This window comes from Vibrio sp. 10N.247.310.24 (assembly GCF_041467175.1).
GTDB classification, from domain to species: Bacteria; Pseudomonadota; Gammaproteobacteria; order Enterobacterales; family Vibrionaceae; genus Vibrio; species Vibrio tasmaniensis_A.
Genome location: NZ_JBFSUD010000028.1, coordinates 1 through 57,671, shown reverse-complemented (window position 1 = coordinate 57,671; position 57,671 = coordinate 1). Strand labels below are relative to the sequence as shown.

45 protein-coding genes (1 of these 45 running past the window's edge) are annotated in these 57,671 nt (G+C 43.8%); 28 read left to right on the top strand and 17 right to left on the bottom strand.

Annotated elements, in window-relative coordinates:
• The 7 genes from AB6E08_RS11035 to AB6E08_RS11005 all read left to right on the top strand — a co-directional run.
• Positions 1-344, top strand: partial view of an ATP-binding protein gene (locus tag AB6E08_RS11035; protein WP_372064090.1) — the 3' portion only. Its footprint begins 976 nt before the window's first position; 344 of the gene's 1,320 nt are visible here — the last part of the coding sequence; its start codon lies beyond the left edge, outside the window; the stop codon is at positions 342-344.
• A gap of 123 nt (positions 345-467) precedes the next feature.
• Positions 468-764, top strand: coding sequence for a Bor family protein (locus AB6E08_RS11030; RefSeq protein WP_017097222.1), 297 nt, complete (start codon positions 468-470; stop codon positions 762-764).
• 617 nt (positions 765-1,381) lie between these two features.
• On the top strand, positions 1,382-1,957 hold the full coding sequence (locus AB6E08_RS11025; RefSeq protein ID WP_372064088.1) for a porin family protein: 576 nt from the start codon (positions 1,382-1,384) through the stop codon (positions 1,955-1,957).
• A gap of 232 nt (positions 1,958-2,189) precedes the next feature.
• Positions 2,190-3,812 carry a phosphoethanolamine transferase gene (locus tag AB6E08_RS11020; RefSeq protein ID WP_371708117.1) on the top strand — a complete coding sequence of 541 codons (1,623 nt, stop codon included), beginning with the start codon at positions 2,190-2,192 and terminating at the stop codon, positions 3,810-3,812.
• Positions 3,813-4,137: 325 nt separating this feature from the next.
• Positions 4,138-5,073 carry a CorA family divalent cation transporter gene (locus AB6E08_RS11015; protein ID WP_371694815.1) on the top strand — a complete coding sequence of 312 codons (936 nt, stop codon included), beginning with the start codon at positions 4,138-4,140 and terminating at the stop codon, positions 5,071-5,073.
• The gene (locus AB6E08_RS11010; protein WP_009845990.1) at positions 5,073-5,618 is read left to right on the top strand and encodes a mechanosensitive ion channel family protein; all 546 of its coding nucleotides are present in this window, start codon (positions 5,073-5,075) and stop codon (positions 5,616-5,618) included. The genes AB6E08_RS11015 and AB6E08_RS11010 overlap by 1 nt, the downstream gene beginning before the upstream one ends.
• 199 nt (positions 5,619-5,817) lie before the next feature.
• Entirely contained in the window at positions 5,818-6,450 is a 633-nt protein-coding gene (locus AB6E08_RS11005; protein ID WP_009845991.1) for a triacylglycerol lipase, read from the top strand.
• Positions 6,451-6,600: 150 nt separating this feature from the next.
• On the opposite strand, the gene AB6E08_RS11000 is transcribed toward AB6E08_RS11005, so the two are convergent.
• Positions 6,601-7,575 (bottom strand): arginine deiminase-related protein, encoded by a 975-nt coding sequence (locus AB6E08_RS11000; protein WP_009845992.1) that lies wholly within the window; start codon positions 7,573-7,575, stop codon positions 6,601-6,603.
• Between the two features lie 564 nt (positions 7,576-8,139).
• Between AB6E08_RS11000 and AB6E08_RS10995 the strand changes: the two genes are divergently transcribed.
• Positions 8,140-9,990, top strand: a complete 1,851-nt coding sequence (locus tag AB6E08_RS10995) for an ABC transporter ATP-binding protein (protein ID WP_371708119.1) — start codon at positions 8,140-8,142, stop codon at positions 9,988-9,990.
• A gap of 297 nt (positions 9,991-10,287) precedes the next feature.
• Positions 10,288-10,992: a DUF445 family protein gene (locus tag AB6E08_RS10990; RefSeq protein ID WP_135383534.1), complete on the top strand. Its 705-nt coding sequence runs from the start codon at positions 10,288-10,290 to the stop codon at positions 10,990-10,992.
• Between the two features lie 109 nt (positions 10,993-11,101).
• Here AB6E08_RS10990 and AB6E08_RS10985 read toward each other — a convergent pair whose 3' ends face one another.
• Positions 11,102-11,590 (bottom strand): Lrp/AsnC family transcriptional regulator, encoded by a 489-nt coding sequence (locus tag AB6E08_RS10985; RefSeq protein WP_009845995.1) that lies wholly within the window; start codon positions 11,588-11,590, stop codon positions 11,102-11,104.
• A gap of 279 nt (positions 11,591-11,869) precedes the next feature.
• On the opposite strand from AB6E08_RS10985, the gene AB6E08_RS10980 reads away from it, so the two are divergent.
• The gene (locus tag AB6E08_RS10980; protein WP_009845996.1) at positions 11,870-12,040 is read left to right on the top strand and encodes a hypothetical protein; all 171 of its coding nucleotides are present in this window, start codon (positions 11,870-11,872) and stop codon (positions 12,038-12,040) included.
• Between the two features lie 62 nt (positions 12,041-12,102).
• Here AB6E08_RS10980 and AB6E08_RS10975 read toward each other — a convergent pair whose 3' ends face one another.
• From AB6E08_RS10975 to AB6E08_RS10955, 5 genes are all read right to left on the bottom strand, one after another.
• Positions 12,103-12,273, bottom strand: coding sequence for a hypothetical protein (locus AB6E08_RS10975; RefSeq protein ID WP_017097212.1), 171 nt, complete (start codon positions 12,271-12,273; stop codon positions 12,103-12,105).
• 441 nt (positions 12,274-12,714) lie between these two features.
• On the bottom strand, positions 12,715-14,241 hold the full coding sequence (gene putP, locus AB6E08_RS10970; RefSeq protein WP_017097211.1) for a sodium/proline symporter PutP: 1,527 nt from the start codon (positions 14,239-14,241) through the stop codon (positions 12,715-12,717).
• Positions 14,242-14,390: 149 nt separating this feature from the next.
• The gene (locus AB6E08_RS10965) at positions 14,391-15,095 is read right to left on the bottom strand and encodes a 1-pyrroline-5-carboxylate dehydrogenase (RefSeq protein WP_017102250.1); all 705 of its coding nucleotides are present in this window, start codon (positions 15,093-15,095) and stop codon (positions 14,391-14,393) included.
• Between the two features lie 11 nt (positions 15,096-15,106).
• Entirely contained in the window at positions 15,107-18,244 is a 3,138-nt protein-coding gene (gene putA, locus AB6E08_RS10960) for a bifunctional proline dehydrogenase/L-glutamate gamma-semialdehyde dehydrogenase PutA (protein WP_371707549.1), read from the bottom strand.
• 181 nt (positions 18,245-18,425) lie between these two features.
• Positions 18,426-19,250, bottom strand: coding sequence for a helix-turn-helix domain-containing protein (locus tag AB6E08_RS10955; RefSeq protein ID WP_371707548.1), 825 nt, complete (start codon positions 19,248-19,250; stop codon positions 18,426-18,428).
• A gap of 498 nt (positions 19,251-19,748) precedes the next feature.
• Between AB6E08_RS10955 and AB6E08_RS10950 the strand changes: the two genes are divergently transcribed.
• The 3 genes from AB6E08_RS10950 (at position 19,749) to AB6E08_RS10940 (ending at position 24,004) form a co-directional block, all read left to right on the top strand.
• A complete protein-coding gene (locus AB6E08_RS10950; protein ID WP_009846003.1) occupies positions 19,749-20,858 on the top strand; it encodes a PEGA domain-containing protein in 1,110 nt (369 codons plus the stop codon).
• A gap of 157 nt (positions 20,859-21,015) precedes the next feature.
• Complete coding sequence (locus AB6E08_RS10945; protein WP_371707547.1) at positions 21,016-22,845, top strand: SUMF1/EgtB/PvdO family nonheme iron enzyme; 1,830 nt, start codon at positions 21,016-21,018, stop codon at positions 22,843-22,845.
• A gap of 376 nt (positions 22,846-23,221) precedes the next feature.
• Positions 23,222-24,004 (top strand): helix-turn-helix transcriptional regulator, encoded by a 783-nt coding sequence (locus AB6E08_RS10940; protein ID WP_012600031.1) that lies wholly within the window; start codon positions 23,222-23,224, stop codon positions 24,002-24,004.
• Positions 24,005-24,091: 87 nt separating this feature from the next.
• Here AB6E08_RS10940 and pdxH read toward each other — a convergent pair whose 3' ends face one another.
• Positions 24,092-24,727 carry a pyridoxamine 5'-phosphate oxidase gene (gene pdxH, locus AB6E08_RS10935; RefSeq protein WP_009846006.1) on the bottom strand — a complete coding sequence of 212 codons (636 nt, stop codon included), beginning with the start codon at positions 24,725-24,727 and terminating at the stop codon, positions 24,092-24,094.
• Between the two features lie 190 nt (positions 24,728-24,917).
• On the opposite strand from pdxH, the gene AB6E08_RS10930 reads away from it, so the two are divergent.
• The 6 genes from AB6E08_RS10930 to AB6E08_RS10905 all read left to right on the top strand — a co-directional run bounded on the left by AB6E08_RS10930 (position 24,918) and on the right by AB6E08_RS10905 (position 34,501).
• Entirely contained in the window at positions 24,918-26,816 is a 1,899-nt protein-coding gene (locus tag AB6E08_RS10930) for an ATP-binding protein (RefSeq protein WP_372064082.1), read from the top strand.
• Positions 26,817-26,916: 100 nt separating this feature from the next.
• Positions 26,917-28,221 (top strand): sigma-54 dependent transcriptional regulator, encoded by a 1,305-nt coding sequence (locus AB6E08_RS10925; protein ID WP_029225421.1) that lies wholly within the window; start codon positions 26,917-26,919, stop codon positions 28,219-28,221.
• Positions 28,222-28,333: 112 nt separating this feature from the next.
• Complete coding sequence (locus tag AB6E08_RS10920) at positions 28,334-29,725, top strand: HlyD family type I secretion periplasmic adaptor subunit (RefSeq protein ID WP_017097204.1); 1,392 nt, start codon at positions 28,334-28,336, stop codon at positions 29,723-29,725.
• A gap of 59 nt (positions 29,726-29,784) precedes the next feature.
• Complete coding sequence (locus AB6E08_RS10915; protein WP_012600028.1) at positions 29,785-30,453, top strand: transglutaminase-like cysteine peptidase; 669 nt, start codon at positions 29,785-29,787, stop codon at positions 30,451-30,453.
• Positions 30,454-30,458: 5 nt separating this feature from the next.
• Positions 30,459-32,369 (top strand): LapD/MoxY N-terminal periplasmic domain-containing protein, encoded by a 1,911-nt coding sequence (locus tag AB6E08_RS10910; RefSeq protein WP_009846011.1) that lies wholly within the window; start codon positions 30,459-30,461, stop codon positions 32,367-32,369.
• Positions 32,370-32,386: 17 nt separating this feature from the next.
• Positions 32,387-34,501 carry a type I secretion system permease/ATPase gene (locus AB6E08_RS10905; RefSeq protein WP_009846012.1) on the top strand — a complete coding sequence of 705 codons (2,115 nt, stop codon included), beginning with the start codon at positions 32,387-32,389 and terminating at the stop codon, positions 34,499-34,501.
• 147 nt (positions 34,502-34,648) lie between these two features.
• Here AB6E08_RS10905 and AB6E08_RS10900 read toward each other — a convergent pair whose 3' ends face one another.
• The 4 genes from AB6E08_RS10900 to AB6E08_RS10885 all read right to left on the bottom strand — a co-directional run bounded on the left by AB6E08_RS10900 (position 34,649) and on the right by AB6E08_RS10885 (position 41,273).
• The gene (locus tag AB6E08_RS10900; RefSeq protein WP_372064079.1) at positions 34,649-36,319 is read right to left on the bottom strand and encodes a DUF342 domain-containing protein; all 1,671 of its coding nucleotides are present in this window, start codon (positions 36,317-36,319) and stop codon (positions 34,649-34,651) included.
• 532 nt (positions 36,320-36,851) lie between these two features.
• On the bottom strand, positions 36,852-38,984 hold the full coding sequence (locus tag AB6E08_RS10895; protein WP_372064077.1) for a GNAT family N-acetyltransferase: 2,133 nt from the start codon (positions 38,982-38,984) through the stop codon (positions 36,852-36,854).
• 91 nt (positions 38,985-39,075) lie between these two features.
• Positions 39,076-40,050, bottom strand: a complete 975-nt coding sequence (locus tag AB6E08_RS10890) for a ParB/RepB/Spo0J family partition protein (protein ID WP_009846015.1) — start codon at positions 40,048-40,050, stop codon at positions 39,076-39,078.
• A gap of 5 nt (positions 40,051-40,055) precedes the next feature.
• A complete protein-coding gene (locus AB6E08_RS10885) occupies positions 40,056-41,273 on the bottom strand; it encodes a ParA family protein (RefSeq protein WP_009846016.1) in 1,218 nt (405 codons plus the stop codon).
• A gap of 1,284 nt (positions 41,274-42,557) precedes the next feature.
• Here AB6E08_RS10885 and AB6E08_RS10880 point away from each other — a divergent pair.
• Complete coding sequence (locus tag AB6E08_RS10880; protein ID WP_012601303.1) at positions 42,558-44,537, top strand: replication initiator protein RctB domain-containing protein; 1,980 nt, start codon at positions 42,558-42,560, stop codon at positions 44,535-44,537.
• A 429-nt stretch (positions 44,538-44,966) separates the two neighbouring features.
• Here the strand turns inward: AB6E08_RS10880 and AB6E08_RS10875 are convergent, their stop codons facing one another.
• From AB6E08_RS10875 to AB6E08_RS10865, 3 genes are read right to left on the bottom strand one after another with little or no spacing between them, the layout of a single operon-like run.
• On the bottom strand, positions 44,967-45,512 hold the full coding sequence (locus AB6E08_RS10875) for a transcriptional regulator (RefSeq protein ID WP_269335302.1): 546 nt from the start codon (positions 45,510-45,512) through the stop codon (positions 44,967-44,969).
• Positions 45,509-46,441: an ATP-binding cassette domain-containing protein gene (locus AB6E08_RS10870; RefSeq protein ID WP_372064074.1), complete on the bottom strand. Its 933-nt coding sequence runs from the start codon at positions 46,439-46,441 to the stop codon at positions 45,509-45,511. Before AB6E08_RS10870 ends, AB6E08_RS10875 begins: the two co-directional genes overlap by 4 nt.
• Positions 46,442-46,450: 9 nt before the next feature.
• A complete protein-coding gene (locus AB6E08_RS10865; RefSeq protein ID WP_009846021.1) occupies positions 46,451-47,275 on the bottom strand; it encodes an ABC transporter ATP-binding protein in 825 nt (274 codons plus the stop codon).
• Positions 47,276-47,636: 361 nt separating this feature from the next.
• On the opposite strand from AB6E08_RS10865, the gene AB6E08_RS10860 reads away from it, so the two are divergent.
• Positions 47,637-47,831 carry a PA3496 family putative envelope integrity protein gene (locus AB6E08_RS10860; protein ID WP_004732575.1) on the top strand — a complete coding sequence of 65 codons (195 nt, stop codon included), beginning with the start codon at positions 47,637-47,639 and terminating at the stop codon, positions 47,829-47,831.
• 190 nt (positions 47,832-48,021) lie between these two features.
• Positions 48,022-48,582 carry an NADAR family protein gene (locus AB6E08_RS10855; RefSeq protein ID WP_012601297.1) on the top strand — a complete coding sequence of 187 codons (561 nt, stop codon included), beginning with the start codon at positions 48,022-48,024 and terminating at the stop codon, positions 48,580-48,582.
• Positions 48,583-48,791: 209 nt separating this feature from the next.
• Here the strand turns inward: AB6E08_RS10855 and AB6E08_RS10850 are convergent, their stop codons facing one another.
• Positions 48,792-49,550: an ABC transporter substrate-binding protein gene (locus AB6E08_RS10850; protein ID WP_017097196.1), complete on the bottom strand. Its 759-nt coding sequence runs from the start codon at positions 49,548-49,550 to the stop codon at positions 48,792-48,794.
• An 88-nt stretch (positions 49,551-49,638) separates the two neighbouring features.
• Between AB6E08_RS10850 and AB6E08_RS10845 the strand changes: the two genes are divergently transcribed.
• Together AB6E08_RS10845 and AB6E08_RS10840 are read left to right on the top strand one after the other, a co-directional pair.
• Positions 49,639-52,065 (top strand): response regulator, encoded by a 2,427-nt coding sequence (locus AB6E08_RS10845; RefSeq protein ID WP_017097195.1) that lies wholly within the window; start codon positions 49,639-49,641, stop codon positions 52,063-52,065.
• A gap of 369 nt (positions 52,066-52,434) precedes the next feature.
• Positions 52,435-53,094 (top strand): HAD family hydrolase, encoded by a 660-nt coding sequence (locus tag AB6E08_RS10840; protein ID WP_372064071.1) that lies wholly within the window; start codon positions 52,435-52,437, stop codon positions 53,092-53,094.
• Between the two features lie 94 nt (positions 53,095-53,188).
• On the opposite strand, the gene AB6E08_RS10835 is transcribed toward AB6E08_RS10840, so the two are convergent.
• Positions 53,189-53,371, bottom strand: coding sequence for a hypothetical protein (locus AB6E08_RS10835; RefSeq protein ID WP_372064069.1), 183 nt, complete (start codon positions 53,369-53,371; stop codon positions 53,189-53,191).
• 88 nt (positions 53,372-53,459) lie between these two features.
• Here AB6E08_RS10835 and hppD point away from each other — a divergent pair, with 88 nt between their 5' ends.
• From hppD to maiA, 4 genes are read left to right on the top strand one after another with little or no spacing between them, the layout of a single operon-like run.
• On the top strand, positions 53,460-54,533 hold the full coding sequence (gene hppD, locus AB6E08_RS10830) for a 4-hydroxyphenylpyruvate dioxygenase (protein WP_017072321.1): 1,074 nt from the start codon (positions 53,460-53,462) through the stop codon (positions 54,531-54,533).
• Entirely contained in the window at positions 54,526-55,701 is a 1,176-nt protein-coding gene (locus tag AB6E08_RS10825; RefSeq protein ID WP_017097191.1) for a homogentisate 1,2-dioxygenase, read from the top strand. The genes hppD and AB6E08_RS10825 overlap by 8 nt, the downstream gene beginning before the upstream one ends.
• A gap of 9 nt (positions 55,702-55,710) precedes the next feature.
• The gene (locus AB6E08_RS10820) at positions 55,711-56,748 is read left to right on the top strand and encodes a fumarylacetoacetate hydrolase family protein (protein WP_017097190.1); all 1,038 of its coding nucleotides are present in this window, start codon (positions 55,711-55,713) and stop codon (positions 56,746-56,748) included.
• A gap of 21 nt (positions 56,749-56,769) precedes the next feature.
• Entirely contained in the window at positions 56,770-57,474 is a 705-nt protein-coding gene (gene maiA, locus AB6E08_RS10815; RefSeq protein WP_371704837.1) for a maleylacetoacetate isomerase, read from the top strand.
• Positions 57,475-57,671: the final 197 nt, after the last annotated feature.

Below are 57,671 nucleotides of genomic sequence, written 5' to 3'. Positions count from 1 at the left end.
ATCGCGCGTTAGATAACCTAGTACGTAACGCGATGAAATTCGCACGCTCACAAATTTCGATAGAAGCAAGCGTGCACCACGATATGCTACAAATCGCCGTGCATGACGACGGTGACGGCGTAGCAAAAGAGCACCGTTCTCGCCTATTCGAACCTTTTTATGTTGGAGATAAAGCGCGTAACAAAGCCAAGAGTGGCCATGGTCTAGGGCTTTCTATCGTCAAGAAGATCTGTGTTCAACACGGTGCAACAGTGCAAGTTGCACAAAGCAACACTTTAAAGGGCGCCGTATTCACTATAGCCTTTCCACTGTGTAACGATTCGACTGACAAACCCATACAGTAACGACCAATCATCTCTGGAATAATGTTCAACATCAACCGAAGGGGGCTAGATATCCCCCTTCAAAACCAACAACACTCGTTCACCCTTACTAACGTGAGCTGAATTTTATCTCTGGAGAAACACATGAAAAAATTAATGATCATCGCGGCACTATCGCTAGTAGCAACAGGTTGCGCTCAACAAACTTTCGTAATGGCCCCTCAAGAGAGCGAAGCAACAGCACCAACAACTGAAAAGTCACACCACTTTTTCATCAACGGTCTAGCGCAGAAAAAGCAAATTGATGCAGCTAAAGTATGTAACGGTATCGACAACGTTGCCAAAGTTGAAGTTCAAGAGACATTCGTGAATGGTTTACTAGCAGCCGTGACTTTTGGTATTTATACACCACGAGAAGCACGCGTTTACTGCAAAGCTTAACTCGTCGTTATTTGTCCACGAACCAACTGACGACACCAAAAGTTTGGTCTTGGAAGCTTCTACCTGACATTCAATACTTTCGCTGGTGCTCAAGGACTGAGCATAGAATACCATCATATTGACTGTAAATACGGGGCTGGTGCTAACATCTCCCCGTTTATTCCTCCTAAAATGCAAACATGCAATATCTCATCCCACTCAAAGCCTCATCCAAGTCCACAACCACCAAACCTGTGTTTGCTCGGTTTAACATCCAACTCTCCTTGTCATGATTAGAATCAGCGTACTGCTTTGCTTTCAACAAACACCGAAATAAATACTACAATAGAACAAACACAATGTTTATTATGCTTTATTTTTCAATTAGTTAGACAAACCTGACATCACTCCAACCTTAAAAAACATCGTTTTATTTAGCAAATTTAACCTTTTGTCAATATGTGAATTTTATTTATAAAGAATATAACCAACAAATATGACCTTACCTCTTGATAAATCAAGGGCTACAGATAGTCACTTTATCAATGAAAAAATAGGTTTCATTTGTGAGGGTTTTATAAATCATTCGTCAGCGATACCGTGACTTACATCACAGGATGAGTAAACAAGGTATTATCATGAAAAAATCAGTATTAGCACTCGGCTTAATCGGTTTAGTTTCACTTCCAACTTTTGCAGCAAGCACAGATGGTGGCGCGTATGTAGGTGGTGGACTTAGTGTCTACCAAGATTCTGACACAGACGGTCACGGTAGCTTAGATTCAGATGGCATGGGCTACAACCTATACGGCGGCTACCAATTCAACCGTATCGTAGGTGTTGAACTTGGCTACACAGATTACGCAAACTACAAAAATAGCGCTGAAAAGCTGTCTCCGACGTCTGTTTCTTTGTCAGCAAATCTTGGTTACACATTCGACAACACAATCCGCCCATTCGTATTGGCTGGTTTAAGCTCTGTTGACCTAAACGCAAATAAGAGTGCTGGTTACGCTGATGACAGCGGTACGGGTTTCCACTTTGGTGTAGGTGTTGAATACACGCCAATCGAACACCTAACGCTACGCTTAATCTCGCAAGCGGATGCAGTAAGCGTAGACGACACGGTCCAATTTAGGAACTCTCAGATATCAGCTGGTGACCACACGCTTGCCTTCAACAGCATTAGCTTCGGTGGCTCATACAACTTCTAATGTGATTGAACCAAATAAAATAAGCTGAACATACTAATTCACTTTGCTGTTCCACCTTGTCATGAAGGTCTCTCAGTAAAGTGAATTTTTTGTATCTACACACTTTAGCGTCATTTCACTTTAGCCAGTTTATCGCTCAGCGCCTTCTATTTGAGCTTTATGCAATGATATTAGAGCTTTCTTGGTAGCGAGACTAAAATAAAGGGATAAGTGACACAGGAAGACAATACCTATGAATCTACCACGCTTAAACATGTCGATAAACAAGCTGCCCTTTGTGTTGGCTGTGTATTATCTGCTTATCATCAACATCCCTCTCTCCCTAGAACTGTTTAGTATTGTTCAGGCATCAAAGTCTGAAAGTGTCGCGTTTCTTATATCCATCCCGCTCTTCTTCCTTGCTGCTTTTAATTTCATCTTCCAAGTCTTTAATTGGCCGATATTCTCCAAACCGTTTTTCATCTTATTACTGATCACCTCAACCTTAGTCAGCTACAGCATGTTCAATTACGGCATATTCGTCGACTACGGGATGATAGAGAATGTGTTTGAGACCAATAGTGGTGAAGCAGCAAGCTATGTAAGTACCCACTCCATCTTATGGTTACTTGCCATGGGCGGTATTCCATCGATCATCCTGTTGTTTACCAAACTTGAAAAAGAATCTTGGAAAGATTTCTTTGTCTGGAAATCGATTGGGCTGCTCTCTTCCTTGATCGTCATTGCCATTATTGCCGGGCTTTTCTACAAAGATTACGTATCGATTGGTCGTAATCATTCGCACATCAAAAAGATGATCATCCCGACCGAGTATGTGTCATCAACGGTTAAATATATCAATAACACCTACATAAAACAGCCCATCCCTTATCAAGAGTTAGGGTTAGATGCGAAGCAAACAGCACAAGCCAAAGCGGCAACCAAACCAACATTATTAGTGTTTGTTCTTGGTGAAACCGCACGCGTGTACAACTACCAATATCATGGCTATGAGAGAGAAACCAACGCTCATACCAAGCCTTACAACCCGATATTTTTCTCTGATGTTCAGTCGTGCGGAACAGCCACCGCGGTTTCTGTGCCATGTATGTTCTCGAACATGAATCGCAGCAACTACGATCGCGACAAAGCCTACAACCAAGATAACGTGGTCGACATGATGAACCGCGCGGGCATTCACTCTATCTGGCGAGAGCATGATGGGGGAGACAAGACGGTCGCACACCGAATCAAAGAGATGACGCTCGTCGCAAAGGACAGCGATCCATTCTGTAATAACGACGTATGCTACGACACAGCTATGCTAGAGAACTTCGAACAAGATACTCAAGAACTCAAGCAAGATAGCATCATTTTCTATCATATTTCGGGGTCTCACGGGCCTACTTACTTTGAACGTTACCCCGACGAACATAAGAAGTTTACGCCAGACTGCGCTCGCGCTGATATTGAAAACTGCACCAAAGAGCAAGTGGTTAACACCTACGACAACACCATCTTGTACACAGATTTCTTTCTCTCACAGGCTATTCAAAAGCTAGAGAAACTCACTGATAAGTACAACGTGGCGCTGATGTACATTTCCGATCATGGTGAATCTTTAGGGGAAAACGGCGTCTACCTACATGGCATGCCTTATTCATTGGCACCGAAAGAGCAAACCCATGTGCCTATGATCGTGTGGATGTCTGATGGTTTTGCCGAGCAGAAAGGGATAAACCAAACCTGCTTGAGAAAGGCAGGCAAAGAACAGAGCTTCTCCCAAGACAATCTGTTTGACTCACTGCTTGGTCTAATGGATGTACAAACTAAAGAATATCGAGAGAACCAAGATATTTTTGCTTCTTGTCGCTAGTGCTTTTGCTTATGTAAACCATCGGAAAACTCAAGTTGCCTGAGCAAGCTCTCCTCAACTTCCCCTAAAAAGAAAAGACCTCGGTCTTTTTTTTTTTCGTCGCTAACATGGAGCCAGAGTGCTAATTTATAACGACGAAACAATGAGCTACATTTAATAGACACAATAATGGAAGAGTCCGTCGTGCTCCAAAGACCAACCTGTCTTATTAGACTTAATCTCACTCACATCGCTCATTGAGCTTACCAAGATTAAGCTCAGTTCAATACGGCACCTGAATGGCGCCTAATATCAATGTTTACGTCATATCATTAAGGACAAATGAATGGACGCTTTCATAATTTCAAGCTGGCAATTTTCTGAGGGTGTGGCACATGAACACACCACCAGCCCAGCCTCATTCGAGCAATCAACTTGGTATCACTGCCAAAGAGATGCTGACGGTTTGAGAGAATGGCTCCACAGTAATACGGTTCCAAATGCCATCATCGATTCATTACTCACCGATGACACCCGCCCTCGGTTCGAACAGTTTGGCCACGACTGTTTTTTGATGATTCTGCGAGGCATTAATCTAAACGAAGGGGCTAACCCTGACGACATGCTTAGCCTACGCATCTTATGGTACAAAGGCACTTTAATATCGACACGTAAAGTTCCTTCAAAAGCGGTCAGTAATCTGATATCTGATCTCATTCAAAACCAAGGCCCTACATCATTACCTGATGTGTTGTTGGGCATGATCCGTGGAATCAACCACAGTATTTCAACCTTCCTAGCACCCGTCGAACTATTAATTGACGAGTTAGAATCTAAATCCAATATCGACATAAGATCCATTAACGCTCTACATTCAAGGCTACTCAGACTAAGGCGTTATTTGAAGCCACAGAAATACGTTTTTGAAGATTTAATGAGTGACCTACCTGCACCATTGAGTAAGCACAACAGTCATATAAAGAACAGCCTTGATACCATCCTGAGAATTAACGAGTCTGTTGAGTTTTACATCGAACAAATTAATGTATTTTTAGCGAGCCTAAGTCAGCAACAAGCTGAAAAAATGAATAGAAATACGTACCTATTTTCTATCATTGCAGGTATTTTCCTCCCTGCTGGGTTTTTCACCGGTTTACTGGGTGTCAATATCGCTGGGATACCCGGAACAGATAACCCAATAGCATTTCCACTATTTTGCATTGGGCTGCTCGTGGTCGTAGCGGCAGAGGTCGTTATTTTGAAAAAATTGAGGTTTATTTAATGGTTGAGTTTTTGCAATCCAATATGTGGCTTAGACAAGTAGTTTTAGGTTTACTTCTTATCACTGTGTATTGGGTGATCAAACGCTTAGGTAAGAACTGGATAGAAACATTAGCGGAAAATAAGCGTGTCGAATTGAAGCGAAAGCAGTTCGTGATTAAGTGTTTCAATATTGTTCTGTTTCTACTCTTCATCGCTGTGTTTACGATTGTTCTTAACTTGGGTTTTGGTGATATTTCGCTGTTCTTATCATCCATATTTGCGGTGCTGGGTGTCGCTTTATTCGCGCAATGGTCCATTCTAAGTAACCTCACAGCCAGCGTACTAATATTTTTTGTCTTCCCTTATCGCATTGGCGACAGAGTAAGAGTCGCGGAGAAAGACGAAGACATCAGCGGTGTGATCATCGATATCACCATGTTCCACGTTATTCTTCGACACAGTTCGGGTAACATTATCACCTACCCCAACAACCTGATTTTACAAAAAGGCGTGATAAAGGTTTTGGTTGAACCTGAAGCAAAAAGTGAAGCTTCAATAAGGTAACAGGCCTAATATGCCAAACAAGTTGGGTTAACGATTGATGTGTATGGAGGAGTGAGATCAGAGTAACCCACTCTTTGTCTATAACGCACATTCTTTCTATAGCGAAGGCTCTGTCTTTTGTGTCCCATTAGCCGCAAGTTTTATTGAGTTTAGATTTGCGACTAAATATACTGGAGACACCATCAGACGGAGGACAAAAATGAATAATAAAAACAAACATATAGTTTTAATTCATGGTCTATATATGCCTGCGTTGATCATGCAATATCTGGATAGAAACTTCAAAAAACGCGGCTTTACAACGCACAAGTTTGCCTACAACTCGCTGCGTTTCCCTTCTGCAGCCAAACGTCTCAATCGTTTCGTGAATGCTCGTTTTAATGAGTATGATGAGGTCTATTTTTTCGGTCACTCACTGGGTGGCTTGCTGATTCGTCATTACTTTAAATTCTACCAACCACACTTCGCCGACACCTGCATTATTACAGCAGGCACTCCGCACAATGGGGCAACCATCGCCAAAACACTGTCTAATCATGGGCTTGGATTTATATTTGGTTCGAGCAAAATGATTTTAAGCGATGGCTTGGGTGACTACGATATTGATGTGCCGATTGGCGTAATTACTGGCACCTACGACGCTGGCGTAGGACGCATTGTATTGGGAAGAAATCCTGGGGATGGCACAGTAACACTCGAAGACGCCAACCTGAGAGGAGCCACTGATACTTACGCCCTCAAACTCAACCACACAGCGCTGGTCTACTCTAAGGAAGTCGTAACACTGTCGGCTCAGTTCATTGAACACAGAGCTTTTAAGGACGCTTCATAGCTTTTTTCAGTAGCTTTGCGCGTTGACTCCTGTATCGAGCTCTTGTTCTCTTATTTGTGATAGATAAAAACAAAAATACCACTCTGCGATAAGAGTGGTATTCGAAGATCCATTGCTGGAAATGAGCGCTTGCTATACTTTCTATACTTGCTACAGACGATTCACTCGGGTTGGTAAGAACACCTCGCCCAACATGCATCGCACCGAACCACCGCCGATGTCTTCGATCGTTTTCACGTTAAATGGTAGTAGCTTACCGTGTGTCGAAAGCTGAGCTAACTGAGCTGGAGAAAACGCATCATAAGCCGATTGAGACATCGCGATCACCTTGTCGCCATTCACAGTTTCAAGCTGAAGGATGTTGCCACAAAAACGATTCATCTGATCGATTGAGATAGAGATAACTTGCTTGTCTTTGGCAAGAGACTTCACAACAAAGCGGCGCTCAAACTCTGGGATCACTTCATCACAGATCACGCAGAAATTATCGCCAATCGCCATCATCACATTGGTATGGTAAATCGGTTGACCAGACGGTAATGCCGTTTGGAACGAGACCACGCGAGAATAGCCAATGCGCTTCGCGTAATCTTCCAATACTTCGCGGTCACAACGTTGTGAAAGCGCAGCATAAATGGTCTTGTTGATATGGTCGATCACCATCACGCCTGTGCTCTCTAGATAAGAACCTTGAGCAACGTACGACTCCATAGACTCACTGTGATTAACAATGCGACCAGACGCTTCCAACGCTTCAATAAGTGCATTCGGCTTAACTTCATTTTGACGGTTTTCACACGCCATAGGGAAAGTGAATAGGCTTCCATCACTACAAGTACTGAACCAGTTGTTTGGGAACACTGCGTCAGGGGTTTCAACACCCAGTTCCGGATAATCAAACTCTACAACTTGCACACCTTCTTTACGTAGCGAAACCACCATAGCCTTAAACTCGGCCATCGTTTCTAACTTTACCTCAGCTTCAGTCAGATCGACTCTGTGCTGAAACTCGTTATCACGGGCTGTTTCTTCGTTAAATTTAAATTCTTTTGGCGGCACCATAACAACGCAATTTGCGTTTTGAACATTAGTAATATGCAGTGATTTTTTGTGTAGGTTTAACATTTTAACCGTCCCTATCTTTTATTTACCTCAGAATTGTAAACAACTTGTTACGACAAAATTCACTGAAAATCACAATGATTTGAATATTTATCCCAAGTAATTACTGCGAATTTTAGATTAGTCGGTAATTTTTACTGCAAGATAACAGCACATCAGAAAGAACCAACTGTATGCATATTCGTTAAAGAATTTACTGGATAAATATTCTCATTTCATTTTTCAACTCCACACGAGTTTTGATTACAATTCAATCCATTTAACGTTAGGATTATCACCGTTGCATAACCATCAATTACGTTTGAAATAAGCTTAACTTTTCCTGCCTAATTCAATCTAAAATTAGCTTCATGAAAGACACTCTTTGGAAGTGTTCTGTGTCGCTTAAACTAAGCACTTACATAAGAACTAAACAAAAATCCATCGAATGGCTTAATACTTATAAGAACGCGTTGGCACTTATATAATTTCAAACTAAAACTGAAAAATTCAAATCAAGACTATAAAAACAAAGCTGCACATCGAGTGCTCTAGCTCAAAGATGCAGTAGCTTATAAAGGGAAAACTATGTACAAGAAATTTGAAGGCTTTACTGAAGCCTTTCCAAAGGGAGAGCCGATACAACCTCCTACTGGAATACTGGCATTTTGCCGCCATTACACACGAGGTTTTGAAAAGCCGTTGATCTTGCTCGGATTGATGAGCATGACCATCGCGATCATCGAAGTTGCGCTGTTCGGTTACATGGGTCAACTGGTTGACTGGCTATCAACCAGCAACCCGGACACTTTCTTAGCAGACAACGAGTCGACACTGATGGGGCTCGGCGTTCTGCTGTTGGTCGTGATGCCAATCTTGATCAGTGTTTATTCGCTATTGCTTCACCAAACTTTGCTAGGCAACTATCCAATGTCGATTCGTTGGTTAGCTCACCGCTACCTTTTGAAGCAAAGTTTGTCGTTCTATCAAGATGACTTTGCCGGACGTGTCGCGACCAAAGTGATGCAAACCTCGCTCGCGGTACGTGAAACCGTGACCAAAATGGTCGATGTGTTTGTCTATGTGACGGTTTACTTCACGGCGATGCTATTCATGCTTGCAGAATCAGATTGGCGCTTAATGGCTCCAATGTTGATTTGGTTGTTCATTTACGTCGGCATTCAACTGCACTTCGTACCAAAGCTGAAAGACGTGTCTTCAGAACAGGCGGATGCACGCTCGTTGATGACGGGTCGCATTGTGGATAGCTACACCAATATCGCAACGGTCAAACTGTTCTCACACAGCAAAAGAGAAACCGAGTACGCTGAAGAAGGGATGGAAGGCTTTCTAGACACAGTCCATCGCCAAATGCGCTTGGTTACTGGCTTCAACATCTGCGTTGAATTTGCTAACTATCTATTGGTATTCAGCATTGCCGGTATTTCTATCTACCTATGGCTAGACAACGCGATCACCGTGGGTGCAATTGCGATTGCGGTCAGCTTAGCTCTGCGTATTAACGGCATGTCGAAATGGATCATGTGGGAAATCGGTGGTCTGTTTGAGAACCTAGGTACCGTAATTGACGGCATTAAAACTCTGTCTAAGCCTATCGCTATCGAAGACAAGAAAGACGCAAAGCCTTTGGACGTTCCACAAGGCGGTATCAACTTCGACAACGTGAGCTTTAACTACGGTGAGAATAAGGGTGTGATTAACAACCTAAACCTCAACATCAAACCGGGTGAAAAAGTCGGCTTGGTTGGCCGTTCAGGTGCAGGTAAATCGACCCTAGTTAACTTACTGCTGCGTTTCCACGATGTAGAAAGTGGTCGCATCCTGATTGATGACCAAGTGATCTCAGATGTCACGCAAGATTCACTGCGCAGTAACATCGGCATGGTGACTCAAGATACCTCACTGCTGCACCGTTCGATCAAAGACAACATTCTTTACGGTCGACCAGAAGCATCAGATGAAGAAGTGTATGCCGCAACCAAACAGGCACACGCGCACGAGTTCATCGAAACCCTAACTGACCCGTTTGGCAACGTTGGTTACGATGCTCAAGTGGGTGAACGTGGCGTCAAGCTTTCTGGTGGTCAGCGTCAACGTGTCGCTATCTCACGTGTACTTCTGAAGAATGCTCCGCTGTTGGTTCTAGATGAAGCCACATCAGCACTCGATTCTGAGGTTGAAGCTGCGATACAAGAGAGCTTGATTGAACTAATGGAAGGCAAAACGGTTATAGCGATTGCACACCGTCTATCGACCATTGCCGCAATGGACCGTTTGATCGTACTCGACCAAGGTAATATCGTCGAAGAAGGCACGCACCAAGAGCTGATTACACAAAATGGTATCTACGCTCAATTGTGGAATCACCAGACCGGTGGCTTTATTGGTGATGATCTTGAACAGACAACGAGCGCTTAATTTATATTCCATTTTAAAAGTGCGGCGTAATTCACACCAAAATGTTAATTGGCGGTAAATTACACATGGCAGAATGTTATGTCGTAATCATATAATGACATTAACAGCAATGACGCTTCGCTTGCGCGTTCTGGAATAAGGCTAGACTTCGGGGGGAGGCTAGCCTTTTTTATGTCTGTTATTCTTCGCGTCTTTCTCGTCTGTTTTCATCGGTTCTATAAACTTCGTCGATCCTTTTGTTTTTTTCTTGGCATTTTTTTCTTAAAATGCGCGCAGTATTCTTTTTAGAGATCAACCATGAACAAAAGTGTCTTAACTAACGTTATTGCGTTAGCGCTGCTTGCTGGCGGCTATGTGACAGCAAACCAATACTTACTTTACGCAGGCTTATTCGCCTTTTCTGGTGCCATCACCAACTGGCTTGCGATTCACATGTTGTTCGAGAAAGTACCCGGCCTATACGGTTCTGGTGTTATTCCAGCACGCTTTGAAGAGTTCAAGGCAGCCATCAAGCAATTGATGATGGAACAGTTCTTTACTGAAAGTAACATCGACCGTTTTCTTAGTAGTGAGATGACAGGAAAGTCACTCAACCTAGAGCCTGTGATCAAGAAGATCGACTTTAACCCTGCATTCGAATCGCTGGTGCATGTTATCGAAAACTCACAGTTTGGTGGCATGTTGGCGATGGTTGGTGGTACAGAAGCACTGCAGCCAATGAAGGCGCCATTTGTTGAGAAGATGCAAGAGTCTGTGATTGAAATCAGCAAGAGCGATTCGGTAAAAAATGCTATCAAGGATGAACTTGAATCGCCTGCAATGATGGATGAAATTAAAGAGAACATTGAGGCGATCATCGATCAGCGCTTGAATGAACTGACTCCAAAACTGGTTAAAGAGATGGTTCAGACCATGATCAAGAAACACCTTGGTTGGTTGGTCGTTTGGGGTGGGGTATTCGGCGGTGTGATTGGTTTAATCTCTGCCGCAATTACGCTGTAAGGCGGAGAAGTTTATCCGATTGCTCTTTATCTGACGTTCAACAAAAATGGAAGCTTATTGGCTTCCATTTTTTATATCTAAATAACCTTGGTAAGGCGAAAGCAGGTCACTATTTTATGGTGGCCAACAACTCAGGGTTAACACCAAAGCCCTTCTTGTGTTCTTCAATCACCACTTCGCTGCGTGTCTGAATCACACCTGGCAGGGTACCCAATTTCGTTGCCATAAACGCTTGGTACGCCTTCATGTCTTTTACTCGAACCTTGATCATGGTGTCAAAATCCCCCGACAGCGAATAGCACTCTTCGACTTCAGGCATCGTTTCAACCGCTTGGGCAAATTTATCAAAAATTGAAAAACTGGTTTGATCGAGGCGAATATGGATAAACACTTGGACATCGAGCCCCAACTTTTCTGAACAAAGCTCAGCATGATAACCAGTGATGTAGCCCACTTTTTCCAATCGCTTCAACCTATCAGAGCAAGGTGAAGTTGTTAGGTTGACCTGTTTCGCTAGTTCAACAACGGGCAAACGGCCTTTCATATGCAGAATTCTTAGTATCTCTTTATCGATACGATCGAGTTGATGCTGAGACATAATATTCCTTAAACATTCTAGATTGCGCTCAGTATATTCCATACTAAGAGCAATCGAAGAAAACCTTGCTCACACATTTAGAAAACTAAATAGACCATTCCTATTCACGTTAAATATGAAACCGAACAGAGCGATAACAACCCTTATAAATCAAACTCCAGTTATTAACAAATTATTATAGAAATGACCCGATTAACAAATAAGTTGAGCCAGAAACGAAAGAAAGGATATAGGCCAAAGTGAATAATAGAATTCTCAAAGAGAAAGGATGACTCTATTATGAAAACGCAAGAACTCGCATATAAACCTTACGGAATCGGTTCATGGACACACGTAACGGTATCAAAAGATGTTGCCCAAGCACTCGCAAGTGAATACTCAAACTATGGCTGGGAAGTTAAGATTGATGGTAATGTCGTCGAGGCAGAACCTTCACTAAAAGCGGCATAAAAAACGAAAAAACCTCCATCAGGGAGGTTTTTAAATCTAAGTTAGTAAGCACTTACTACAATCTAAGCCAGACCAACTTGGGGAACTGCAGTTCCTGTTTCACAACGACAGTTACACGTTCGACAGAAGTGCTGAGTTTCCATGTCGTAGTACAGGTTTCCACTAAATAGCTTTGACGTCCATTGCATCATACGGCCAGAGGTTGTCTCAGGCTCAGATTCACAACGTTTCATTATAGACTTATGTAGTGTTGTTTTTTTACATCCTTTGCAATAGAGATCAGGCATACCTTTGTCCTATAGGTCTTTAGTGGTTACTGATAATTGACACATGATGTCCAATTCAGTGTAATAATTCACCGAGCTAATAACAAAAGTGAGCGCCAAGTTCAAAAAATAGCCATTTTATCGGTTATTTTTTGACATCAAGCGCTATGAAAAGCCTTTATCTTCTATTTATTTCCCTTCTATCATTTGGTTTCGATTTACATTGTAAACCTCATAACAGCCGTGCTTCTTCTGTATCCTACTGGTTTTTTATAAGACAAAGGTAGTGCCCACATAAAAAAATAGAGCCACCGAAGTGACTCTATTACTTTTATTTTTCAATTTCTTTTTACAATTGCTTTTTAGCTAATGTTCTTTTGCTAATTCACATCTGTTTTACAATGTAAATTAGTCTAGCTCAACTAGGTTCTTCTCGAACTCAGCGTGTTGCTTCTTAACTTCGTCTTCAGGCTCGCCAGTCATTAGGCTCACGATAACGATAGAAAGCGTCGATAGGATGATTCCCGGTACGATTTCGTAAACATCGAACCAACCGCCCGTGAACTGCTTCCAAAGTACAATCGTAACACCACCAACCACGATACCCGCTAGAGCGCCGTTACGGTTCATACGAGACCAGTATAGGCTTAATACGATTGCAGGACCGAATGCAGCACCAAAACCAGCCCATGCGTAAGATACAAGGCCAAGTACTGAGCTGTCTGGTGTCATCGCTAGAACAAGAGCAACAAGAGAGATTAGGATAACCGCGAAACGGCCTACACGAACAATCTCTTCTGACGTTGCGTCTTTCTTCAGAACTTGCTTGTACAAGTCTTCTGCCATTGCAGATGAAGAAACAAGAAGTTGTGAATCCGCAGTACTCATGATTGCCGCTAGAATGGCAGCAAGTAGGATGCCGGCGATGACTGGGTGGAACATCGCGTTCACAAGAAGCATGAAGATCTTCTCGCCATCATCTAGCTTAGGTGCGCCAGAGTTCGTCACATAGATTAGACCAACAAGACCCACAAGCATTGCACCAATCATAGACAGTGCAGTCCAGATAACGGCAATGCGGCGCGCTGTTGTTAGGTCTTTATTACTACGTGTTGCTTTGAAACGCGCAAGGATGTGTGGTTGGCCGAAGTAACCCAAACCCCATGCCGCTAGTGAGATGATCGCAATAGCAGACAGTGGCTCACCCTTCGCATCATTCCATAGCGTTAGAAGCTCTGGGTTGATGTTGTGTAGGTCGCTAGAAAGCTGACCTAGGCCACCGTTCATTGCCGCGATTGGTACAATCAATAGCGCTGCAGACATGAGTAGACCTTGAACCAAGTCAGTCCAAGATACCGCTAGGAAACCACCAAACAGAGTGTACGAAACTACACAGACTGTACCGATAATTACCGCAGTTGTGTAATCTAGGCCGAATACCGTTTCAAACAATTTACCACCCGCTACCAAGCCTGAACTTGTGTAGAAAAGGAAGAATAAAAGGATAAAGAAAGCAGAAATTGTTTGGATCAGCTTAGAATTATCATTGAAACGACGAGATAGGAACTCAGGCAGCGTCAGTGATTCAGTCGTAATGCTGTAAGTACGTAGACGTTTTGCACTGATTAACCAGTTTGCCCAAGTACCAACAAGTAGACCACCAGCAAGCCAAAATGCTTCAAAGCCAGCAGCGTAAGCGTAACCAGGCAGGCCAAGTAGCAACCAACCACTCATGTCTGATGCACCAGCAGAAAGTGCAGCAGGCCATGGGCCTAACGAACGACCACCTAGGAAGTAGTCAGTTGAGTTAGATGTACGTTTGTAAGCAATAACACCGATCGCTAGCATCATAATTAGATACGCAATGAACGTCGTCGTTATTGCAAAACTGTTTTCTATCATTTGATAGTCCTCATTTTGTAGAAAGCCTTCCATGCCCAATTCAATGCAAGGCACTCACCGTAAAGGCAAGCAAGTGCATTGAGTTAGGTATTGAGGCTCCAAAGCACTATGAGTTAAATCCAAAGATGGTGAAAACCAAAGTTGGAAAAACCAAAAGTGCTTAGAGCCAATTTTACTGAAGGTTAGTGAGCTTCGCTTCCAAGTTCGAGCAAGGTCGCGTTACCGCCCACGGCTGTTATATTTATAGTTCGCGTACGCTCGGTAATGAAGCGCAGCGATAGGTGTGGATCATTAGCAACATTCATTGTCGCCAGATCCGTTTCAGCTACTAAACCGACGATTGCACCGTCACGCTTAGCAAGCTGTAAATTGATAGCTTGTGCCGTTTGCGAGTTACCTACGTAACCCACGCTACGTACATCGCAAGACAACAACTGTTGAGCAGCGTCATACGAGGCAACTTGCACCAAGTTAGTTGGCAAGTTCGCCGACTTAGCTGCGTCTGCAACTAAGGTATTGAACTGCACATCATCACTGCACAATTGGACGCTGTTACCTGCCAATAGCGCGGCAGTAATCAAAGCCATTGCAGTTTGCAGCGCTGGCACTTTCACTTCGCAATCATCAACAATCACCAAAGCCACACCGCGACCTGCGGCATATAGCTCATTGGTTTCGCCCGTAGGACCTGCCATTAGGTGATGTTCAGAAAGCAGTGCAGACGCTTGCTCTAGATGATAAGTCGCCACCATCGCCAAAGGCGCAGATTGACTTTCGATCTCTGATTTAAGCGCAAGTACCTGAGCACTCTTGTAATCAAAATCGGTAAGATTCCATTGTTCCCACGCTAGCAAAGCATCAGAAAAACCTGTCACTTGATGAACCATGATAATGCTCCTTATGCCTTGTCTTGTGATTGAGAGAAATGAACATCAGTAAAGCGATATAGGTAGTGAGGACCACCCGCTTTAGGGCCAGTACCTGACAAGCCTTGACCACCAAATGGTTGAACACCAACAACGGCGCCCACTTGGTCACGGTTGATGTAGCAGTTACCCACACGAACGTGTTTTTCGATCCAACGGTAAGTTGTCTCGTTACGGCTGTGGATACCCATGGTTAAGCCAAAGCCCGTTTGGTTGATTTGGTCTACCACTTGCGCTAGCTCACTCGCTTTGAAGCGAACAATGTGTAGCACTGGGCCAAACTGTTCTTCTTTCAAGCAGTTGATGTCATCAATTTCAAAAGCACTTGGTGGAACAAAATCACCATGTTCACAATCACTACCTAGAGAAAGTTGAGCCACCTTCTTCTGGGTATTGGTCATGTTTTCTAAGTGCGCCATTAGCTTCTGTTTTGCGTTTTGGTCGATAACAGGGCCAACATCGGTTTTATGAAGGTGTGGAATGCCAACACTCAGCTCGTCCATTGCACCGTGAATCAATCCAACCACGCGGTCTGCAATGTCTTCTTGGATGTAAAGCACACGCAGTGCAGAACAACGTTGACCTGCTGAAGCGAATGCCGAACGAATAACATCACGAACTACCTGTTCAGGCAGTGCGGTACTGTCGACGATCATCGCATTCTGACCACCGGTTTCCGCGATAAACGGAACAGGCTTAGCGTTACGACTCGCCAATGACACGTTGATACGTTGTGCTGTTGGTGTTGAACCCGTAAAGGCAACGCCCGCAATCGCATCATGGCTGGTGAGTGCACTGCCGATCTCAGCGCCACGACCCGGTAGTAACTGAATCGTGCCAGCAGGGAAGCCCGCTTCATTCATCAATTCCACTGCGCGAGCTGCAATCAAGCTTGTTTGCTCAGCAGGCTTAGCCACAACCGTGTTACCTGCAACCAAAGCTGCTGTAATTTGGCCAAGGAAGATCGCCAATGGGAAGTTCCAAGGGCTGATACAAACGAATACACCACGACCTTGTCGCGAAGCGATTCGAGTTAGACCATCAAAGCCTTTTAGCTCAAAACCTTGTAGGTTGTTCGCTTGTTTTGCGTAGTAACGACAGAAGTCGACCGCTTCACGCACTTCATCAACGCTGTCGTGAATCGTCTTACCTGCTTCTTGATGACAAATTGCCACCAGCTCAGCAAGGTTGTCTTCCATCAGGTCAGCCAGCTTATCAAGTGCTGCCACTTTGGTTTCAACTGAAGTTGCGTTCCAATCTGCAAATGCTGCGTCTGCGCCAGTGATCGCTGCGGAAACATGATCAAGGTTAGCGAAAGCCACCTGACCCACATTAATACGACGATCATAAGGTGCAGTCACTTGCTCAACGTTCTGATCAGCCTTGATCATGCTTTCGGCAAGAGATTCACCGTTGATCACAGGACCAGCAGTCCATTGATTGTTTAAAAAGCCTTTTACTTGCTCTTCAAACTGGTGTGCTTCGCTTTCGATATCAATGTTCACACCGTATGAGTTTTTACGCTCAGGGAATACCGCTGGAGGCAGAGGAATCTTAGTGTTGTTCAATGTATCGAACGCCAGAAGCATATCGACTGGGTGTTGAGTCAGCTCTGTCACTGGGCAACGAGCGTCAACCAAACGGTGTACAAACGAGCTGTTTGCGCCGTTTTCTAGCAAGCGACGTACTAGGTATGGCAGTAGATCTTTGTGGCTGCCAACCGGTGCGTAAATACGTACTGACTGTTGGTAAGCTTCCATCGCATGGTTGTAAAGAGAATCACCCATCCCGTGTAAGCGTTGGAATTCAAAGTCTTTATGGTCGGTCATTACGGCAATAGCAGAAACCGTATGAGCATTGTGACTCGCAAACTGCGGGAAGATATTGCCACGAACGCTTGGGCTCAGTAGGTAACGCGCACACGCAAGGTAAGCCACATCCGTCGCTTCTTTACGCGTGTAAACTGGGTAATCAGTAAAGCCCGCTTGTTGCGACCATTTGATTTCACTATCCCAGTACGCACCTTTCACCAAGCGAAGCGGGATCAAATCACCCTGCTCTTTCGCTAGGCGGTTTAACCATACTAGAACCGGTAGTGCACGCTTTGAGTAAGCTTGAATAACCAGACCAAATTTACCCCACCCTTTTACAAGGTCAGTGCGGTACAGCTTTTCGAATAATTTAAGAGAAAGCTCTAGGCGATCCGCTTCTTCAGCATCGATCGTAATTGCAACGTCAAGCTCTACTGCGCGGCGCAATAGCTGCTCTAACGTGTCGCAAAGTTCCGTCAATACGCGGTCTTCGTTCGCCACTTCATAACGTGGGTGAAGCGCAGAAAGCTTGATAGAAACAGACGGTGCTGGGCTAGATTTTGAAGAGACGTATGTGTCTCGACCTACGGCTTCAATCGCCATTAGGTAATCTTTGAAGTATTTGTTTGCGTCAGCAGTGGTCAGTGCCGCTTCACCTAGCATGTCGTATGAGTAGGTAAAACCTTTATCACGCATAGACTTACCGTTCTTTTGCGCTTCAGCAATGCTGCGGCCAAGAACGAATTGGTGACCCATCACCTTCATTGCTTGGTGCATCGCTTTACGAATTACCGGCTCAGAAAGCTTGTTCACTAAACGGTTAACCGCTTGACCTGCACTCTGTTCTTTAGATGAAAGCCCAACTACCTTACCCGTTAGCATTAATCCCCAAGTGGATGCGTTCACAAACACTGAGTCAGAATTCTTTAGGTGAGATTTCCAATCCGCAACGCTGAGTTTGTCGCGAATCAATGCATCAGCCGTTGCTGAATCAGGAACACGCATCAAGGCTTCCGCTAGACACATCAGCAAGATGCCCTCTTGAGTATCTAAGCTGTATTCAAGCAACAGTGCATCGATCATCTGGATAGAAGTCTTATCCGCACGGATAGCTTCGATCAATGAGGTCGTTTTCTCTGAAATTTGCTGCTTCTCTGACTCAGAAGGGGTAGCTAGCGGCAGAAGTTGCTCTAGCCATTGGGTTTCATCCACCATATATAATGGTGAGATAAGCGACCATAGATCAGCAAGCGACTGCTCGTTGAATTCTGGCTTTAACACATCAGTAGCTGTAAACATGCGTTTTCCTTAATCTCACACCCGGAATTAGCCCGGGATCTCTACAATGGCTGCAGTGTATTTAGAGTATATAAGGATTACTTGTCAAAAACTCCGAGTTTTTTGCTAAAAACTCGCTTTATTAACAAAACAAACACAAGGTCACATATGAAACTTTAATATAATATGCCGTTTTGTTTCACTATTTAACAGAAGTTTGCTTTTTGTATTGAGATGGTGACATGCCTTGAAGGCGAGAAAAGGTGTGAGTAAAGGAGGATTGACCGGAAAAACCAGCAAGTTCTGCAACCTGTCCAAGGCTGAGGTTACCTTGTTCGATTAAACGACGAGATCGGTCGATACGCTTACCAAGAACGTACTGGTGAGGGGTAATGCCCATTTGATCTTTGAATAGCATGTGGAACTGGCTTTCACCCAGAAACACACTGCCTGCAAGCTGCGCGACGGAGATCTTATTTGCTAAATGCTGTTCTATGTAGCGATCCAACGCTTCAAGATCAAAGCGTGAATCTTTGATTGAGGTTTCAAATGCCGAGATGTGTCTTTGCATCAGCGCGATCACCGTATCATTACAGGCTCGGCTTAGTAGCAGATCATTAGGACTGGCCTGCATTTCTTGCACCAACATATGGATAAGCTTTTGAATTTGCACGTCTAATTGGAAGTAGACGTTCGATGATTCTAACTGATTGATCTTCTCTAGCATCAGAGGGTCATCATCCGTTGGCACTGGCATATTGAGTACTAGGATGTCCGACTGGCCAACCACACCACCGAAAGCATGATCAGAGCTCGCCGTTACCACACAACCTTGACCTGGGCCGACAAGATTGCCTTTACCGCTCACTTCAAATTCAGCCTGACCTTTTAAACCAATCACCACCTGCGAATAATGATGATCGTGACAGTCCATATGCGAAGGCAAAGTTATGATTTCCGCTGGTCGGGGGCGTGTAAGCCCTAGCGGAGACAAGTCTAGGTTTGGAAAGGGTAAAGGTTTTGGCATGACAGCAAAGTACTTAGGTCGACATGATAAGAATAATACTCTGAAATCTGCAGAAGATGAATTTGTAAATGATCATGAGAGTTGTTTTCTCTTCTTCAAAGAAAGATCATTATTGATAACCACGTGATCATGTCTCCGGAAGTATGATCAAGTGAGCCCAAACTACGGGCTTTGTAAAGTCAACCTTCCAATATTTAGGCCACTCTTCCTTGTTCCAAGAGCAAATAAATCTGAACACCAAAAGTCAAAGCAAGTCACAAATGGAAACCAAACGACTACACCATAACGACAATATTTTCTTATATAGCTCAATTATTTCGGTGTAAATATGTAAAAAGTGTATCCGAAGTACCGAAACTTAGCTTTTGAGTAGATTGGAGGGCAATAAAACGGTATAAAGACGGGTACTGTGTTAATTGCTAATAACTAGTGACTGACAACTAGGAAGTAGACACTTTATTAACGAGCCAATTTTAAATATACAAGTTGCAGGGACCTATGACTAACTTTCGAATTTCAGCGCTTTTACTTGCGCTATCCCCACTTTGGGTATCTGCATCGTTATCAGCTGAAGAACTGAATCAAGTCGATCCCGTTTCAGCTATCGATGCAAAGCTAACAGAGAAAAACTCAGATATTGAGCGTATTTCAGCGACCAAAGTATCGGCAACTGAGACCTTAAAACAACTTCAAAACCAGAACAGTAAGTTGTTACGTGAAGGTGAAGAGTTAAAGGCAAAACGTAACCGAGCTAAATCTGTACTCGACAAACAGTACAGTCGCTTACTTGACGATCCAGAAACGGATCTGGTTTCTTTTCAGAAAGGATACCAAGATGCTTGGGCTGCGGTTAAAGAGAATCAATCGTCTCAGCTAGATAATCAGCAAGCGATGAATGAGAACGAAATTTACCTTTCTCAAATTAAGCAAAAGCAAGCTCGTTTGAATAATGAGCTGGCTAACTTGAAAGAATCAAAAGTTGAAGCTCGCGTTAAACGTATTGCAACAGAACTTCGTGAAAGTGCCGTTCTTGAAACGAGCTACACCACCACATGTTCATCAACAATGACACTGGGTGAGTGTATTGCTCAAGGTAAACACCTGACGAAGCAGAAAGCAGTACAAAACTTCAAGAGCAAATTACTTGAACAGCTCACAGAAAGCACGCTAGCGAAGCAAAACTTACAAGGTGTTCAATTGAACATTCATGTTCAAGACAGCCAAGCAATCAAGAGCGGTTTCTCTGGAAACAACTCTTACTTTGTGCAGATGCAAGCTCAACTTCAAGCAAAACCGGAAGCGATTGCAGCATGTAACTTATTGAACGTTTCAACTCGCTACTGTTTAACGGACAGCGACGTTAAGGTTACAAAGAAGAGCGACAAGCAGTGGGCAAACGTGATGGTACGTTCTGATCAGTACAATGACTCAGTAACTATCAACGGCATTAAATACGGCAGCACACCCCTAGAGGTTTCGCTACCGAGCGGTCGTCACCAAGTAACCATTTCAAAAGAAGGTTACGAGTCATACAACCGCACAGTGACTATCAACGGCAGCGATACTATTTGGGTGAAACTCCTTCCTAGTAAAGAAAATGAAATCTAAATATATAAAGCTAAGCCTGATATAAATAGCCGTGCCTATTTCACAAAGCTGAATGAATACTCGCCATCTTGTTGTAGTTATAGAAAGTAGCTTCAAACGAAATGGCGTTTTCGTTAGAATATTCAATTAACCTAAATTACGACTGAAGTAGCCCAACATGCGCCAAGGTTTTCCTACTCTATTATTTGCACTTGCTCCATGCTTAATGACGCCTGCTGTTTTCGCTGAAGCGACATCTCCAGCAATCACGTCATCAGTCATCGACATTGAAAGCTCTCTTTTCGAAGAACATGCCAGTTTAACGGCTATCGAGAAGAAGATGGCGGACAAACAAAATCAAGTCGGCAACCAAGCAGAGCAAATGGCACGTCAAGCCAAGTTATTAGCTCAATCAGAGCAAAAACTCGCAACGGCGAAAACTAGCCTAGAGCAAGATTACACTCGCATGATTGATGAGCCAGATTTCGATATCTCACCAGCTCAAAACCGCTTTCAAGATGCCTGGAAATCGGTAAAAGAGCACAAGCTTACGATTTCGGATTCAGAGCAAAAGCTTCAAAGCTTAGTGATGGAACTAGAGGCCATCAAAGCCGAAAAATCGGCTGTAGAAATGTCTATCGCCCATTTGAATCAAGACAAACTAAGAGCAAGAGCTGAGAGATTAAGAAGCGAGGTCACTCAAACACAAGAACATACTGTTAGCTTTACCAACCGCTGTAGCAGCGACATGACGTTAGCTCAATGTTCAGACCAAACGGTGGCTTTGACACTTCAAAAAGCAGTAAAACAATTTCAAAATAGCCTTGTATCCAACGCGACAGAATCAAAAATAGTAAAAGAACACCTAGCGTCTGCATCTTTGAATATTCACGTTCTACAACACAGCGTGAAATCATCTGGCTTCTCCGAAGATAACCGTTACCGAGCAGTGGTTGCTGCGAATTTAGAAACTCGTCCAGATAAGAACACTCCTTGCCGCTTACTTGGCATTCAATCCTCAAACTGTTTCGATCAGAGCGATCTGCAAGCCGATGATCAGCAGAAAGAAGTTGCTTGGGTTAACTTGGTGGTTCGCTCAAATCAATATAATGACAAGGTTTCTATCAATGGTGTGAACTATGGCAGCACACCGGTGGAAGTGATGCTACCGACAGGGCAGCACATGGTTACGATTGAGAAAGAAGGTTACCTTTCTTTCCACCAAGAGCTGAAAATAGCCCGAGATCACAACCTAAGAGCGGTATTACAAGCGAAGCAGAACTCACTGAATGTGGGGACTAAGTTTGCTGACCCAATGGGCAATGGTGCTCAAAGTCCAGAAATGATTGTGGTTGGATCTGGGACTTACCTACTCGGTGAAAATAACGCTGAGCAAGTCACGATCAAACAGCCATTTGCATTAGCGGCAACCCCAACTCGTGTTCAAGACTTTAAAGCATTTGTGAAAAATACGGGTTACCAGACCGACGCAGAGCTGATGAACACTTGTGATACCTTCGTGAATGCAGAAATCACGACTGTGTCAGACAATGACTGGAAAGCTCCTGGTTTCAAGCAAGTCGATCACTCTCCCGTTGTATGCGTCAGCCAAAGCGATGCGAAAGCGTACACACGTTGGTTATCTAAAAAAACAGGCTTTACTTACCGTCTACCAACACAACAAGAGTGGGAAGCGGCGGCAAGAGCGGGTCAAGATACCAGCTTCTGGTGGGGCAACAAATTCCGTTCAGGTAGAGCTAATACTGGTTGGTCTGGTACACAGTGGTCAAACGTCAGTACTTCTCCTGTTAAATCATTCTTGCCAACGCCAACGGGTTTCTACGACATGGTAGGTAACGTTTGGGAATGGACTGCAACCCAAAAAGGCATCGCTAAGGGGGGCGCGTGGAGCTTCTCTCCTGAAGAGGCAAAAGTGTTTGCTGAACTGTACGTTTCGCCTTCTACTGCCGCTAACTACTTAGGATTCCGAGTATTACGAGAGCTATAAGCTCTTGGTATTACTCAAAGCCCTCAAATATTTACCTTAGATTCTCCTAGTATCCGGTTGAGTCAGTGTTTATAGGGGAATTCCCTCCTTATATTCGATCTCACCTAGGAGTAAATTCGTCGATAGAGTAGTAAGTCACTCTGGGTATCTATCTGATACCTCAGCTTAATTTACATGACCCTCGTAAATTAAGCTGGAAATCTTCTACGTGTCGACAAGGTATATCTTGTCTTTGGCCAGCCCTTCTTCAGGCTGGCTTTTTTTTGCTTTTTTCTCATCCTTTTTGTTTAGCTATTGATCAATAAAGGCACACTTAAACAACATGCCGTTCAATCATTAATCACACTCCATTTTTGATGCATAACTCGACTTCTAATTGTCATTGCAGCTCTATAAGAAACTGATATCATTGCAATACTCCCTCTTACGAGATAAAACCTTGCCGGATCCCCTCAACTCCATACATCGTTCTTTATTTGAACAACTTCCAGGTTGCTGGGGGTGCAAAGATACTGACTCTGTCTTCGTGTATGCCAACCTTGCTTACAACCAATTAATTGGCTTAAAACCCAACGAAACTTGTACGGGCTTAACCGATTTCGATATGCCTAGTCAAACAACCGAATGCGCGCAGGATTTCAGGGCTCAAGACAAACATGTAATGGATACACGCAGTACTCTTAAAATCCTCGATATTCACCCTTATCCAGACGGACGCTGGCACGCCCATATTTTTACTAAAACCCCTTGGCTTGATGGGAATGGCGAAGTTCAAGGCACCATTTTTTATGGCCAAGAACTCACCGACACCGCCATCTTAGAAGTAGGCCATTGGGTGTGTCAGGCAACTTGCGAAAAAGACAATCAAGTGTCCATTGCAGGATCAAAGCCACGCATATCAAAGCTCAAAAAGCGACTGACTTCGCGAGAATCAGAAGTGCTGTTCTTGCTGCTATTCGGCAAGAAACCACAGTACATCGCGTCTACGTTGAACATTTCAATCAAAACGGTCGAAGGGCATGTCGCCAGGTTGAAACAGAAATTTGATGCGCGCAGTAAAAGCCAGTTGATTGAGTATGCGTTGGACTCGGGGCTAGGCTCTATGATCCCAGAAACCCTGCTTAAAAAGCAGATCTCCGTTGTTCTGCACAGTGACTAGATATTGGTTTGATGAGATGCAGACAAAAAAATACCGTTGATAAGTCTAATCAACGGTATTTTTGGATCAGTTAAGCAGTTAAGCAAATTAAGGCGCTAGGCGGTCGATATCCCAACGGCTATCTTGGCGTGAGAACAAGAAGCGATCATGCAAGCGGTGCTCTCCACCTTGCCAAAACTCAATGCTATCCACACGCACACGGAAGCCACCCCAGAAAGAAGGCACAGGAATCTCTCCTTTCGCGAACTTCTGTTTAAGCTCTAGATATTTACCTTCTAAAATCCCACGAGCAGAGATACGGCTACTTTGCTTACTTGCAATTGCGGCCAATTGGCTCTCTTTTGGTCGTGACGAGAAGTACTTCATATTTTCCATTGCTGTCAGTTTTTCAGCCGTGCCCGTAATATGAACTTGTCGCTCAAGAGGGTGCCAAGGGAAATGCAAACTGATTTTGCTATTGTGCTCTAGCTGGTGCGCTTTACGGCTACCTAAGTTGGTGTAAAAAACGAAGCCGTCTTTATCAACATTCTTTAGCAGAACAATTCGCTGGAATGGCTGACCATTTTCATCAACCGTAGCAACTGTCATGGCAGTAGGGTCCGTCAACTTAGCTTCAATAGCTTGCTCTAGCCATAGATTGAATTGCTCAATCGGGTCTGCGGCTAAGTCTTTACGTCTCAATCCACCCTTAGCATATTCGCGACGAATATCGGTCAGTTCCATTTGGTTGCTCCTTTCAATTTTTTTTGATTTTGCGCTGTAATCCTTTGAAACACAAGTCTAAGCCATGGTTTTGTCTCACAGAAGGTGCTCTGTGTTAACAAGATCTCGGTACTCTATCCATCATATTGATAATCTTTATACAAACCGATGACATGCTGAGATCCTAGTGACTAAGATACTGCTTAACATAATGACTCCCTTCGTTTTATTCTCATTGTTATTGGGGGCTATTGGGCTGAGCGCAACTCATTTTTTGGCAGTACAATTTCAAGAAAAAGTGGTCACTCAAAAGCTCAACGAAGCGGCCAATAAAGCGAACCTACAAATCGACTCTGAACTGGATAAATTCAAACAGATCCCTGATTTGCTCAGCCATGACCCGCGTCTGCTCTCTTATTTTGACTCATCACCACAAACAGACAAGATTTCCGCTGCGCAGCTCAATCAATTGCTATTTGAATGGTCTAATCAAAGCCAAGCTGACACCATCTATATTCATGACCCGAGCGGTACTGTGGGCGCTTCCAGTAATTACCAGAAGCTCGGTACTTTCGTGGGTGAGAACTTCTCGTTTCGTCCTTATTTTGCGTCCGCGATTGAAGGTAACAGCACACACTATGTCGCACTGGGGGCTCGCTCCAACGTACGCGGTTACTTTTTGTCTTCGCCCCTGTATATAGAGAATGACATTGTTGGGGTTATCACCGTTAAAGTGAGTCTAGAGAACCTTGAAAACATCCTAACCAGCGATGATTTTGAGATTGTGGTACTCGACTCTAACCAAGTGGTTTTTCTCTCGAGCCAAACTCAGTGGCTTTATCACTCGTTGTTGCCGTTAAGCCAGAAGCAACAAACCGATATCGCCCTGCAACGCCAATACGGTCAAAGCGAAATTTCGATCATAGAAGCTTTTCGCTCTTCCAACTATCAACCACAAGTTAACGACGCTAATCAGCCCAACAACATTCAACCAAATCGAGTACAAAAAGAACTTACGGCAAACCGATTGTTTAAACTTGGGCCGTTCAATCTTTACCCCGCCACCTTCAGTAACAATCAGTACCAAGTTGTCGCATTAAAAAAGGCCAAAGCAGAGCTTATTAAAGTGCTGCAGATCGATGTCATCTTCGTGGTGATTTACAGCTTGGTGATGCTCATCGCGTGGTCGTGGCGACAGACTTACGTCGCGAAAGTGGCGCTAACCCGGCTCAACCAAAACCTAGAACAAACCGTTGATAAACGTACTCACTATTTGAAGAAATCCAATCAACAACTTCAGCAAACCATTTTTCAATACCAAGCATCGCAGTTAAAGCTGAAGCAGACAGAACAAGAGCTGACCCAAACAGCAAAATTAGCGGTACTCGGAGAGCTGTCAGCCAGCATTAACCACGAAATCAACCAACCGCTTGCAGCGCTTCGAACTTATAGCGAGAACAGCTTAAAGCTGCTTGAAATGGAACGGACAGATTTAGTGAAGAGCAATCTTGAGAAAATGATTGGCCTCAACAACACCATTACCGACATCATAGCGCGACTCAAAGTCTTTACTCGCAAGGTCACTAAACAAGAACATCATGTCGCGAACCTGCACCAAGCGGTCAACAACGCCACCAGTATTCTCAGTGCGCTGATGATCAAGCAAGGCATTACACTAAGACTAAGCACGGTGCCAAATCACATTAATATTGCCATTCATCCAACCGAACTCGAGCAAGTACTGGTGAATCTGGTTCACAACGCGACCCAAGCGCTTCAACAACACGTTCTTGAACAGAAAATCTTGCAGGAGCAACAAAACTTGGAAAACGTTGACCAACCGGCCAGCCCACAGATAGGCATCGAATGGCAATTGCATCATAATTCTTGTCAGTTGATCATTTGGGACAACGGAATTGGCATGCCGGACGATAAGCTAGAACAGCTTTTCAACCCGTTTTTTACCACTAAACCGGAAGGCCTAGGGCTAGGGCTTTCAATATCGAAACGGATTATTGAAGCTTATCACGGCACGATCAGCGCCAACCGATTAGAGCCTTCAGGCATGGTATTCTCGCTAAACATCCCGTTATATAACGATAAGGGCTAACGTGCCGTTGTTATCGTTGATTAGAAAATGAATTTTACATACTGCTAATTTCACACATAGCTAACCTCACATACTGTTAAGGATTCGACTTTTGCACCCTCTGCCTAAACTCTATTTTGTCGATGATGAACCCGCCATTCGAGACTCCGTAGAGCAAGCCATGCTCATTGAAGGCATCGATATTGCCTGCTTCCCCAATGCCATTGAGGCACTAAAGAGAATAGATGTGACGCAAGCTGGGATTGTCATTACCGATATTCACATGCCAGTGATGGATGGCATTCAATTGACACAAAAGCTGCTGAATCAAAACCCTCATTTTCAGATCATCGTACTAACAGGCCATGGGGACGTGCAAACAGCCGTCTCCGCAATGAAAGCTGGCGCTTATGATTTTTTAGAAAAACCATTTGTGGTCGATGCCCTGCTGACCGCAGTAAAAAAAGCATCAGATAAGCTGGCACTGGTTGAAGAGAATAATCTATTACGTAAAGAGTTGGCGGTACAGAATCAGGTAGGTCCAAAGTTGATTGGTCAATCGCCATCAATGCAGGCATTACGCCGAGAACTGATCTCTCTAGATACCAAAACTAACCCACTTCTACTGTTCGTCGGTGATTTAGGAACGGGCAAAAGGGTTACGGCGCAGTACACGCACGATCTTCACAGCCATCAAGCTGCAGAGCTTTGCCCTGTTGCTGCGTTTAATTTGCCACGCAGTGACGAAGCGACATTCCATCAGTTTGTTTTGCAACTGTTCTTGAAACATCAGGGAGGGACACTTTATATCCATGAAACAGAAGCATTAACTCAAGACCAATGGCAGTGGCTAGCAAACCTAAAACCCACTCTACTTCGTGAAAACTCATGCAAGACCAGTGCAACTTGTATCATTTTAGCAACCACAATACTTCCTACTACAATGGTAAGTGAGTTCCGTCGATTTGATTTGCTACCGCTAGCGCAACGAACAGAAGATATTGGTTCTTTGTTTAAACATTTTGCTCGTGGTGCGGCAAGTCGATATCAGTTACCCCCACCGGTGATTACAGAAAAAGAGGTTCAACGATTGATCGCCACTCACTGGAGTGAAAATATTCGACAGCTTCGCCAACATGCAGAACTCAGAGTGTTGACTAAACCCAAGCTGGCATCGCTTGAATCAGAGCCTAATCATAATCAAGATCAAAGCGATAAGAGCCACATCGTTCTAAAGACTGAAGAGCAACAACTGTCATTAAGCCAACGAACCGATAGCTTTGAGCAAATCATCTTGATAGAGGCACTACATCGTCATCAAGGGCGCTTAAAAGAGGTACAGCAAGAGCTACAAGTATCGCGAAAAACGCTTTATGACAAGCTGAGAAAACACCAACTTGATAAAACAGATTTCAAAAAACAATAAGAGTTAAAAAATATATAAATTCAAAGATTTAAAGGAGCAAAGCCTTAACATTTATCAAAAGTAAGAATACACTCACAAAGCTTGCACTTTTATTTAGCGAACAAGGACTGTTATGAGTCAGAAAAATTTCAGCAAATTGAACGAGACCGAACTTGAGTATGTCGATGACAAAACAGCGGCACTGCTCCTCAATACGCCCACCAGTGCGCGTATTATGTTGTGGGTTATCGTTCTGTTTTTTGTCGCTGCTATTGGTTGGTCTGCTTGGGCTGAAATCGACAAAGTGACTGTTGGCCAAGGCAAGGTGATCCCTTCCTCTCAGATTCAGGTGGTGCAAAACCTTGAAGGTGGTTTGGTTAAAGAAATTTTAGTCAAAGAAGGGCAACGAGTTCAAAAAGGGCAACAATTACTATTAATAGATGACACTCGATTCCGCTCTGACTTTCGTGAACGTGAGCAACAAGTTGCGAACTTAACGGCTAATGTACTCATGCTGTCCGCCTCACTGACCAGTGTGGTTATCAATGAAGAATTCTCAGTAAAAGAGTGGAAAAAAAGTGTCTTACTCGATTATGGTAAACTCGCCTTCCCACCACTATTCTACGACCTTCACCCCAAATTGGTTAATCGCCAAAAAGCAGAATATCGTCAAGATCTGAATAATCTGAAGAACCAACTTTCCGTTTTTGATCAACAGGTTGGACAGAAACAACAAGACCTAGTTGAAATAAAAGCGCGTGTTCAGAATTTAAGACAGAGTTACAAGTTTGCCCGCCAAGAGCTGGATATTACCAAGCCTCTTGCTGATGAAGGGGTGGTGCCAAAAATTGAACTGCTCAAGCTGCAAAGACAAGTTAACGACACTCGCCGAGAAATGACCTCTAGCGAACTCAAAATCCCTCTTCTACGTTCAGCAATCAAAGAAGCGATGCTCAGTCGTATCGATGCTGCATTGAACTTCCGATCAGAACAACAAGAGAAGCTAAACCAAGCACAAGATAAGCTCTCTGCAATGACGGAATCAGCGGTTGGCCTTGAAGACAGAGTTAATCGAACTGTAGTAGTTTCTCCAGTAACAGGAACCGTCAAAACGCTTGGTATTAATACCGTAGGCGGTGTTATCCAGCCGGGTATGGACATTGTTGAGATTGTACCAACTGAAGATTCCCTATTAGTTGAGGCGAAAATTGCTCCACAAGATATCGCATTCCTCCGTCCAGAATTGAGCGCTGTGGTTAAATTCAGTGCCTATGACTTTACTAAATACGGTGGTTTAGTGGGTGTGTTAGAACACATCAGTGCTGACACCACTCAAGATGAAGAAGGCAATAGTTTTTACATCGTGCGTGTTCGTACCGAGAAGTACAGCTTTGGGGCTAATGAAGAGCTGCCTATCATTCCTGGTATGACCGCTTCTGTCGATATCATCACCGGAAAAAGAACCGTGCTTGAATATATGTTGAAGCCAATTTTGAGTGCTCAAAACAACGCACTAAAAGAGTAAGGACGGTTAATGCTTGATAACGTCTTCCTACGTGCAGTGAAAAAACAAGAGCAGCAGCAATGAAGTCTCGGTTTTCGTTATTGCTACTGTTCCTTACCTCTTTTACTTCCGGGGCACTGAACAAGAGTGACCAAAGGTGGATCGACGCAGTCTCTGTAACCTACGGAGAAAGAGCAGGGAAGCGAGTGTCGACATGGCGCTCAAATATGACGTCGTACGCAGGGTTAAGTGAAAAAGAGAAACTCGATTCGGTAAATCGGTTCTTCAACCAAATGTACTTTGTCGATGACAGTATACTTTGGGGAAAGAATGACTACTGGGCGACACCGCTGGAGTTTTTGGGCAGTAACGCGGGTGACTGTGAAGATTTCACTATCGCAAAATACTTCTCTTTACTTGAACTCGGCGTCCCAGATAAGAAATTACGATTAGTGTATGTAAAAGCACTTGAGTTAAACCAATTCCATATGGTGTTGGCTTATTACTCTACACCCAGTGCAGAACCACTAATTTTAGACAACTTAAACCCTGAAATAAAACGCGGCTCCAAGCGCAGAGATCTACGACCGATATACAGCTTCAATGGTAAAAACCTATGGTTAATCAAGTCGGCGGCAGGCAGCGGCAAGTTATCAGGAAAATCTTCAAGATTGAGCTTATGGAACGACTTACGTTCGCGTGAGCGCTCTCTAAAATTAAACAAACCCATTATCAATTACGATGAGTAGGTACAATGACTTTATATAAACAGCTTGTGGTCGGAATGGTTGCGGTTTTCATATTACTGATGACCTCAGTTTTTATGATCGAATTCAATACCACCCGTGACTACTTAGAAGAGCAGCAACGCTCTGAAGTAAATAATACCATTAATACTGTTGGACTGGCGCTCGCCCCTTACCTCGAAGAAAAGGATCAAGTGGCTGTAGAGTCTGTTATCAACGCACTGTTTGATGGTAGTTCTTACTCTGTCGTACGATTGATTTTTTTAGACACAGGAGATGATATTCTTCGTTCATACCCTGTGAAACCAAGTGGTGTCCCACAATGGTTTACCAACCTGAATTTGTTTAAACCGATTCATGATCGCCGCGTGATTACCAGTGGTTGGATGCAACTTGCTGAAGTTGAGATAGTGAGCCACCCAGGCCCAGCCTATACTCAGCTTTGGGAGGCATTTACACGGCTAGTGACCTTCTTTGGAGCGATTTTCTTACTGGGTTTGATCTCGATTTCATGGATACTCCAACGAGCGCTACGTCCGCTGTCATTAATCATAAAAAAAATGGATCAAATCGCCAAAAATCAGTTCGGTGAGCCTCTGGTTCGCCCTAAAACAAAAGACCTCATCTTAGTCGTCGACGGTATTAACCACATGTCGACTCAAGTTGAACTTGCATTTAAGAGCCAAGCACAAGAAGCGCAACGACTTCGTGAACGCGCGTATATCGATCCTGTATCTCAGTTAGGTAACCGTGCTTACTACATGTCTCAACTAACTCAGTGGTTAGAAGAGTCGAGTTTAGGTGGTCTGGCGGTGCTAAAAGCCGAATTTATTAGTGAAGAATATGATGACAAAGGCTATCAAGAAGGCGATGCCTTAGTTCACCAATTAGCTGAACAGCTACAGGCTTCTATTTCATCTCCAGATATTACTATCGCTCGTATTTCTAGTGATGAGTTTGGCTTCATTATGCCGAACATTGATGAAAATGAACTGAAACTCGTCGCGAGCAGCATCGTAAACTGCATTCAAAATCTAGGTTCAGATCCAACAGGTATGGCGAATCCACACATAGCTCTCGGTGTGACGTACAGTAAGAAACGTAAAACCAGTACTGAAATCATGTCTTTGGTCGATAACGCACTGTCTAGCGCGAAAGCGAACCGTGAGCTCGCTTACGGTTACGTAACTGCTGACGACCATGGCGCTGTAATGGGTAAACAGCAATGGCGCATGTTGGTCGAAGAAGCAATCATCAATGACCTAGTAACTTTCCGCTTCCAAGCTGCAAATAATAGTTTTGGCAAAACCTATCACCAAGAAGTGTTCTCTGCGATTGAGAAAGAGGGGGTTCGTTACGGTGCCAACCAATACTTATACGCATTAGAACAGCTTGAAATGAGCCACATCCTCGATCAATACGTTATCGAGAAGATGATTGATAAACTGAATGCAAAAGAGCTTACGAGCCCCGTTGCTATCAATATCTCGCCAAGCAGTATTTCTCAGCCAAGCTTCATCCGTTGGATCGGAAAGTCTCTTGAGAAAAATGCGTCAATCGCTCATCTGTTGCATTTTGAAATTCCAGAAAACTGTTTCGTCAATGTTCCTCACTACACAGCACTATTGTGTAACACCATTCGCAACGCTGATGCGGTGTTTGGTGTCGATAACTATGGACGCAACTTCCAATCACTCGATTACATCAACGAGTACCGCCCTAGCTATGTGAAGCTGGATTACCTATTTACTCATAACCTTGATGACGAAAAACAGAAATTTACGTTAACGTCTATCTCAAGAACGGCTCATAACCTTGGTGTGACGACTATTGCGTCACGAATTGAAACTCAGACTCAGTTAGATATTTTGTCTGATAACTACGTAGAAGTGTTCCAAGGCTTCATTGTTGATAAATAGTTGTAAGGTTATATCGCATGCAAGATCCACTATTAAACTCACTGATCTACGTTAGTCGGTATTACGGGTTAGCCAACTCGCCCGAAGCGTTGATCAATGGGCTACCACTCTCTGATGGAAAGCTAACTCCTTTCCTATTCCCTCGCTCTGCCGAGCGTGCGGGGTTAGTGGCCAAAGAAAACCGTTCCGATCTAGAAAACATCCCTCACTTAATTCTGCCAGCCGTATTGTTACTCAAGCAAGGTGAGGCTTGCGTTCTTAATAGTATCGATATTGAGAAGCAAGAAGCCGAAATCATCACAACGGAAAGTGGGATGATGCCAATCGTCATCCCTATCGAAGAATTGAAAGAGCAATTCATCGGCCGTTACTTCTTAGTAAAGAAACAATTCCGTTATGATGAACGCTCACCAGAAATTTTAAAAACGCGCGAAGGTCACTGGTTTTGGAGCACGATTTGGCAATCTAAAAAAATCTATCGTGATGTGCTGATCGCATCAATTCTAATCAACCTTTTCGCTATTGCAGCTCCAATGTTTACTCGTTTGGTGTACGACAAAGTGGTACCAAACCTTGCGTTTGAGACGCTATGGGTACTCGCGAGTGGTATTTTTGTCGTCTTCCTCTTTGACTTACTTTTAAAGTTAATGCGAAGCTACTTTATTGACGTTGCGGGTAAGAAATCCGATATCCTGATTTCATCTAAGTTGTTCAGTAAGGTGCTCGGGATTCGTATGGAAGCGAAGCCTGCTTCTGTCGGTGCTTTTGCTAAAAACCTGCAAGAATTCGAGTCAATCCGTGAGTTCTTTACTTCGGCAACAATAGGCTCATTAATCGATTTGCCATTCGCTCTTATGTTCTTGGCGTTAATTTGGTTAATGGCTGGCAACCTTGTGTTTGTTCCTGTCGTTGGCGTGGTGATACTGATCATCTATGCGTTGTTAATACAAGGCCCGCTGCGTCGTACCATTGAAGAAGGCTCTCGCCTTGCTTCTCAGAAGTACGCAAACTTAATTGAGAGTTTAGCGGGGCTAGAAACCGTTAAGCTATTCAGCGCTCAAAGCCAGTTCCAATTCCGCTGGGAAGAAGCTGTTGCGCACATGGCGAACTGGAATATCAAGAGTCGTCGTATTACCGATAGCATCCAAAATACTGCTGGCTTTGTTCAACAAAGTACCAATGTGGGAATGATTATTTTTGGTGTGTACCTAATGGCAGAAGGCACTCTTACAATGGGTGGCTTGATTGCCGCTACTATGTTGAGTGGTAGAGCAATTGGTCCTCTTGTCCAGTTATCATTGCTTTCTACGCGTTATAACCAAGCGAAGTCATCAATGACCTTGATTGAACAAGTCATGTCGATGCCCAGTGAACAAGAGGAAGGTAAGCGATACATCCACCGTCCGATTATTCAAGGGCATATCGCGCTTGATAAAGTAACATTCCATTACCCTGATTCGCCAATCGCGTCTATAAGAGACCTGACTCTTAATATTAGTCCAGGTGAAAAGGTCGCGATTATTGGGCGAATTGGTTCAGGTAAAAGCACACTTGAACGCCTGATTATGGGCCTGTATAAGCCCACAGAAGGTCATGTACGCATTGATGACACCGATATGGAACAACTTCACCATGTCGACGTACGACGAAATATAGGCTGTGTGCCGCAGGACAGTAACCTATTCTATGGCACGGTAAGAGACAACATTACCTTGGGACGCCCGTTGGTTGACGATCGTGATGTCATGGATGCTGCCAACCGTGCAGGTGTAACCGCTTTTACTCAGCAAGATCCGGCAGGCTTAGAACGCCAAGTAGGTGAAGGTGGTGGTTTACTCTCAGGAGGTCAACGTCAGTCGATAGCCATAGCTAGAGCCTTCCTAGGGCGCCCTCCTGTATTATTGATGGACGAACCTACCAGCGCTATGGATAACCGTTCAGAGATGCACATTAAGCATCAGCTGAGCCAGCTGTTACCTAGTGAGACTTTGATTCTTATCACCCACAAAACGTCGATGTTGGATATCGTAGATAGAGTGATTGTGATGGAGAAAGGCAGCATTATTGCCGACGGACCAAAATCACAAGTTCTGTCAGACTTAAAGCAAGGAAAGGTAAAAGCGGCAAGTTAAAGCGCTCATGTGACTTAAAGAATCAAACTAAATCAATATCAGCAAAAACAAAGGGGGAGCATCAGCTCCCCCTTTCTTATTTGTTCTAATGAGTGAAAACGGCTCGAACCGCTCTATTCTGTCTTGGGCAATTTCAGAGTCGCTCAATTACAATGAGATATCTTCTTTCTCCATTTTGAAAGAACATTGAATTTCATATTGATTGAACGAGAAAACACTGCCGCCGTGCGTTCTCTTAGTCGTCACCATCTCATCACCAAACAAAACAGATACACGGGTGTACACTTTCTCGTGCGCCTCTACTGTGCACTCGGCAAGGTTTGTCTCAAATTCAGCTTCGAGTGTATCCAACTGCAATTTAGTCTTCTCTATCGCTTGATTGTTTTTTTCCCGTTGCTGCTCAATCTCCAACGCTTGCTCTTCGCTTCTTTCCGCTTTTGGTCGCTTCTTAAATTCGAGTTCTTGACGGATGACGTCCATGGTTTGTTCTTGAGCGTGCTTATAAATCTCCTTCAGTTGAGCTATCTTTTTTTGATATCCCTCGAAGCGAGCAAAACCATGAACCTTAGTTGCTGTATCCCCTTCAACGCCTAAGAAAACACATTCCACTTTACCGCCGACTTTAGCTTCACCGCCACTAAGTGTGCCATGCTTCTTAAAGGTATCCATCACAATGAGGTTGTTGCCACAACGAATGTCGTTACTCATGCTATGTAGATTGAGTAGAATGTCATTGCCGGTTTGCAGTTCAGTATTCTGTGCGTAGCTTGCTGTGATAGAGCCTTTGCTAAGTACCTTACAGCTTTTTGGCTCATCCTCTTTGGTCGTATGACCAATAATTCCTTTCGCGACTTTTATATCCCCCTGAGCCTGAACTTCTGCAGATTCAATAAAGCCACCAACAGTAATGCTTCCGGTCGCCTTCACTATCATTCCAGGTTCTATATTCCCAGAGACAAACACATTACCTTTGAATTTAACGTGCCCAGTAGATACGTCGACATTGCTAACACATAAGGCGTCATCCACTTCGATACTTCGCTCTTTAATAATGGGCAGACCAGAGGATGAAGAAAGTAATAAATTAGGGTCGTCAGGGGAAATGTGGGTGCCTTTTCCTGGCTTAATCAAACTGTCTTGGCCCGGAAGGGGTGGGATAATTCGACCTTGGACGGTAAAGCCCGCAATACCCTTGGTGGCAGGAGTTCGCTTCATTAGCGGGTCATTCTGACCAACGGTAATGGTTTCGCCGAGATCTCGCATATCGATCTTACCGGCGTCTTTACTGCGAGGCTTTAATACTTGATGAGTAATATCTTCAACCAATGCTGAAAACTTAGCATCTTTACCCTTCACAGCTGGAGAACCTTTGGCAACGGGCTGAGTAAATTTTTCACCCGGCTTTAGCTTGCTGCTCATCATCAATACTTTTCTAAGTGCTAGCTTATTAATTCCTTTCGTTATGTGAGCCTGAGCCAAGCAATGAATGATATCGCTGCCACGTAATGCCTGCCCATTATATGCCCCAGTTACAACAAGACTTGCGAGCATCTCATCATCAGACAGTTCAACCGTAACACTGGAATTACGAACTTCAGCAATTAATATTCCTTGATAAGCTTCTCCCTTACCTTCTTTAGCAAGAGTGACAAAACGCAGTATCTCTTCTTCGAAAATAAAATAGTTTGATGCGTTCAAAGCTTCTAAGGTTGTTGGTAATGTCTTATTGTCAAAGCTTGCGTTGACCACAAACCCAGACGGCAGACATGCCATCACTTGCTTCCTATCTTCCGACAATGTAACGATGCTATCCCACATTCGAATTGTGTACCCTTAATAACCCTGTTGTTATGCAGTCTATATAATTCGCTCTGTGCTTAGAATCACTACAGTAGAATAATCAGCGTCACATCACTTACTTTCGATGTTGCAAAGGGACTCATAAATAAGACTGACAGATTCTAGTCTCTTCTTCACCTTTACAAAAAGGATTCTTTCACGATTTTTTTCAAACGATGAGTATTGGGTACGAGCATAAGATCGCAATACAGCGGCGGATCTTCATCACCAAACGATTCGGGATGAATGGATGTGAGAATACGAAATTATACCTTCCAAACAACGGCGATAATTAGATTGGTAGAATTGAGATAGGAAATGAGCGTCATGATGGACATGTTCAACAAAGTGAGAAATTGCATAAAGATTGGATAATTGAAATTACATAGGTCATTACATACCGCGGTTCAGTTTACAGTGTAAATCCGGCCTTCTAATTTACACTGTAAATCTAATTAACAGCTCGACATGTGCTCTGTAGTTCCAAATTTAGTGACAATCGCTGACCTACTTATTTACAGTGTAAATTTAATAGAAGAGTGCCGACATCTTTTCTAAACTGTAGCTCAGCTTGTTTTCGTCCGATTAGATTAAACTGCTCGACACAAGTCCCCCACTCTTTCTGCTGCACAACTTTCGCGATAAGTAAGTCTGAAACAACAAAACCTGTATCGATTATAGCGTCAGATTCAGCTATGTGAGCTTGATGACCATTACTCTGGAGAATCAAATTCAGGACACTGAAACCAATGCTGTCGTAACTATTACCACCATCGACATAATTCCTGAGGAGTTGGATTTCAGACTCTGCCATAGATTCCGCTTGCCTTGGCAATAATGCGCGCACCATATCAACCTCGAGAGAAGCCAAAGAACCAGAAGTGAGAAAACAGAAACTACGTTCAAAGTGACTTATCAGATTGTAGATCCAATTCTGTGCGTTTTCATTAAGTGACTTAACCATCAATACCGAGTGACAGCCGCTAGCTTGATCGCGCTGGTGGCCAATGTGCACAGGTACAAAATCGTTATCGCGCCAGAATGAAATCAATTCACTGGTCGCGCCAAAGCTCGTTACTAAGTAATCCGCCTGATTAGTTTGCTTTGACAACTGCCCCAACATCCAGCGACCAATCCCCGAACCTTGATGACGTGTTGAAACGGCAATACGCATAACTCGAAGGCAACGACTGATCGCCGCTTGCGTACAACCCAGTTGGTTTGCGAGTAATACTGGAGCTAGGTGACCTTGAGGTCTTCGTTTTCCAAGTTGAATCTGAGCAATCAGATCGCTATCCAACCCACCTTCTTCAGTTACCAACATACAACCTAAACATTCGTTTTTCTGCCAAGCAGCGTACAAACGGATTGCTGGATTGTTGAGAAACTGCATTAGATCGTTTGGTGACGTTTGATAATGAGCATCAACAAGAAGAGAAAAGCATTGCTGTAGCGGCTCCGGGTTCGCCAAGCATTCTGCCTTTGATAACTCGACCAAGCTCAGTTGGTTGATTGCCAGATCAGAAAAGCTATCTAACTCATGAATCACCGAGTCACTTAGCGACGCGTCGTTACCAAGCAAGAAGCAATCAAACAACCAACGCTCTAGTGGATCATTGCGATTCCAACGAATGGGCTGATCGAGCTTAAAACCTTTCCACCCCGGGCGATGCTCTGAAAGCCAAGACTCGAACTTAAGTCCAAACCCTCTCCCACTCCCCTCGTATCCGTGAACGGTGGTTGAAAAAACCATACGATGATAAATGCCAACCATAGATTTGAGCGTCGGGATTGGAATTGCAGCCGCTTCATCGACTAATAGCAAATCACAATCAGGCTTAGACTTAAGTAATTCATCTGGTGCTACGAATCTTAAACTTCCGCTTTGATAGCAAATGTAAGTTGCGTTGAGCACTTCACAGTCTTCTAGGCTTTGACTCGCGTGGGAAAATACAGGCTCGATTGCTTTCACTGAAGGCGCTGTCACGATGATATTTAATCCATGACGCTCAACCAAAAGCTGAGCAGCGGCAATGCCCAATGTAGAGCTTTTACCACGCCCTCTATCTGCCGTGAGAACTAAAGGTCGTTTACGATGCCCAGACACCACTTTTTTAACCAACTCAACAGCCAGATTTTGCTGTTCGAATTTGTCCAAACTGTTTTCAAAGTCTTGCTTGAGAGGAAGTGCTTTAGTCGCTTGAACAACATCGTCTGTTTCGTTGTGTTGTGAAACCGAAATGAGCTTATTGAAATTCTCCTTTAACCAACGTTGGCCAAAGCTCTCGTTATCTTCAGAGTCATCAACTTTTGTCGGCAGCACCAACAACAGCCCACCACCGATTAACGAACCTAGTGCAGCGCTAAAACCATTCGCATCAAACTGCTCTCTAAAATCACAAACAAGAACTTGGGACTCACGACCAAGCAATTGTTGGCCTTTTTTGACTGGAGCATGAATCACTCCTTCAAACGGAGTTCCACCAATCTGGAAGATGCTCGGAGTGTACGAATTTTCAAGGAAGGTTAAAACAGCAGAGTTTTGCCAATCAAAGTCGCCATCAAAGACCACACCGTAACGGTGACCATTGTGTTGGGCAATATTAGAAAGTGTATGCAGAAAAGTATTGGTTGGGTTTGTCATAGTTAGCGTCCAGATTCATCTAAACACAGTTTATCACAGCCAAATAAAAAGCCGCATAAAGCGGCTTTAGAGGAGTAATGAAAGTCGTGACTTAGTCTAACTTAGATTGTACGAATGCTAGGATTTCTTCCATTGTTGTATCATCAACTTTCTTAAGATTTAACGCCAAGTTTGAACCCTTACGGCTATATGACGCTCGACCTTTAATAAGTTCAACTTTTGGAGAAGCTTTCTTCGCGGGTGCTGGTGCTAGTTCGAGCACCCAACCTTCTAAAGTCTCTGTCACGTCTTTTGTTAAACGAGTTACGCCTTGAGCTTCGCTGCGCTGCCACACAAAACCTTCAGAAGCACCACACTTGGTCAGTAATGTTTGTTGCTGCTCACTAGTAAGACCGCTAAATTGTTTGTGTAACTTAACAATAGTCGGACGGCCAAGATCGCTCACATTTGGGTAAGCTTGTAATAATTCAAGTGGTAAAGCGGCCGCTTTCAACGCGCCACTCACCAAAGCTTCACTGCACTGGAACATTTTAGCGAGTGCTTTCTGGTCTTCAGCTTCGCCTTTATCAAGCTTCGCTTGCATCTCCTTCCCCTTCTCATAGAGAGAAAGTGGTTTATGAGCGTTAGCTACATCTGATAAAAACTTAGCATGTTCGCCGTTAATGTTTTCAGCGACATAGATCAAGAACTCTTTGTCAGCCAAAATACATGACATACGACGACGGCTACCATCAAGAACTTCAATCTTGCCGTCTTTGTTCTTACGGCCAACCGCTGGATATTGCTGGCCGCGCTCTTTAAGCGTAGTTAGTACGTCAGAAAGCGCGTGCTCATTCAAGAAAGACTGCTCACGAGCATTCTCTTCAAAAACAACCGTTCGTGTTGCTACATCAGCGGCTGGAATTCGAACCAATTCAAATGAAACTAAATCTTCACCCGCAACAGAAAGCTCAATCACTTGAGCTTGCTCTTTTACCGCAGTTTGAGCTTCTTGTGGCGTAGCTACGCGACGTTTGTTTGCTTTACCAAATAGCTTTGCATTTAAGTCAGATGTTTTAATTGCCATTCTTGTTATCCCTGATTAAGTGAAGGCCAGTTGCTATGTAATACACGCTCTAATTCTAGAGCACTTTTTTGTACTGCGTCTTGAGCGACAGCCAGAGTTTTCTTACCGCCCTCAAAGTCGCTTACCGTCAGATCGAAAACCGTGCTGTAAGTGTCAGCACAAGTTTCAAAGGCGCGGCTTCTTGGAATCGTGGCCATCATTACTTGGTCATTCAACAGGTAGTTCATCTCAGTCAGAACTGATACCTGTTTTTTGTTGTCGTCTTCAAACATCGTTGGCATTAGACGAACGAACTCAAGCCCTTTCCAATCGTCCGGGAACATTTCATAAACCGTTGGCAAGTGCTGGAAGAAGTTAACCGTTGAAGCCCAGTCCAAACGCTTGGCTGCACATGGAATTAAAAGTGCGTTCGACGCGTACATTGCATTCCACACTAACGGGTCCACGTGTGGCCCAGTATCAATCATGATCACATCAAAATCATCGGCGATTTTGTCGATAAGCTTTTCTTTCAAAAGACGAACAATATCAAGTGACTGATCTCTAGACAGGCTTTGCCATGCTTCAGCATTAAACATCGCATCTTCTGGGAAGGCTGAAATAGTCTTCAAGTTAGGATACTGAGTTGGCAACAGCACGTTCTTACGCAAGAATTCTAGGTCAACATCCTGCTCTTCTGGCACATTATCCAACATGATATCAACTGCAGAATAAATGCTGTCATGCTCTGCACCACTAATTTGTGGGTTTAAAAACAGACGCAAAGAGCCTTGTGGATCCAAGTCAATCAGACAGATACGGTAGCGCTTATCCAAATTTAGAGATAAACACGCAGCTAAGTGAACTGCCGTCATTGATTTCCCCGTACCACCCTTTTGGTTTTGTACGTTGATAATCCATGGTTTATTGTCAGCATGCTGCTTACGTTGATGGAACTTTGGCACTTCTGCCGCGTCCATCAACATGTGAGCTTCTGTCAATGAAATCGAGTAGTGATTGGCGTTGTTCTTTGTAAACTGATGGCCATCAGCTTCAAGTTTAGTGATCGCTTCATCGAGTTTACGACGCGTTAAACCAGAACGAGTCTCCATCATAGCTTTAGACATTGGAGGGAAATGTTCATCACTTCGCTCTTCCAAAATAATCTCAATTCGGTCAGCCTGAACTTGTTGAGTTTGTTCGGCTAGCTGATAGAGCTTATCAATCGTTTGTTCTCTTTTCATTGCCAGTTTCCGTAATGATTAACTAAGTACAAATTGTACAGCGATTAACAACAAACACAACAAAAACATGAACATGCATTTATGAGTAAACTCACATAAAATAGACAGTGTTTTTACAATTTGATGAAACATCACCTCAGAGTAATACTAAAAGTCATCATTTTCACCATGCACAACCATGTTATTTCTAGTTCACATTTAAAATGTTACAGCATCACTTATTTACAATGTAAATGATATTATCGCTAAAAAGCTGCGGAACGATTGAAACACAACCATAGATTACGGTTGGTGTGATTTGCATTCGAATTTATAGATTTTCAATTCAATAAAAATTAAATAACGCTCAATGGACAAAAAATTCAAAACATAAGAGAAGAGGAGTTGCAAAAAAACAACAGAGGATTCTAACCAGAGCGGAAGAATGATCATGGAACACATCTAATGTAAGAGAATTAATAACACCAAATTATGAAGCATGATCAAGGCGCAAACTTAGCAATATTGATCCGAGCAACTGCACATTACAAATGATCAAACTCCGGAAAAATGATCAAGTAAATATCGTTCCGGAAGCATGTGATTTAAGAGCTAAGTTACGGACAAATGCTTTTGTAATGGGGATTCAACGCCTATAAGGGCTCAATGATTGAAAATTCAATCTACACTGACCGAGAATACGCAAACATGACAATTTCATGATCATGCTTCCTAGTTAACTCCCACCTACGCTAAATACGTCAAAGCTATCCATTTTCAACAGATACAGGTTAAATTTTATCCTCAATAGGGCGGGAAGGATAAAAAAGTACCATCACTTGATCATTGTTCCGATAGATTGGCCATCATAAATATCCGTATTGAGTTGTATGAAGTGACTTAGAAGATGATGTTGACTTCCGAACTGTGGATAAGCTGTATAAGTATAATGATCATGCTTTCAAGCCAATAATGATCATGCTTACAATGACTTAATGATCATGCTTACAATGACTTAATGATCATACTTCTGGTGTTCTGTGATCATGCTTTCTTTGATTTAATGATCATAGTTTCGGGGTTTTTATGATCATGCTTTCCGAGGGGGTTTATTTTAAACCTTTAAATTCAGCAACTTAAGACCACAAGAACAGCCAGATCATTAGATCACTTAATCATTTAAGATCATATTAATCAAAAAGATCAGTTATTTAAAAGCCAATAAATTCTCTTTATTTATGATCATTCTTTCTTTATCATTCAGGAACTATAGTGAAATTACGGTTAGTGTGATACGGATCAAAAATGAAACCAGAAGAGAAATTGTTAATTAAGGCACGAAGCCACAAAGATGGTCATTTATTTGAGGTATCTGAAACAGCCGTTGAATGGATAGAACAATATCAACACTTCAAAGGTGTCACCAAAAGCATCGTTGAGCTTCTTAACCTAATTTCACTTCGTGGGTTTAGCAGCAAAGACGGTTACGTTTCTACTACCGAGATTATTGAATCAACCGATGGTCAAGTTACTCGTGCAGCCTTACAGCAAAGGTTAAGAGCTGCGGTTAGTATCGGTCTTTTCAGGCAAATTCCGGTTCGCTTTGAAGAAGGTCTTGCTGGTAAAACTATGCTGCATCGCTTTGTTAACCCAAACCAATTGATATCGGTACTGGGTGCTACTAGCTTAGTGACAGAAAGCGTGAAGCAAAATGAGAAGCAAAAGCGATCTAAAGCTCTAGCTCAAACCAAAGTCAACAAACGCTTATTGAATGAACACGGACTCAATACCCCACCAACGATGAAAGACGAAGCCGATCAATTTATTGTGTCGCCAACCAATTGGGCGGGCATTATTGATCAAGCCTTAGCGCCCCCTAGAACGCGCAAGAGCTACCAAAAATCAATGGTTTCGATCTCTGGCACTCGAGCGGTGATCGAGACACGATCTTCAAAAAACATTATGACGGTTGATGATCTGATGACGCTATTCGCGTTATTCACGCTTACTGTTCAATATCATGATCATCACCAAGATGATTACCATCTAGACGCGAAACACACACCGAACAAAACACCACTTTACATCACGGATATTTTGTCCTTGCGTGGCAAGAAAGACAGCGGGCCGGCACGTGATTCGATCCGTGACAGTATTGATCGTATCGAATTTACCGATTTCCAATTGCATGAGCTCACAGGCCGTTGGCTTAGCGAGAACATGCCAGAAGGCTTTAAGAGTGATCGTTTCCGATTCCTAGCTAGAACCATTACCGCATCGGAAGAAGCGCCTACAGAAGGCTCTGACGGCGAAATTCGCATTAAACCGAACCTATACATCCTGGTTTGGGAACCTTCGTTCTACGAAGAGCTGCTGACGCGTGACTATTTCTTCCTATTTCCGCCAGAAATCCTGAAGCAACATACCTTGGTCTTCCAAATGTATTCGTACTTTAGAAGCCGCATGGCACGTCGCCATTCAGATAGCATGTTGCTCAGTGAGCTCAACCAGAAATTGGCGCGTAACATCGATTGGCGTCGTTTCTCGATGGATCTGATCCGCGAGCTCAGAAAGTTAGGTGAAGTAGGGGATCAAGAAGATACCTTCCTGGTTAACCTTTGGGGTTATCACTTAACGATCACCGCGTTGATCGAAAAAGGAAAAACGACTGATTATCAGGTTGATATCAAATGTAATGTGGAAGAAGTCTTACGTTACTCAAGAGCACGCACCACCAATGCAGGCAAGCGTAATATGGCACCAACGTTACCGAACCCACTGCGTAATGAAATGGTGTCTAAGCAGAAATTGGAAGAGTTGTCTGAGATTATCGATGGTGAGTTTGAGCCAATTCAGCGCAAAGCACCGTCGCCAAGAGGCAAATTGGGACGTCGAGTTAAGCAGCGTAAACACTCTGTTGAGATCAACGCTGACGAGATCATGATTACTCTCTCTAAATATACCTCTGCAGAGGCTCTAGAACGCAGTATAACGGCTTTATCTGCTATGACAGGGCATTCACATGCTTCAATCAAAGAAGAGTGTTCTGAGCTCATTGAGAAGCTTGATTGGTTGAGAGTAGGGGAGGACGTTATCCCATACGAAACACTGAGTCGCTTGATTGAGCTTTACAACGACCGTGACAGCACCAGCAATCGACACTTGTCTATTGAGCGTTTGATCTCTGGTTTAGCTGTGCGTCGTAAAGTGTGTAAACAAGTTCACGAAGGTCATTTAGACGAAAACGTGTTCTTAGCGCTCGACGAAATGGCGATTGGCCACTAGCCACCAATCAATGTCACTGCTCAGTTGTAAGAAGCCCATATTTACGGCCGACGAATGGATAGTTTGAACACATTAGGTGCTGATTAAAACCGCACCTAACGCTGACAAATTGATGACAATGTAGCGCATCCAGTTGATTATTATTTATCCCGAATAGACAACCTTTTGTCCTTTCTTATGATTAATAGATTGGCTCATATTTTGTTACATCATACTGAATAGATTTTTGCGAGTTCCTAAGGGACTCGCTTTTTTTTTGCCTGTAATTCGGCTAATCATTAACATTCAAAAGCTTACCATTTAAATTCTACAGCTTATGGAGTCCGTTCCTGAAGCATGATCAAGGTGAGATCATGCTTTCTACGGTGCTTATTTTTGATGGGGTTCAGCTTTGATGCTTGATCGAACAGGGGTTGAACAAGGAGTGGATCAGTGCAGTTGACGTAGAGCTATACCTTGATCATCGTTCTGGTGTTGACTTGCCATAAAGCGTACATGCGATTCGATCAATTTTTCTGATTCTTCTTTCCAGCGCGGTTCTTGTTGTTGGTTGGTAAACTCCAAAGCCAATACACACAAGTGCTGTAGCCGCTGTGTACACCACTCTTGTAAGTCAGGTTCTGATTTTGGATTACAAGACACAGCTTGAAGCTTGCTATAGGCAAACATCAGGTATTGGAAAGCTTTTTCCTGATGGTGCGAGCCACTAAGTTCGTTTGAGATAGATAGTGGGCTTGGTGGTGGAAGCTTTGTCGATGCCGTCAGAATTTCATCTTTATATCGATAAAACGTAAAGATTCTCAAGCATCCGTCTAACCAGCATGCAATGCCTTTGCTCTGTTCATCCGTGATCAAAGGCCCCCAGAGTGCATCTGGAGGCGTTAAGATCAAAGGCTCTAACTTCTCCACTTGATCATGCTTTCGGTCTTTGTACCAATTTCCGATCCGCTCTAACCAAGTGTCTAGTTCATTCATGCAACGTTATCCCACTGTTTAACATAGTGATTATCTGAAACTTGCTTGATCTCATGCTGTATTTCACTGCTTTGTTCACGAATACGATCAGCGTTTATTGAATAGTTTGGCTCATTTTTCACGAGTTCGCCAAATGGTAGATCAGGATCGGGCACAGCAGAGATCAATAACTTAGTGTACGGGTGTTGTGGGTTGGTTAAGATCGACTGGGTTGATCCCCACTCAACGATCTGTCCCTTGTACATCACAGCCGTCTCTTCTGCGATGTAGTGTGCTGTTGCGAGATCATGCGTAATGTACAAAAAACCTATCCCTAACTCTTTCTTCATCCTCTGCATTAGGTTCAAAACACCGAGTCGTATTGAAACATCCAACATCGAGGTGGGTTCATCAGCAAGGATAACCTCAGCACCGACGGCAAGTGCTCTGGCTAAGTTTATGCGCTGTCTTTGGCCTCCACTGAGCTCATGAGGGTATTTGGTGAGAGTTTCGATGGGCAACTCCACCAGCGTTAATAACTCGTTGAGACGCTCTGCGAGAGCTTGTTTCGTAGCAACTTGCTTGTGGATCTTAAGGGGCCGTGTTAAGTGGTGTTCAATGGTGTGGGTTGGATTGAGTGAGCCAAATGGGTCTTGAAATATCATTTGCACGCGGCTTCGGTAATCCAAGATATCTTTACGACTTTTTAAGGTAGAAATATCTCTGCCATTGAACAGTATTTCTCCCTCTGTTGGCGGATACACTTTGGTCATCAGTCGAGCGCAGGTGCTTTTCCCGCAGCCTGATTCGCCAACCAGTGCCAATGTTTTACCTGCATGTAAATCAAAACTCACCCCATGCAGTGCTCTAAAGATCTCTTCTTTGCCAAATCCACCACCAACAGTGAATTCTTTAACGAGGTTTTTTACTTGAAAAATAGGTTGTGACATGGAGCTCTCCTAGCACGCAGTTGCGTGAGCGTGTTCGTGAATATTGGGGAAGGAACTCCATAGCTTTTGGGTGTAGGAGTGCTGAGGGTTATTGCGAATCTCATGGGCTTGGTTGACTTCAACTATCTGTCCATGACGCATGATGGCAATTCGATCGCACAGTTGGCTCATTAGTGCGAGGTCGTGGGTGATAAACAATATTGAGAAACCAAACTCTTCTCTGAGTTGGTGTATTTGCTGCAGAATTTCGCGCTGTACAACCACATCCAGTGCCGTGGTCGGTTCATCCATGATAATCAACTTAGGGTTGAGCGCGAGAGCTATCGCAATCACCAAACGTTGACGCATCCCACCGCTAAACTGGTGCGGGTACTCGGTTAGACGGTGGCGAGGGATATTGACTAGGTCGAGTAACTTTTCGGCGCGATCTTTTGCTTGCTCGTTGTTCATGCCCTTGTGGTGGCGCAATACATCGGCAAACTGTTCTTCAATGGTCAGTACAGGGTTAAGCGAGTTCATCGCGCTCTGGAACACCATTGCGATCTCACTCCAACGTAAGGTGTTCAAGTGGCTGTCCGATAAGCTCAGCAGATCTTGCCCGCCAAACAGTATTTGCCCGCCAGAGATGAAAGCCGGTGGCTTATGCAGGCGGTTAATGGCAAATGCGATGGTACTTTTGCCACACCCGGATTCTCCCGCTAAACCAAAAATCTCGCCTTGGCCTATATTAAAGCTTACGGATTTTACGGCATTAAAATCGCCGTCATCGGTAATGTAATCGACACATAGATTCTTCACTTCGAGAAGAGGTGTCTCTGAATTTTCCCTAGACATGATAAACACTTAGTTATGATATTGATAACCATTATCATTAACATGTGTTGAATTTAGTGGAAGAGAAGAGCACAAAAAGAATGAAGTGACTCGAATTATTTTTTGATTATTTCATGAAGTTTCAGCGGGAAATAGGAAATGAGAACGAGGAAAATGAGAGGTGGATCAAACCACATTTCTTATGGGGAATCTTTTAAATGTAATGGCACAAAATGGCTTTGGCAAAGTTTAAATGAGGCATTTATTAATTAGCTTTGTGAAGCGTCGGAATCATCACATTTCAGTACAGAATTGCTTAACAAGCGAAATAGCATTTGCTACAGATTACCTGTCCATTACATGGTGCTTTTCGGAGGAAAACATGTCCATTAATTCTATCAACCATGATGAAATGACAAATATTGCAAATAAGTGGGATGCTGAAGAAGAAGTATCTTTCAAACCAGAAAAGAAAATGAAATCTGCTGAAGCTCGTCGTCGTATTGAAGCTCTAAGAGAAATTAGAGAAAGCGGTTTTAGCCTGGAAGAAGCGAGGGAGCTAGGTCTAATTCATTAACAATCCCCATTGCATTTAGAAGGGTGGCGCACCGCCACCCTTTGATTTATATGCCTTTTTTAAAGAAGTTTGTGCTTTTTATAAGTAAACCATGCTCCTTGCCTCTCACCATTTAAATCCATTGTCCTTCCTCTACATTATTTGTTCTCGACTAAAAACATGCCCTTGGCATACTCTTTAACTAAGTTGTTTGACAGTTATATGCAACGCCACTAATTTTAAAGTTAAAGCAAAAATATGCGATGTTGTTGGTAAGGAGAAGGCTATGTCTAATTCGGTGGCTAAAGCCAAAGAAGTGCTGTTCTATGAACCTGAAGATCCAAACGGGTACCTGTCAAATTTTGCCGCTTGTCCTATCAAAATCGACGATCAAGTTTGGGCAACCAGCGAGCATTATTATCAAGCGATGAAGTTTGCCTCTCAAGCGCTGCGTAACACCATTCTCGAAGCCTCGACTCCTGCTGAAGCATTCTCTTTAAGCCGTGATTATGAAGACCAAGTTCGGGAAGATTGGTATGACATTCGTGTTGAAGTGATGCAGTTCATTGTCACAGAGAAGTTCAGGCAGAACCCACAGTTTGCGTTGTTTCTTACTAATACCGGAGATTCGGTGATAAAAGAACATTCGCACAAAGACCACTTCTGGGGGGATGGTGGCGATGGAACCGGCGAGAACCATTTAGGCAAGATTCTGATGGCAGTACGACAAGAGCTTCGTACTCAGCAACTGCATTTGATTGCTGCACACTAATCCATTTACCTCCGTGGTTCCAAATTAAGTAGGTCGATTACAGGTAAACTCTTTTAGCCCTTATAGATGAATTAAAAAAGGCCGCCCTACTTAGCTTCTGTGCTAATCAGGGCAGCCTTTTAGGCTTAAGAGCGAGTTAGTCATCGAAGAGAGCTAAATTACGATACCTAAGCTATACCTTTATGCGAAGGTTACAACTGATGCTGTTGCTATAAGTAACTCTGTACGATGTCGTTGAGCTGACCATCGTCTTTCATTTGGTCGAGGCGCTGGTCGATGAAGCTCTGCAGTTTAGGATCCATCTCTGGGTCAAATGCTAAATGGATGGGGTAGTTATTGATCACTGAGCCAAACTCTTGCATCTGGTAGTCATCAATACTGAGTTTCTGCTCATTTAGGTTGTATTTGATTCGAGATTCCATTTCAACAAAAACGGTATCACCCGGAGCTCGGTTTAATACACGAAAAGCCGCGCTGTAATCTTTAACTCGAATCTCGTTAAGCTTACCTTGTTGGATATAAGGCTCTAGATTTGGATATTCAAACCCCACCAGTAATACTACCGCTTTTCCGTTTAAATCATCGATAGTGTTGAACTCAAATGGCTTCTTGCCGCTGCTAAGTAACACATGTTTTACATTGTAAATCGGATCTTTAGACAGGTTTACAGATTGGATATTTCCCCAACTTGGGCTGCCATAGGTGACCCAGTTTGGATTCTCTCTAGCGTCGAGCTTATCGACCATTCTGTTGAAAGGGTAGGTGTGGTAATCGATCTCGTATTGGCTGTCGTCAAATACGGCTTCAACAATATCCGAAACCATTCCTCTGTGAGATGACCCGTCAGTTTCGATCTGAAAAGGTTGCGCTTGGCTTGCAATAATGTAGTAGTGAACAGGTTCGCTTGCAAAAGCATAACTGCTTGAAAACAAACTGACTATGGATGCAACTATTAGATGTTTTTTCATAACCTTCCCTAGTTATTTGATGAATGACTACTATTATACTAGTTGAGTAATTGTAGTTTGCTAGGATAACAATAATGGTAATTTTTGTATGGTGAATAAAGGAAAACGCTATATTGGACTCTCCCGACAGTTGATCGGGGTAATCATCGCAATCAGTACCTTATTCACAGTCATAGTGACAGGTCTAGGTTTGTATGTGGAGTACCAAAATCGAGTTTCTTTTATCAGTTCTCAGATCGAACAGGTTAAGGATGGTTATCTTTCCGGCTTAACCGCCAGTTTGTGGGTTGAAGACCGAGAGCAACTGTTTGTGCAAGCTGAAGGTATCTCCCGCTTACCCTCGGTCAGTTATCTGTTAATAGAAAGCCCCGATGAAAAAATTTTAGAATTAGGTCAACAGACGTCCGGTCAGTCTTATTCTCAATCTTGGGATATGGTGCATCAGATGGGAGGCTCAGAGTTCCAACTGGCGACGCTCACGGTGCAGTCTGATCTGAGTATGATTCTCAACGACTTTGAAGATCGGGTATTATTATTGCTCGCCTTCGAAGCAGTTAAAATCTTCTTATTGTCTCTGGTGTGTTTAACCATCGTCTATCGCCTTGTAGTCAAGCGCTTAATGACCATGTCTTCTCAGATCAACCATCAACAGGTTGAAGACAACAAACCGCGATTTTTAACACCCACTAACTCTACCTACAGTGATGAGATCTCGACACTAGAGAGTAGCTACAATCAGTCGATTGAACGTATTCGCCAACAATACCAAGAATTGGAAAAAGCCAAAGATACTGCAGAGGTAGCGAACCGCAACAAGAGTGAGTTTCTTGCCAACATGAGCCACGAAATCCGCACTCCAATGAACGGGATTATCGGGCTTTCATCACTGCTTTCTGAAATGGATATGCCGAAAGAGCAAAAAGAGTATGTCGACATGCTTAACACCTCTTCGCTTACTCTACTCGATTTAATCAATGACATTCTCGACTACTCGAAGATTGAAGCGGGTCGTTTAGAGCTTCAGCAAGAGCCGATGAAAATGATGGGTATTGCTGCCGATGTAGAGTCGACCTTCAGAGTTAAAGCCGAGCAAAAAGGGCTCAAATTCCAACTGGCGATTGATCCTAAGATCCCAACCATGGTGATTGGTGATGGCACCCAGCTAAGACAAGTGCTGAATAACCTAGTCGGCAATGCCATCAAATTTACCGAACATGGTCATGTCATGCTCTCACTTCGTTTAGAAGAAGTCATAGAGCCGGAACAGAAGCTCAGAGTGAAATTTGAGGTGACCGATAGTGGTATTGGTATCGCAGAAGACAAACAACAATCGGTATTCGATAAGTTTCAACAAGCCGACGGCAGCACCACCCGCATCTACGGAGGCACGGGGCTTGGTCTTACGATATGCGATAAGATCGTGACCTTAATGGGCAGTAAGCTTGAGCTAACCAGTGTCGTAGGTAAGGGAAGTACATTCTACTTTACCGCAGACTTTGACCCGAGCTTAGACGTTGACGAGAGCAACATAGATTTTAATAAAGTCTCGGTACTTCTGGTTGATGACAGCCAGTTGAACATGCGTATTACCTCAACACAACTTCAATCATTCGGCGTTAAGTCTGAGTGCTGTGAAACCGCCACTCAAGCGTTAGAGCTTGTTTCAGAGTCTGTGGCGAAGTCGTTGCCTTATGATTTGGTGCTGATTGATAAAGTGATGCCGTCTATTGACGGATTCCAATTAGCAAGAAGTTTGATTGAGCGTTTTGACAAAGCTTGTCCGAAGCTAGTGATGATTTCTGCCGACCCTCGAAAACAAGATGAAGCACGCGCCAAACAAGTGGGTTTTGTTGCCTACATTGCTCGCCCTTATCAAGATAATCAGCTTAAATGGACGCTGAGTGAAGTCCTGGCGAGATCGGCTGATACCTCAACCTTTACCTATCCAAATCGAGGTGAGGTAGCGTTTAAAGATAATCAACCCGTGCCATTAACCAAATCATCGAGTTCTGTTGAAGCTACAACACCTGCTTCTGTTAGAACGACACAAATAGACAAACAAGCTCCAATCAAAGAAGAGCCAAAACCAGTGGCTGCTCCGTTTAGTGGTAAGGTTTTGGTCGTTGAAGATTCTAGAGTGAACCAACAAGTTGCCAAAATGATGCTTAAGAAGCTGGGGTTTGAGGTGGATATTGCAGACAACGGTGAAATTGGTGTCGAGAAATTTAAGGCCAATGACTATGTGATGATTTTCATGGATTGCCAGATGCCAGTTCTTGATGGTTTCGAAGCGACTAAGCAGATCCGAGCGCTCGAAGAAGGAACCTCTAAACACATTCCGATCGTTGCGCTGACGGCCAACGTCGTGCAACGAGATAAGCATTTGTGCTTCGATGTGGGTATGGATGAATTTTTACCAAAACCCGTCAATCAAGGGAAACTAAGAGAGATCGTTGCCAGTTTCTTGTCGAAAGGAACTGAGTCGAGCAAGGAACATGAGCAGAAAATCGTTTAGGTTCAATTAGCTGATGTCTCGCTAAAGCATATCCAACTCTATAAGAAACTCCGACAGAATCAGTCGGAGTTTCTTTTTTTGCTAATGAGCACTTGGTTAGCTAATACACCTAGTTAGCGACATACACATAGTTATTTAAATACACATAGTTATTTAAATACATATAGTTAAATAACTATGTGTATCAATACTGATTGAATCCATAAGCTGTTGTATTTAAGAAAACAAGCATGTGGTGATTGTCATAGCCGTGAAATACAACTGCCACGAAAATATGCTCTTAATGTCACAATCCCGTTATAGCATGCAGCCAACTAGAACTATGGTTTAGTTTTAACCTTAACGAAATTCACCCCGTGAGAGCCTAAGATGTTCAAACCTTTGTATGTATTTGATATGGACGAAACACTGATCAATGCCGATGCAGCGATGCTTTGGAATGAGTTCTTGGTTGAAAGGGGCATTGCCACAGCGCCCAACTTTATTGAAGAAGATAAGCGCTTAATGGGTTTATATTCGGAAGGCAAATTGAACATGGAAGATTACCTAACATTTTCCATGCAGCCTTTGGCCGATATGCCAACAGAGCAAGTTACAGCATTGGTCGAAGAGTGTGTTGAACAGCATATTTTGCCTAAACAGTTCAAGCAGTCGAAACCCTTGATTGAGCAGCTTGAGAATGATGATATCGACATGTTGATCATCTCTGCCAGCGTGACTTTCTTGGTGGAAGCTGTGGGTCGCAAGATTGGTATCGAGAATGCACTCGGTATTGATTTAATTGAAAACCAAGGCCGTTTTACTTCTCAAATATTAGGCGTACCAAGCTACCGTGAAGGTAAAGTCACCCGTTTAAAAGAGTGGTTAGACAATCAAGAAACCAACTACTCAGACATTCACTTTTATACCGATTCAATCAACGACTTACCTTTGTGTGAACACGCTGACTTTGCCTATCTGGTAAATCCATGCCCGCGTTTGAAAGCTTTAGCCGATCAACCGAATTGGTCGATTCTCAACTGGGATTAACACGAATCTTATAGTCGAATTAGGTTCGCTCTAGAACTCATCAAGCCGCTGACTACAGCGGCTTTTTTGCATCATCAGCCTAATGTTCGATTTATTACCTTAGCTGATAAAAGGATATATGTAACAATTCAATAACATATCTTGCTCTGCTGTAAATCAAACCACCATCTTTCAATCCCTTGATAGCACTCACTTTCTTGTCTTGACAGTTTGTGTGTAACAAATATTTTACAAACTGACAGGGTTTCATCGAAATTGCCCATTTTCCTCCACCCATTCCATTATCTCGGCTTGTGGGCCAAATTTAATTAAGGACAAAAAATACACAACACAACACAAAACCGATAGGTACAAGGAGAAAGTTCATGGTGGAGTCATACAACCCGCTTGGCACGGATGGATTCGAGTTTGTTGAATACACGGCCGTTGACCACAAGGGAATTGAGCAACTTAAAGCGCTGTTTGTGTCACTTGGTTTTGCTGAGATCGCCAAGCACCGCTCAAAAGAGGCTTGGCTGTATCGACAAGGTGACATCAACTTTATCGTCAATGAACAGCCTCACAGCCAAGCGGAAGCGTTCGCTAAAGTGCATGGGCCATCGGTCTGTGGCATGGCTTTTCGTGTCAATGAAGCAACCGCTGCAATGGAGCAAGCGTTTAAGGGCGGCGGTGAAGAGTACAAGACAGAAATAGGGCCGATGGAACTGAGCATTCCTGCCATTTACGGCATCGGTGAAAGCCTGCTCTATTTTGTGGATCGTTATGGCAAGCAGAGTATCTACGACGTCGACTTCCGATTCTATGACGATGCGGAACAGCGCATGGCCGAAGCCAATGTTGGTTTGTATGAAATCGACCACCTCACGCACAACGTTAAGCAAGGCAATATGGATGTGTGGTCTGGGTTCTATGAGCGTCTTGGTAACTTCCGCGAGATTCGTTACTTCGACATTGAAGGCAAGCTGACAGGCCTTGTGAGCCGCGCCATGACCTCACCGTGTGGCAAAATACGTATCCCTATCAATGAGTCTTCCGACGACAAATCACAAATCGAAGAGTTTATTCGCGAATACAACGGCGAAGGCATCCAACACATCGCACTCGCCACCGATGACATCTACAAAACCGTGAAGACTCTGCGTGATCGCGGTATGGACTTTATGCCAACCCCAGATACCTACTACGAGAAAGTCGACGAGCGTGTAAAAGGCCACGGGGAAGACACCGATCTATTGCGTGACCTACGCGTTTTGATTGATGGCGCGCCGACCAAAGACGGCATCTTGCTGCAAATTTTCACACAGACGGTAATTGGTCCTGTGTTCTTTGAAATCATTCAGCGTAAAGGCAACGAAGGCTTTGGTGAAGGTAACTTCAAGGCGCTGTTTGAATCGATTGAAGAGGACCAGATTCGTCGAGGAGTATTAGACGATGCATAAATGGATCTCATTTCCTCATCGGGAGGGTGTGTGCTCTAAACAAGCGCACGCCGATTTTCCCGAAGAGGCAATTTATGAGCGAGAGGCGGGCCGAAGTGGATTCTTCGGCCCTGCCGCTCATTTTCACCACCAACATGCCCCAACAGGTTGGTCGGAGTGGGAGGGCGATCTGCGCCCTCGCGCTTTTGATTTTACGCTGGTGGAAAAAGCCAGCCAGATAACCCCTTGGGCGGTGCCTCATCTTTTGCACAATGCGGACTGCAAAATTCGCGTATGGCGCATGGATGACAAGATGGATTTCTTGGTGCGTAACTCCGATGGCGATGAGCTGCTGTTCATTCATCAAGGCAGCGCCGATCTCTATTGTGACTATGGTCATCTAGCGGTGAGTGAAGGGGATTACGTGATGATCCCGCGCTCGACCAACTGGCGTTTAGAGCCAAGCGAGCCGATGTTTATCTTGATGATTGAGAACACAGACGCGGCTTACTCCTTGCCAGAGAAAGGCATGGTCGGTAATCACGCGGTGTTTGATCCTGCGGTGCTCGACATTCCTTCAATCAATGATCAATTCCGCGCTCAATATTCAGAAAACCAGACTCAGGTTCAGGTGAAACGCCACGACAAAGTCAGCGTGATCACTTATCCGTTCAATCCATTGGATGCCATTGGCTGGCATGGCGACTTAGCGGTGGTGAAAGTGAATTGGCGTGATATCAGACCGCTGATGTCACATCGCTACCACTTGCCTCCTTCTGCGCACACCACCTTTGTGGGTGCAGGCTTTGTGGTGTGTACCTTTGTGCCACGCCCGATTGAGAGCGACCCAGGTGCATTGAAAGTGCCGTTCTACCACAACAATGACGATTATGACGAAGTGCTTTTCTATCACGCTGGTGACTTCTTCAGTCGCGACAACATTGAAGCGGGCATGGTGACTTTTCATCCGGCTGGGTTTACGCATGGGCCTCACCCTAAAGCCTTCAAGGCGGGTCAGGCGCATAAGAAGAAGTTTACCGATGAAGTCGCGGTGATGATCGATACTCGCCATGCGCTGCAGTTTTCTGATGAACTCGATAGCGTTGAGAACAAAGAATATGTCTACAGTTGGCAAGACACGGGTTTGCAAGAGACAGGTTCTCAAACCATGGCTGACGATAAGAAGTAAGGGACAAGGATGAAATTAGCAACCAAGAAAAATGGCACTCGCGACGGTCTATTGATGGTCGTAAGTAAAGATCTTAAACAATGTGTAGCTGCCACCGAAATTTTCCATGCGATGCATCTAGCGCCAACCATGCAGGTAGCATTGGATAACTGGGACAGCGTGGCTTCTCAGTTAGAAGAGTTATACACCTCGTTAAACAACGGACATGTCACAGGCAGTGAAGTGTTTGCACCTCAGTATTGTGAATCGCCTCTGCCACGCGCTTATCAATGGGCGGATGGCAGCGCGTATGTAAACCACGTTGAATTGGTGCGTAAAGCACGTGGTGCTGAAATGCCAGAAAGCTTCTGGGTCGATCCATTAATGTATCAAGGCGGCTCAGACGCGTTTATCGGCCCTCGTGACAATATCGAATTTGCCAGCGACGAATGGGGCATCGATTTCGAAGGTGAGGTCGCGATTGTGACCGGTGACGTGCCAATGGGTGCAAGTGCTAAACAGGCGCACGAGTCGATTCGATTACTGATGTTGGTGAACGATGTGTCGCTGCGCGGCTTGATTCCGGCTGAGCTCGCGAAAGGCTTTGGCTTCTTCCAGTCTAAACCGTCTTCGGCGTTTTCTCCGGTTGCGGTAACACCTGATGAGCTTGGCGAGCAATGGAGAGGCAGCAAGGTGCATCTGCCACTGACTTCAACCTACAACGACGCACCTTTTGGATGCCCGAATGCAGGTGTGGATATGACCTTCAACTTTGCAGAATTAGTTGTTCACGCTGCGAAAACTCGCCCACTATCGGCCGGTGCAATCATTGGCTCGGGCACGGTTTCCAATAAGCAAGGCACTGACCATGGCACCTCAATTGCCGAGGGCGGTGTGGGTTATTCATGCATAGCTGAAGTTCGTATGATTGAGACCATCCGCGATGGTAAACCTTCGACTCAATTTATGTCGTTTGGCGATTCGATCAAGCTTGAGATGTTTGATGCTGCAGGTCATTCTATTTTTGGCGCGATAGACCAAAAAGTGAGCCAGTATCGAGCGCTATAATCCACATAATAGGATTTCTGTATGAGCGAGAGCATCGTGAACAAGAACATTATACTTTACGGTTACTGGCGCTCGTCCGCAGCCTATCGAGTGCGTATTGGATTGAACCTAAAGCAACTCAACTATGAGTCGAAATCGGTGCATTTGGTGCGTAATGGCGGCGAGCAACATGATCCACAATATCGCGAACTCAATGCCAGTGAGTTAGTGCCTGTGCTGGTGGATGGTGACGTTCAACTCAATCAGTCACTGGCTATTCTTCAGTATCTCGATGAGCACTATTCTTGTGAGAGTAGCCCGGAAGTCTCGCTGATTCCTGAGCAAACACCACTGCGCTATCAAGCACTGGCGATGGCTCAGGATATTGCCATGGAAATTCATCCTCTTAATAACCTGCGCGTGTTGCAATATTTGGAGCGAGAATTGTCGTGCGAGCAAGAGGCGAAAATGGATTGGCTTCGTTACTGGATGAGCCAAGGGTTTTCAGCGTTAGAAGAGAAGCTGGCCAAACACCGAAAAACACACGGTGATTCGGTGTATAGCCTCACGGGTTCGCCTTGTATCGTAGACATTTGCTTAGTGCCGCAGGTGTATAACGCGCTGCGCTTTGGCGTTGATATGTCGCCTTATCCGCTGATCAACTCGATTGTCGAAGCGTGTAATCAGTTACCAGCCTTTATTGATGCGATGCCAGAGAACCAAGCGGATGCAAATGCACCGATGTGAACGTATTGAATTGTTTTTTAATGAACTGGAAACGTTATTTGGATTAAATCACGTTATAATTAAGATTGGGTATATTTAAAGATATTATGTATTAATTCTTTTCGGGTTTAATTTCCAAAATTATGAATACTTATCTCATCTAGGGCTTTGTTGCGTAATTAAATTTAAAGATAGAACAACCCCGTTTCGCGTATTTC

Coding starts and splice junctions, on each gene's coding strand:
- AB6E08_RS11030 (WP_017097222.1), top strand. CDS start 468: ATGAAAAAATTAATGATCATCGCGGCACTATCGCTAGTAGCAACAGGT.
- AB6E08_RS11025 (WP_372064088.1), top strand. CDS start 1,382: ATGAAAAAATCAGTATTAGCACTCGGCTTAATCGGTTTAGTTTCACTT.
- AB6E08_RS11020 (WP_371708117.1), top strand. CDS start 2,190: ATGAATCTACCACGCTTAAACATGTCGATAAACAAGCTGCCCTTTGTG.
- AB6E08_RS11015 (WP_371694815.1), top strand. CDS start 4,138: ATGGACGCTTTCATAATTTCAAGCTGGCAATTTTCTGAGGGTGTGGCA.
- AB6E08_RS11010 (WP_009845990.1), top strand. CDS start 5,073: ATGGTTGAGTTTTTGCAATCCAATATGTGGCTTAGACAAGTAGTTTTA.
- AB6E08_RS11005 (WP_009845991.1), top strand. CDS start 5,818: ATGAATAATAAAAACAAACATATAGTTTTAATTCATGGTCTATATATG.
- AB6E08_RS11000 (WP_009845992.1), bottom strand. CDS start 7,575: ATGTTAAACCTACACAAAAAATCACTGCATATTACTAATGTTCAAAAC.
- AB6E08_RS10995 (WP_371708119.1), top strand. CDS start 8,140: ATGTACAAGAAATTTGAAGGCTTTACTGAAGCCTTTCCAAAGGGAGAG.
- AB6E08_RS10990 (WP_135383534.1), top strand. CDS start 10,288: ATGAACAAAAGTGTCTTAACTAACGTTATTGCGTTAGCGCTGCTTGCT.
- AB6E08_RS10985 (WP_009845995.1), bottom strand. CDS start 11,590: ATGTCTCAGCATCAACTCGATCGTATCGATAAAGAGATACTAAGAATT.
- AB6E08_RS10980 (WP_009845996.1), top strand. CDS start 11,870: ATGAAAACGCAAGAACTCGCATATAAACCTTACGGAATCGGTTCATGG.
- AB6E08_RS10975 (WP_017097212.1), bottom strand. CDS start 12,273: ATGAAACGTTGTGAATCTGAGCCTGAGACAACCTCTGGCCGTATGATG.
- putP (WP_017097211.1), bottom strand. CDS start 14,241: ATGGAAGGCTTTCTACAAAATGAGGACTATCAAATGATAGAAAACAGT.
- AB6E08_RS10965 (WP_017102250.1), bottom strand. CDS start 15,095: ATGGTTCATCAAGTGACAGGTTTTTCTGATGCTTTGCTAGCGTGGGAA.
- putA (WP_371707549.1), bottom strand. CDS start 18,244: ATGTTTACAGCTACTGATGTGTTAAAGCCAGAATTCAACGAGCAGTCG.
- AB6E08_RS10955 (WP_371707548.1), bottom strand. CDS start 19,250: ATGCCAAAACCTTTACCCTTTCCAAACCTAGACTTGTCTCCGCTAGGG.
- AB6E08_RS10950 (WP_009846003.1), top strand. CDS start 19,749: ATGACTAACTTTCGAATTTCAGCGCTTTTACTTGCGCTATCCCCACTT.
- AB6E08_RS10945 (WP_371707547.1), top strand. CDS start 21,016: ATGCGCCAAGGTTTTCCTACTCTATTATTTGCACTTGCTCCATGCTTA.
- pdxH (WP_009846006.1), bottom strand. CDS start 24,727: ATGGAACTGACCGATATTCGTCGCGAATATGCTAAGGGTGGATTGAGA.
- AB6E08_RS10930 (WP_372064082.1), top strand. CDS start 24,918: ATGACTCCCTTCGTTTTATTCTCATTGTTATTGGGGGCTATTGGGCTG.
- AB6E08_RS10920 (WP_017097204.1), top strand. CDS start 28,334: ATGAGTCAGAAAAATTTCAGCAAATTGAACGAGACCGAACTTGAGTAT.
- AB6E08_RS10915 (WP_012600028.1), top strand. CDS start 29,785: ATGAAGTCTCGGTTTTCGTTATTGCTACTGTTCCTTACCTCTTTTACT.
- AB6E08_RS10910 (WP_009846011.1), top strand. CDS start 30,459: ATGACTTTATATAAACAGCTTGTGGTCGGAATGGTTGCGGTTTTCATA.
- AB6E08_RS10905 (WP_009846012.1), top strand. CDS start 32,387: ATGCAAGATCCACTATTAAACTCACTGATCTACGTTAGTCGGTATTAC.
- AB6E08_RS10900 (WP_372064079.1), bottom strand. CDS start 36,319: ATGTGGGATAGCATCGTTACATTGTCGGAAGATAGGAAGCAAGTGATG.
- AB6E08_RS10895 (WP_372064077.1), bottom strand. CDS start 38,984: ATGACAAACCCAACCAATACTTTTCTGCATACACTTTCTAATATTGCC.
- AB6E08_RS10890 (WP_009846015.1), bottom strand. CDS start 40,050: ATGGCAATTAAAACATCTGACTTAAATGCAAAGCTATTTGGTAAAGCA.
- AB6E08_RS10885 (WP_009846016.1), bottom strand. CDS start 41,273: ATGAAAAGAGAACAAACGATTGATAAGCTCTATCAGCTAGCCGAACAA.
- AB6E08_RS10880 (WP_012601303.1), top strand. CDS start 42,558: ATGAAACCAGAAGAGAAATTGTTAATTAAGGCACGAAGCCACAAAGAT.
- AB6E08_RS10875 (WP_269335302.1), bottom strand. CDS start 45,512: ATGAATGAACTAGACACTTGGTTAGAGCGGATCGGAAATTGGTACAAA.
- AB6E08_RS10870 (WP_372064074.1), bottom strand. CDS start 46,441: ATGTCACAACCTATTTTTCAAGTAAAAAACCTCGTTAAAGAATTCACT.
- AB6E08_RS10865 (WP_009846021.1), bottom strand. CDS start 47,275: ATGTCTAGGGAAAATTCAGAGACACCTCTTCTCGAAGTGAAGAATCTA.
- AB6E08_RS10860 (WP_004732575.1), top strand. CDS start 47,637: ATGTCCATTAATTCTATCAACCATGATGAAATGACAAATATTGCAAAT.
- AB6E08_RS10850 (WP_017097196.1), bottom strand. CDS start 49,550: ATGAAAAAACATCTAATAGTTGCATCCATAGTCAGTTTGTTTTCAAGC.
- AB6E08_RS10845 (WP_017097195.1), top strand. CDS start 49,639: ATGGTGAATAAAGGAAAACGCTATATTGGACTCTCCCGACAGTTGATC.
- AB6E08_RS10840 (WP_372064071.1), top strand. CDS start 52,435: ATGTTCAAACCTTTGTATGTATTTGATATGGACGAAACACTGATCAAT.
- AB6E08_RS10835 (WP_372064069.1), bottom strand. CDS start 53,371: ATGGGTGGAGGAAAATGGGCAATTTCGATGAAACCCTGTCAGTTTGTA.
- hppD (WP_017072321.1), top strand. CDS start 53,460: ATGGTGGAGTCATACAACCCGCTTGGCACGGATGGATTCGAGTTTGTT.
- AB6E08_RS10825 (WP_017097191.1), top strand. CDS start 54,526: ATGCATAAATGGATCTCATTTCCTCATCGGGAGGGTGTGTGCTCTAAA.
- AB6E08_RS10820 (WP_017097190.1), top strand. CDS start 55,711: ATGAAATTAGCAACCAAGAAAAATGGCACTCGCGACGGTCTATTGATG.
- maiA (WP_371704837.1), top strand. CDS start 56,770: ATGAGCGAGAGCATCGTGAACAAGAACATTATACTTTACGGTTACTGG.